This is a genomic window from Ectothiorhodospira sp. PHS-1, assembly GCF_000225005.1.
In the GTDB taxonomy this organism is placed as follows: Bacteria; Pseudomonadota; Gammaproteobacteria; order Ectothiorhodospirales; family Ectothiorhodospiraceae; genus Ectothiorhodospira.
Window position 1 is genome coordinate 56,609 of record NZ_AGBG01000008.1, and the last position, 56,262, is coordinate 112,870.

The 56,262-nt window shown below is 63.5% G+C and carries 51 protein-coding genes, 1 tRNA gene and 3 pseudogenes (1 of these 55 running past the window's edge); 32 read left to right on the forward strand and 23 right to left on the reverse strand.

The annotated features are described in order from the left end of the window. The first annotated feature begins 161 nt into the window (after positions 1-161). Positions 162-1,313 (forward strand): PQQ-dependent sugar dehydrogenase, encoded by a 1,152-nt coding sequence (locus ECTPHS_RS05120; protein WP_008931631.1) that lies wholly within the window; start codon positions 162-164, stop codon positions 1,311-1,313. Between the two features lie 23 nt (positions 1,314-1,336). On the opposite strand, the gene ECTPHS_RS05125 is transcribed toward ECTPHS_RS05120, so the two are convergent. After that, positions 1,337-4,147 (reverse strand): EAL domain-containing protein, encoded by a 2,811-nt coding sequence (locus ECTPHS_RS05125; RefSeq protein ID WP_008931632.1) that lies wholly within the window; start codon positions 4,145-4,147, stop codon positions 1,337-1,339. 462 nt (positions 4,148-4,609) lie between these two features. On the opposite strand from ECTPHS_RS05125, the gene nifV reads away from it, so the two are divergent. From nifV to nifM, 4 genes are read left to right on the forward strand one after another with little or no spacing between them, the layout of a single operon-like run. Continuing rightward, on the forward strand, positions 4,610-5,755 hold the full coding sequence (gene nifV, locus ECTPHS_RS05135; protein WP_008931634.1) for a homocitrate synthase: 1,146 nt from the start codon (positions 4,610-4,612) through the stop codon (positions 5,753-5,755). A gap of 41 nt (positions 5,756-5,796) precedes the next feature. After that, positions 5,797-6,129: a nitrogenase-stabilizing/protective protein NifW gene (gene nifW, locus ECTPHS_RS05140; RefSeq protein ID WP_008931635.1), complete on the forward strand. Its 333-nt coding sequence runs from the start codon at positions 5,797-5,799 to the stop codon at positions 6,127-6,129. A gap of 4 nt (positions 6,130-6,133) precedes the next feature. Beyond that, positions 6,134-6,586 (forward strand): nitrogen fixation protein NifZ, encoded by a 453-nt coding sequence (locus tag ECTPHS_RS05145; protein ID WP_008931636.1) that lies wholly within the window; start codon positions 6,134-6,136, stop codon positions 6,584-6,586. After that, positions 6,583-7,428, forward strand: coding sequence for a nitrogen fixation protein NifM (gene nifM / locus ECTPHS_RS05150; protein ID WP_008931637.1), 846 nt, complete (start codon positions 6,583-6,585; stop codon positions 7,426-7,428). Before ECTPHS_RS05145 ends, nifM begins: the two co-directional genes overlap by 4 nt. 73 nt (positions 7,429-7,501) lie before the next feature. On the opposite strand, the gene ECTPHS_RS05155 is transcribed toward nifM, so the two are convergent. Continuing rightward, complete coding sequence (locus ECTPHS_RS05155; protein ID WP_008931638.1) at positions 7,502-8,200, reverse strand: MBL fold metallo-hydrolase; 699 nt, start codon at positions 8,198-8,200, stop codon at positions 7,502-7,504. A 123-nt stretch (positions 8,201-8,323) separates the two neighbouring features. Between ECTPHS_RS05155 and ECTPHS_RS05160 the strand changes: the two genes are divergently transcribed. Continuing rightward, positions 8,324-9,040, forward strand: coding sequence for a hypothetical protein (locus ECTPHS_RS05160; protein WP_008931639.1), 717 nt, complete (start codon positions 8,324-8,326; stop codon positions 9,038-9,040). Between the two features lie 41 nt (positions 9,041-9,081). On the opposite strand, the gene ECTPHS_RS05165 is transcribed toward ECTPHS_RS05160, so the two are convergent. Both ECTPHS_RS05165 and ECTPHS_RS05170 read right to left on the reverse strand, forming a co-directional pair. Beyond that, a complete protein-coding gene (locus ECTPHS_RS05165) occupies positions 9,082-9,282 on the reverse strand; it encodes a DUF2892 domain-containing protein (protein ID WP_008931640.1) in 201 nt (66 codons plus the stop codon). A gap of 42 nt (positions 9,283-9,324) precedes the next feature. Next, positions 9,325-10,623: a citrate synthase gene (locus ECTPHS_RS05170; RefSeq protein WP_008931641.1), complete on the reverse strand. Its 1,299-nt coding sequence runs from the start codon at positions 10,621-10,623 to the stop codon at positions 9,325-9,327. A 312-nt stretch (positions 10,624-10,935) separates the two neighbouring features. On the opposite strand from ECTPHS_RS05170, the gene ECTPHS_RS05175 reads away from it, so the two are divergent. Further along, the gene (locus ECTPHS_RS05175; protein WP_008931642.1) at positions 10,936-11,154 is read left to right on the forward strand and encodes a bacterioferritin-associated ferredoxin; all 219 of its coding nucleotides are present in this window, start codon (positions 10,936-10,938) and stop codon (positions 11,152-11,154) included. Positions 11,155-11,314: 160 nt separating this feature from the next. Beyond that, positions 11,315-11,779: a bacterioferritin gene (gene bfr / locus ECTPHS_RS05180; protein ID WP_008931643.1), complete on the forward strand. Its 465-nt coding sequence runs from the start codon at positions 11,315-11,317 to the stop codon at positions 11,777-11,779. Positions 11,780-11,848: 69 nt separating this feature from the next. Here bfr and ECTPHS_RS05185 read toward each other — a convergent pair. Beyond that, a tRNA-Arg gene (locus ECTPHS_RS05185) sits at positions 11,849-11,925 on the reverse strand. A 160-nt stretch (positions 11,926-12,085) separates the two neighbouring features. Here ECTPHS_RS05185 and ECTPHS_RS15105 point away from each other — a divergent pair. Then, a pseudogene (locus ECTPHS_RS15105) lies at positions 12,086-12,502 on the forward strand (secondary thiamine-phosphate synthase enzyme YjbQ); the annotation flags it as partial. 272 nt (positions 12,503-12,774) lie between these two features. Here ECTPHS_RS15105 and ECTPHS_RS05195 read toward each other — a convergent pair. Beyond that, the gene (locus ECTPHS_RS05195) at positions 12,775-13,260 is read right to left on the reverse strand and encodes a DUF2721 domain-containing protein (protein ID WP_008931645.1); all 486 of its coding nucleotides are present in this window, start codon (positions 13,258-13,260) and stop codon (positions 12,775-12,777) included. A gap of 83 nt (positions 13,261-13,343) precedes the next feature. On the opposite strand from ECTPHS_RS05195, the gene ECTPHS_RS05200 reads away from it, so the two are divergent. The 8 genes and pseudogenes from ECTPHS_RS05200 (at position 13,344) to ECTPHS_RS05235 (ending at position 25,604) form a co-directional block, all read left to right on the forward strand. Beyond that, the gene (locus ECTPHS_RS05200) at positions 13,344-14,345 is read left to right on the forward strand and encodes a TIGR00341 family protein (RefSeq protein ID WP_008931646.1); all 1,002 of its coding nucleotides are present in this window, start codon (positions 13,344-13,346) and stop codon (positions 14,343-14,345) included. Positions 14,346-14,480: 135 nt separating this feature from the next. Then, a complete protein-coding gene (locus tag ECTPHS_RS05205; RefSeq protein WP_008931647.1) occupies positions 14,481-17,792 on the forward strand; it encodes a DEAD/DEAH box helicase in 3,312 nt (1,103 codons plus the stop codon). A gap of 183 nt (positions 17,793-17,975) precedes the next feature. Further along, positions 17,976-18,461, forward strand: coding sequence for a GAF domain-containing protein (locus tag ECTPHS_RS05210; protein ID WP_008931648.1), 486 nt, complete (start codon positions 17,976-17,978; stop codon positions 18,459-18,461). Then, complete coding sequence (locus tag ECTPHS_RS13915; RefSeq protein ID WP_008931649.1) at positions 18,462-19,991, forward strand: ATP-binding protein; 1,530 nt, start codon at positions 18,462-18,464, stop codon at positions 19,989-19,991. 13 nt (positions 19,992-20,004) lie between these two features. Then, a complete protein-coding gene (locus tag ECTPHS_RS05220) occupies positions 20,005-21,852 on the forward strand; it encodes a bifunctional diguanylate cyclase/phosphodiesterase (protein ID WP_008931650.1) in 1,848 nt (615 codons plus the stop codon). A 97-nt stretch (positions 21,853-21,949) separates the two neighbouring features. Then, positions 21,950-23,231 (forward strand): annotated as a pseudogene (locus ECTPHS_RS05225) (nucleotide sugar dehydrogenase). After that, positions 23,231-24,238 (forward strand): NAD-dependent epimerase, encoded by a 1,008-nt coding sequence (locus ECTPHS_RS05230; RefSeq protein WP_008931651.1) that lies wholly within the window; start codon positions 23,231-23,233, stop codon positions 24,236-24,238. The pseudogene ECTPHS_RS05225 and the gene ECTPHS_RS05230 overlap by 1 nt, the downstream one beginning before the upstream one ends. Positions 24,239-24,242: 4 nt before the next feature. Next, entirely contained in the window at positions 24,243-25,604 is a 1,362-nt protein-coding gene (locus ECTPHS_RS05235) for a phosphomannomutase/phosphoglucomutase (RefSeq protein ID WP_008931652.1), read from the forward strand. A 66-nt stretch (positions 25,605-25,670) separates the two neighbouring features. Here ECTPHS_RS05235 and ECTPHS_RS05240 read toward each other — a convergent pair whose 3' ends face one another. Both ECTPHS_RS05240 and ECTPHS_RS05245 read right to left on the reverse strand, forming a co-directional pair. Next, positions 25,671-26,507: a peptidylprolyl isomerase gene (locus ECTPHS_RS05240; protein WP_008931653.1), complete on the reverse strand. Its 837-nt coding sequence runs from the start codon at positions 26,505-26,507 to the stop codon at positions 25,671-25,673. 49 nt (positions 26,508-26,556) lie between these two features. Further along, positions 26,557-26,856, reverse strand: coding sequence for a YciI family protein (locus ECTPHS_RS05245; RefSeq protein WP_008931654.1), 300 nt, complete (start codon positions 26,854-26,856; stop codon positions 26,557-26,559). Between the two features lie 158 nt (positions 26,857-27,014). On the opposite strand from ECTPHS_RS05245, the gene ECTPHS_RS05250 reads away from it, so the two are divergent. Genes ECTPHS_RS05250 through scpB form a run of 5 tightly spaced genes read left to right on the forward strand, consistent with a single transcriptional unit; the run spans position 27,015 to position 31,023 of the window. Beyond that, positions 27,015-27,641: an L-threonylcarbamoyladenylate synthase gene (locus ECTPHS_RS05250; RefSeq protein WP_008931655.1), complete on the forward strand. Its 627-nt coding sequence runs from the start codon at positions 27,015-27,017 to the stop codon at positions 27,639-27,641. A gap of 28 nt (positions 27,642-27,669) precedes the next feature. Then, positions 27,670-28,350, forward strand: coding sequence for a site-2 protease family protein (locus ECTPHS_RS05255; RefSeq protein WP_008931656.1), 681 nt, complete (start codon positions 27,670-27,672; stop codon positions 28,348-28,350). Positions 28,351-28,401: 51 nt separating this feature from the next. Continuing rightward, entirely contained in the window at positions 28,402-29,619 is a 1,218-nt protein-coding gene (locus ECTPHS_RS05260) for a tryptophan--tRNA ligase (RefSeq protein WP_008931657.1), read from the forward strand. After that, entirely contained in the window at positions 29,616-30,461 is an 846-nt protein-coding gene (locus ECTPHS_RS05265) for a ScpA family protein (RefSeq protein WP_008931658.1), read from the forward strand. The genes ECTPHS_RS05260 and ECTPHS_RS05265 overlap by 4 nt, the downstream gene beginning before the upstream one ends. After that, the gene (scpB, locus tag ECTPHS_RS05270) at positions 30,451-31,023 is read left to right on the forward strand and encodes an SMC-Scp complex subunit ScpB (protein ID WP_141565265.1); all 573 of its coding nucleotides are present in this window, start codon (positions 30,451-30,453) and stop codon (positions 31,021-31,023) included. Before ECTPHS_RS05265 ends, scpB begins: the two co-directional genes overlap by 11 nt. A gap of 8 nt (positions 31,024-31,031) precedes the next feature. On the opposite strand, the gene moaB is transcribed toward scpB, so the two are convergent. Next, positions 31,032-31,553, reverse strand: a complete 522-nt coding sequence (moaB, locus tag ECTPHS_RS05275; protein ID WP_008931660.1) for a molybdenum cofactor biosynthesis protein B — start codon at positions 31,551-31,553, stop codon at positions 31,032-31,034. Between the two features lie 73 nt (positions 31,554-31,626). Here moaB and rluB point away from each other — a divergent pair, with 73 nt between their 5' ends. After that, positions 31,627-32,418: a 23S rRNA pseudouridine(2605) synthase RluB gene (gene rluB, locus ECTPHS_RS05280; protein ID WP_008931661.1), complete on the forward strand. Its 792-nt coding sequence runs from the start codon at positions 31,627-31,629 to the stop codon at positions 32,416-32,418. After that, on the forward strand, positions 32,415-33,080 hold the full coding sequence (locus ECTPHS_RS05285; RefSeq protein WP_008931662.1) for an endonuclease III domain-containing protein: 666 nt from the start codon (positions 32,415-32,417) through the stop codon (positions 33,078-33,080). The genes rluB and ECTPHS_RS05285 overlap by 4 nt, the downstream gene beginning before the upstream one ends. Here the strand turns inward: ECTPHS_RS05285 and ECTPHS_RS05290 are convergent. From ECTPHS_RS05290 to hpnC, 4 genes are read right to left on the reverse strand one after another with little or no spacing between them, the layout of a single operon-like run. Beyond that, positions 33,047-33,796 carry a YciK family oxidoreductase gene (locus ECTPHS_RS05290; RefSeq protein ID WP_008931663.1) on the reverse strand — a complete coding sequence of 250 codons (750 nt, stop codon included), beginning with the start codon at positions 33,794-33,796 and terminating at the stop codon, positions 33,047-33,049. The genes ECTPHS_RS05285 and ECTPHS_RS05290 overlap by 34 nt on opposite strands. Positions 33,797-33,805: 9 nt before the next feature. Further along, positions 33,806-35,134, reverse strand: coding sequence for a hydroxysqualene dehydroxylase HpnE (gene hpnE, locus ECTPHS_RS05295; protein ID WP_008931664.1), 1,329 nt, complete (start codon positions 35,132-35,134; stop codon positions 33,806-33,808). Then, a complete protein-coding gene (hpnD, locus tag ECTPHS_RS05300; RefSeq protein ID WP_008931665.1) occupies positions 35,134-35,994 on the reverse strand; it encodes a presqualene diphosphate synthase HpnD in 861 nt (286 codons plus the stop codon). The genes hpnE and hpnD overlap by 1 nt, the downstream gene beginning before the upstream one ends. Before the next feature lie 53 nt (positions 35,995-36,047). Next, on the reverse strand, positions 36,048-36,917 hold the full coding sequence (hpnC, locus tag ECTPHS_RS05305) for a squalene synthase HpnC (RefSeq protein WP_008931666.1): 870 nt from the start codon (positions 36,915-36,917) through the stop codon (positions 36,048-36,050). A 154-nt stretch (positions 36,918-37,071) separates the two neighbouring features. On the opposite strand from hpnC, the gene ECTPHS_RS05310 reads away from it, so the two are divergent. The 6 genes from ECTPHS_RS05310 to ECTPHS_RS05335 all read left to right on the forward strand — a co-directional run bounded on the left by ECTPHS_RS05310 (position 37,072) and on the right by ECTPHS_RS05335 (position 43,275). Beyond that, positions 37,072-37,584, forward strand: a complete 513-nt coding sequence (locus ECTPHS_RS05310) for a GNAT family N-acetyltransferase (protein WP_008931667.1) — start codon at positions 37,072-37,074, stop codon at positions 37,582-37,584. A gap of 73 nt (positions 37,585-37,657) precedes the next feature. Further along, entirely contained in the window at positions 37,658-38,257 is a 600-nt protein-coding gene (locus tag ECTPHS_RS15365; protein ID WP_008931668.1) for an SPOR domain-containing protein, read from the forward strand. Between the two features lie 77 nt (positions 38,258-38,334). Next, on the forward strand, positions 38,335-38,829 hold the full coding sequence (locus ECTPHS_RS05320; protein ID WP_008931669.1) for a CvpA family protein: 495 nt from the start codon (positions 38,335-38,337) through the stop codon (positions 38,827-38,829). 42 nt (positions 38,830-38,871) lie between these two features. Then, a complete protein-coding gene (gene purF, locus ECTPHS_RS05325; RefSeq protein ID WP_008931670.1) occupies positions 38,872-40,380 on the forward strand; it encodes an amidophosphoribosyltransferase in 1,509 nt (502 codons plus the stop codon). A 142-nt stretch (positions 40,381-40,522) separates the two neighbouring features. Further along, a complete protein-coding gene (locus ECTPHS_RS05330; RefSeq protein ID WP_141565268.1) occupies positions 40,523-41,041 on the forward strand; it encodes a L,D-transpeptidase in 519 nt (172 codons plus the stop codon). A gap of 59 nt (positions 41,042-41,100) precedes the next feature. Beyond that, positions 41,101-43,275 carry a malate synthase G gene (locus ECTPHS_RS05335; protein WP_008931672.1) on the forward strand — a complete coding sequence of 725 codons (2,175 nt, stop codon included), beginning with the start codon at positions 41,101-41,103 and terminating at the stop codon, positions 43,273-43,275. 60 nt (positions 43,276-43,335) lie between these two features. On the opposite strand, the gene ECTPHS_RS05340 is transcribed toward ECTPHS_RS05335, so the two are convergent. From ECTPHS_RS05340 to ECTPHS_RS05365, 7 genes and pseudogenes are all read right to left on the reverse strand, one after another. Next, on the reverse strand, positions 43,336-44,298 hold the full coding sequence (locus ECTPHS_RS05340; protein ID WP_008931673.1) for an MBL fold metallo-hydrolase: 963 nt from the start codon (positions 44,296-44,298) through the stop codon (positions 43,336-43,338). Positions 44,299-44,331: 33 nt separating this feature from the next. After that, positions 44,332-44,493: pseudogene (locus ECTPHS_RS15120) on the reverse strand (zinc ribbon domain-containing protein); the annotation flags it as partial. A 276-nt stretch (positions 44,494-44,769) separates the two neighbouring features. Further along, positions 44,770-45,924 (reverse strand): 2-methylcitrate synthase, encoded by a 1,155-nt coding sequence (prpC, locus tag ECTPHS_RS05345; RefSeq protein ID WP_008931674.1) that lies wholly within the window; start codon positions 45,922-45,924, stop codon positions 44,770-44,772. A gap of 17 nt (positions 45,925-45,941) precedes the next feature. Beyond that, positions 45,942-46,826, reverse strand: a complete 885-nt coding sequence (prpB, locus tag ECTPHS_RS05350) for a methylisocitrate lyase (RefSeq protein ID WP_008931675.1) — start codon at positions 46,824-46,826, stop codon at positions 45,942-45,944. 36 nt (positions 46,827-46,862) lie between these two features. Further along, positions 46,863-47,621: a GntR family transcriptional regulator gene (locus ECTPHS_RS05355; RefSeq protein WP_050814217.1), complete on the reverse strand. Its 759-nt coding sequence runs from the start codon at positions 47,619-47,621 to the stop codon at positions 46,863-46,865. Positions 47,622-47,766: 145 nt separating this feature from the next. Beyond that, entirely contained in the window at positions 47,767-49,746 is a 1,980-nt protein-coding gene (locus ECTPHS_RS05360) for a propionyl-CoA synthetase (RefSeq protein WP_256364674.1), read from the reverse strand. A gap of 346 nt (positions 49,747-50,092) precedes the next feature. Then, positions 50,093-51,610, reverse strand: a complete 1,518-nt coding sequence (locus ECTPHS_RS05365; protein ID WP_008931678.1) for an FAD-linked oxidase C-terminal domain-containing protein — start codon at positions 51,608-51,610, stop codon at positions 50,093-50,095. Between the two features lie 139 nt (positions 51,611-51,749). On the opposite strand from ECTPHS_RS05365, the gene serS reads away from it, so the two are divergent. Together serS and ECTPHS_RS05375 are read left to right on the forward strand one after the other, a co-directional pair. Continuing rightward, positions 51,750-53,033, forward strand: coding sequence for a serine--tRNA ligase (gene serS / locus ECTPHS_RS05370; protein WP_008931679.1), 1,284 nt, complete (start codon positions 51,750-51,752; stop codon positions 53,031-53,033). A 64-nt stretch (positions 53,034-53,097) separates the two neighbouring features. Next, positions 53,098-54,066, forward strand: coding sequence for a thioredoxin fold domain-containing protein (locus ECTPHS_RS05375; protein ID WP_246828319.1), 969 nt, complete (start codon positions 53,098-53,100; stop codon positions 54,064-54,066). A gap of 26 nt (positions 54,067-54,092) precedes the next feature. On the opposite strand, the gene ECTPHS_RS05380 is transcribed toward ECTPHS_RS05375, so the two are convergent. The 3 genes from ECTPHS_RS05380 to ECTPHS_RS05390 form a co-directional block, all read right to left on the reverse strand. Continuing rightward, positions 54,093-54,455: a hypothetical protein gene (locus ECTPHS_RS05380; protein ID WP_008931681.1), complete on the reverse strand. Its 363-nt coding sequence runs from the start codon at positions 54,453-54,455 to the stop codon at positions 54,093-54,095. Positions 54,456-54,489: 34 nt separating this feature from the next. Further along, entirely contained in the window at positions 54,490-55,710 is a 1,221-nt protein-coding gene (locus tag ECTPHS_RS05385) for a toxic anion resistance protein (protein ID WP_008931682.1), read from the reverse strand. Between the two features lie 67 nt (positions 55,711-55,777). After that, positions 55,778-56,262, reverse strand: partial view of a hypothetical protein gene (locus ECTPHS_RS05390; protein WP_008931683.1) — the 3' portion only. 460 nt of this gene lie beyond the right edge of the window; the window shows 485 of its 945 coding nt (coding positions 461-945); its start codon lies beyond the right edge, outside the window; its stop codon occupies positions 55,778-55,780.

Sequence of the window (56,262 nt, forward strand, 5' to 3'; positions counted from 1 at the left end):
CACTATACTCGTTGGGAGATCTCACGCTGAGAGGTTGTCGTGGTCAATCCCGCACACATTGCAAACCGCTTCCCGCACCGGTTGTCTCGACGGCAAACGGCGAGGGCATCGGTTTTAATGAACACTTTCGAATACGAAATTCGGAGCAGGGACGAGACCAGATGAGGATCCATGCCGGCAGTCTATGGGGGGTGGTGTCTTTGTGCCTTACTCTGGTCGCGGCGCCTGTCCTGGCCGATGAAGTGGTGGCACCCAATATCAGCTCCGAATATCAATCCATGCGCCTGGTCAAGGTGGTGGATGGGCTCACCCATCCCTGGGCGGTGGCTTTCCTGCCCGATGGGCGCAAGCTGATCTCCGAGCGTCCCAATGGACTGGTCCTGGTGGACCGAAACGGTCGCAAGACACCCTTGCAAGGGTTTCCTGCCTTCCATGCCGTCAACCAGGGCGGGGTACTGGATGTGGTGCTCCATCCCCGCCATGAGGACAACGGCTGGATCTACGTGACCTATTCCAAGGGCGATGCCCGCGGCACGGTGCCGGCCCTGATCCGTGCCCGGCTGGACGGCGACCGGCTCACGGCGGTGGAAAACATCTTCGAGTCCAACACCCGCACCCAGCCCGGCCGCCATTACGGCTCCCGGTTGCTGTTTCTACCCGACGGCACCCTGCTGATGACCATCGGTGATCGCGGCGCCCATCCTCCCAGGGCCCAGGACACAATGGATCACTCCGGCAGCATCGTGCGCCTGAATGATGACGGCACGGTGCCCGAGGACAATCCCTTCGTCGGGCGGGAAGGGTATGCCGCGGAGATCTACACCTACGGCAACCGCAACATCCAGGGCCTGGCCCTGCATCCCGCCACGGGCGAGGTCTGGGTCACCGAACACGGCCCCCGGGGCGGGGATGAGCTGAATCTGATCGAAGCGGGCAACAACTACGGCTGGCCCGTGGTGACCCTGGGGCGGGATTACCGGACCGAAGCGCGTTTTCCCGATGCCCAGGCCTGCCATCGGGAGGACATGGTGGACCCGGTATTCGAGTTCCTGCCCACCCTGGCACCCTCCGGGCTGGCGGTGGTGGACAGTGACCATTTCCCGCGCTGGCAGGGTAATCTGCTGGCGGGCGGCCTGCGGGCGCAACGCATCCTGCGCCTGGTGCTGGAGGATCGGACGGTGGTCCACGCCGAAGAACTGCTGCGGGACCGGGTGGGGCGGATCCGGGATGTCCGCCAGGGGCCGGACGGGTATCTCTACGTCCTCACGGATGCCTCCAATGGTGCCCTGTATCGCATCGAACCGGCCCGCTGAGCCTGGATGCCAGCGGGTGGGGGTTAGCCCGTACCCAGGTTACCTGCCCGGCGGGTGGGAGGGGTCCAGTTCCGGATGGCTTCCTGAATCATCCCCACCGGCCCCGGTCGCCCGAAATAATACCCTTGGTGAGTATGGCAGCCGTTTCGGCTCAGCCACTCCCAGTGTTCCCGGGTTTCCACCCCCTCGGCGATCACCCTCAGGCCGAGCGTGCCGGCCAGGGCCACGATGGTTCGGGCAATGGCCGCGTCGTTGGGATCGTTGAGTACATCGCGGACGAACGACTGGTCGATCTTCACGTCGTCCAGAGGCAGCCGCTTGAGGTAGCTCAGGGAAGAATATCCCGTGCCGAAGTCATCCAGGGAAAACGTGATGCCCCGCGCCCGTAACTGCCGCATCTTGTCGATCACATCCTCCACGTCCTCCAGTAACAGGCTCTCGGTGATCTCCAGTTTGAGACGGTGAGGGTCGGCGCCGGTGGTGTTCAGGATCTTCAGCACGCCGGGCACGAAGTCCGGGTGCCGAAACTGACGGGCGCTCACATTGACAGCCATCTTCAGGTGCCTCAGGGAGGCGTCCCCGGCCCATTGGGCCAGTTGGGTACAGGCAGTCTCCAGTACCCATTGCCCCAGGGGCAGGATCAAGCCCGTGTCTTCGGCCAGGGCAACGAACTCACCGGGAGGTACCAAGCCCCGCTCCGGATGCTGCCAGCGCAACAGGGCCTCGGCGCCCATCAATTGGCTGTCGTCGTTTACCACTGCCTGGTAATGCAGCAAAAACTGTTTTTCCACGAGCGCTCGGCGCAGATCTCCCTCCAGGGCGGCCCGGGCCATTACCGATGCCTGCATTGCCGGGTCGAACAGCCGATGGGTGTTGCGTCCCGCCGCCTTGGCCTGATACATGGCCAGGTCGGCACGCTTCATGAGTTCGTCCACGCTCAACGATTCACGATCAAACAGGGTGATGCCGACACTGGCGGTGCCGTGGTGCTCCTGGTCACCGAGGCGATAAGGATGGTTCAAGGCGGCCAGGATCTTGTCGGCGACAAACCCAGCCTGTTGAGTGGCCTCCTGAGCCTCGTGGCTGAGCCTGTGCAGCATGACCACGAATTCATCCCCACCCAAACGGGCCACGGTGTCGTTTTCGTGCACGCAGCCGATGATGCGTTTGGCCGCCTGGATGAGCAAACGGTCGCCCTGGTCATGGCCCAGGGTGTCGTTGAGGATCTTGAAGTTGTCCAGATCGATGAACAGTAATGCCCCATGATGGTGCTCGCGGCGGCAGAGATCGACGGACGCCTCCAGGCGTTCGGTGAGCAGACGCCGGTTGGGCAACTGGGTCAACGGGTCGTAAAAGGCCAGGGTCCTGATCTCTTCCTCGGCCTGCTTGCGGGCGGTGATGTCCCGGGCGATGCCCTGGAAGCCGGTAATCTTTCCCACCTCGTCCCGTGAGGGTAGGGCACTGGAGCTATGCCAGCGCCAATAGCCGTCCGAATGCAGCACCCGGTATTCGACATCCTGCACGTGTTGGCCTTGTTGCATGACGTCGGCAAATGCCCGAAGGCAGAGGTGGAGATCCTCCGGGTGGACGAATTCGGAGAAATGGCGACCCAGGACACGTTCAGGATTGTGACCCATGAGGGTCTGCCAGCTGGGGGAAACGAACCGGATATGTCCATCGGGGGAAAACAGGTAGATGATGTCGTAACTGTTTTCCACCAGAAAGCGGTATTTCTCCTCGGAACGTCGCAGATCTGCTTCCGCCTCCTGGCGCTCCCGAATCTCCTGGCCCAGGAACCGGTTGGCCGCTTCCAGGGAATGATGGCTGCGCTTTAACGCCAGATCGGACTGCAGGATACGCAGATAGCCGCGCATTACCAGCAAACCCAGACCGACAATGACCCACCAGGCGAGGCTCAGGGTCCAGAATTTTCGCCACCAGGCGGCCATCACGACATCTTGCGCTTCCCCGGCCACCACCAGGAAAGGTAACTCCCGTACCATCTGGGCCGTGTAGGAGCGGCGCGTCCCGTCCACCGGCGAGACAATGGTGAAATGCAATGTATCTTTCTCACCAATAATCAGGGGGATCAATCGGCCGGCCTCCACCGGGTGACCAAGCTGGGCCTCCAGATTCTCCAGGGCATCCCGGGGGCGCCGCGCCAGTAACCGTTCCCCGTGGTCCACGATGGTCAGGCTGCTGCCGGGAGGGGGTTCTGCACGTTCCAGCCAGTGGTCGAAGAAACCCAGATCCAGGCGCACCTCCAGCAACCCCGCAAACCGGCCCTCGGCGTCACGAAGGGATAGGGCATGGACGACGAGAAACCGTTCACCCGCGGGGGACCAGAAGGCCCGGGAGACCAGGCGTTCCAGGTCGGGATCGGCGCGCAGGGAAAGGAAATGGTTCTGATCGCTGATGTCGTGATCGATCTTCAGGTCGCCACCGGAGGCGTGAGTCATCACCCCCTCGAGATCGAACAGGGCGATGGCCTGGGCATGGGGCAGGAGGCGAAGATGACGGTCAAGCCACTGGTTGATGCGGGCGTGGGCTTCCGGGTCATCCTCGCGGGGCCGGAGGGTCTCGGGCCGGATCTCGCCGGCCATGCTGCTGAGCAGGGCACCGCTGGTCTCGAATGCGGCGTACAGCCACTCGCTCACCAGCACGCTGGTGGAATGGGTACGCTGTCGGGAAGCCTCCATGTCCTGCCTGCTGGAAGCGTTCAGATCCCAGGCGATGACCAAGGCCAGTACCAGGCAAAAACCCAGATAGAGCATCCAGGCCTTGATAGCGATGTGCCGGTGGCGGCCATCGCCAAGCAGCGGGTATTGGGTCACCGGGAGTGTCCTGGTGCGGGTATCACGGATTTTTAGGCTCCCGAGGTGGGTACGGGTGGCTGCCATCCTGGTCTGTTCATGACCGACCCTGAGGGGGGGGTGGTCTTTACTTATATCATTTTCTCCGCCTGCGAATTCAGGATCAGGACGGAACCACGCCATTCTCCCGACCGATGGTGGTTGCCGCCTTTGCCTTGGGGCAAAAGGGACATCCTGGACTCCCGCCTTCGCGGGAGTGACGGCGGGTTGATGACGGCAAGGCGCCTTCGGGGGATGGCGGTCAGGATGTCTTTCTTGAGGCAGGAGCAAGGCGCTTTGTAGTAAATCCCACAATCCCCCCGTCAAGTCACATAACCACCCTCATCCCGTCATTAAATAATCATTTAAAATCATTAGCTTGATTGCCTGGCACGATAATCGCTAAATCCTCGGCATGGCCCCATTCGCCCGACGAGGACATCCATGACCCAACCGCTCGGCATCGTCATCGACGACACCACCTTGAGAGACGGTGAACAATCCGCCGGCGTGGCCTTCAATGACGCCGAGCGGGTGGCCATCGCCAGGGGGTTGGATGACCTGGGTGTTCCCGAACTGGAAATCGGCATTCCTTCCATGGGTCCCGAGGAACGGGAGTCCATCGCTCTGCTGGCCCGGCTGGGACTCAAGGCCCGTTTGCTGGTGTGGAGCCGCATGCGCGCCGATGACCTGGCCGACTGCGCGGGTCTGGGGGTTCACATGGTGGACCTGTCCATCCCCGTTTCGGATCAGCAGATCCGGCGCAAACTGGGCCGGGATCGGGAGTGGGTGCTGGAAAGCATCCGCCGTCACGTGGCCCAGGCCCTGGAACTGGGACTGGAGGTGGGCGTGGGCGGGGAGGATGCCTCCCGGGCCGATCCCGATTTTCTCTGCCGGGTGATCGAGATCGCCCAGTCTGCCGGGGCGCGCCGTTTCCGCTTCGCCGACACCGTGGGCATCATGGAACCCTTCGGTGTGCTGGCACGCATCCGGCAGCTGCGCGCTGTCTCCGACCTGGAGATCGAGATGCATGCCCATGACGACCTGGGCCTGGCCACCGCCAACACCCTGGCCGCCGCCCTTGGGGGAGCCACCCATGTGAACACCACCGTCAACGGCATCGGGGAACGGGCCGGCAACGCCGCCCTGGAAGAGGTGGTGATGGGGTTGCGTCGGCTTCACGGCATCGAAACCGGAGTGGAGCTGCGCCGTTTCCCGGCCCTGTCCCATCTGGTGGAGACCGCTTCCGGCCGTCCCATCCACTGGCAGAAGAGCCTGGTGGGAGAGGGGGTCTTCACCCACGAGGCGGGCATCCATGTGGACGGTCTGCTCAAGGATCCGGCCAATTACCAGGGCGTGGATCCGGCGGAACTGGGCCGGGAGCACCGTCTGGTGCTGGGCAAGCATTCCGGCGCCCATGCCGTGATGGCGGCCTATGCGCGCATGGGAGTAACCCTGGACAAGGCCCAGGCGGCCCTGTTGCTGAGTCGTTTGCGTCGATCCGTTTCACAGTCCAAGCGGCCGCCGACGGAGCATGAACTGGCCACCTGGTATGCGGAACTCGCCTGCCCGAACGGGGCGGTGGCGTGAGGCCGCGTGTTTCATTGATATCCACCATCGAGGTCTGAACCATGACTGAAACCACCGAACTGGAAGAAGACCTGCGGGAAATGGGGTCTGCCGAAGAGTTTCTTGAGTATTTCAACATTCCTTACGATGAGGCCGTTGTCCGGGTGAATCGTCTGCATATCCTGCAGCGTTTTCATGACTATCTCTCCGGCACTCTGGACAACCTGCCCACGGATCTGTCGGCCCGTCGGGATATCTACCGCAGCCTGCTGATGCAGTCCTACGCGGATTTTGTGGAATCCGATGCCCGCACCGAAAAGGTGTTCAAGGTTTTCAAGCGCCCGGCGCCGGGCGTCACCGTAGTGCCCCTGGAACAGGCCTTCATCCGGAGATAGCCCCATGGAGCAATATCGAGAGTACGGCGAGCAGGTCAGGGTGGTCCGTCCCTTGCGTAACGACGGCACCTACCCCGGTATGGACCGGGGCGAGCTGCTGGTGCCCCGGGGCAGCATCGGGGTGGTCATCGGCAGGGGTACCTTCCTGCAGGATCAGGTGATCTACACCGTCAACTTTCTGGAAGCGGGCCGTGTGGTGGGGTGCCGACAGGAAGAATTGATCGACGCCGACGCCCCCTGGGTGCCCACCCGGTATGAATTCCGTGACAAGGTGACCCCGGCAATTCCGCTGGGGATCAACGGCGAGACGGTGGTGAGCCCCGGGACCGTGGGCGAGGTCTGCAAGGTCTTGCGGGATCTGCCGGACGGTGTGGCCTATCACGTGAACTTTGCCGGACGGGTCCTGCAGGTGCCGGAGCAGGCCCTGACCGATCCGACCGAGGAGCAACCTTCATGAGTCTTACACTGGAACAGCGCCCCGAACTCCTTTACATCGAGCTGCGGGCTGCCCTGGACTACTTCGACAAGCCCCTGGGCAGCCTCTCCGATGACGAGCGAGGCATTGTTCGTCATCGCGCCCTTAGGGCCTATGACATCGGTGCGCGAGCCCTGGCCTCCAGCGATGCCCGGGATGTCCATGTGCCCGAGGGGCAGGTGACCCGGGCCTTGCGGGAGATCGAATCCCGTTACCCGGAGCCGCGGCAGTTTCAGGAAGAGCTGAGTCGCCATGGTCTTGATCGGGAGGGTCTTTTGCAGGCCCTTTACCGGGAATTACGCCTGGAGTCCCTGCTGGAGCGGGTGGCTGCCCGGGCCGAGCCGGTGACGGACGAGGAAGTGGCCCGGTACCATGCGTGTCACAAGGATCGCCTGCAGCGTCCGGAAACCCGTACGGTGAGGCAGATCCTGATCACCCTGAATCCGGATTTTCCTGAAAATACCCCGGAGGCTGCCCGGGCGCGGTTGGAGGCGATCCGGGAGACCCTGCTTGCTGATCCGGGGATGTTCGCCGATCTGGCCATGCGCCACTCCGAGTGTCCCAGCGCACTCCAGGGCGGGCTGCTGGGGCGGGTGCCCGAGGGGCATCTGTACCCGGCGTTGGACGCTGTACTGTTCCGGATGACGGCGGGTATGGTGAGCGAGCCGGTGCAGACCGAAGTGGGGCTGCATCTGCTCTACTGCGAAACCATCCATCCCGCCGGACCCGTGACCCTGGACGAGGCCGGTGGTCGCATCCGTCAGCTCCTGGAGCAACGGCGCCAGGCCAATTGTCGGCGGGCCTGGCTGGAGTCCCTGGGGTGATGTGCTTCCTTGCCGTCACTCCCGCGAAAGCGGGAATGACGGACCATGGGCCATCATCGGCGTATCCTTCGCGTTACCGCAGGCTCACCGGCCCGTAGGGGGTGTCCCGCACCTGATCATGGTCGTGCATCCGGTAGCGGGTGAATGCCGCCACATCATCAAACTGCATGAACGGATTTCCCTCCGCCTGTTCCTTGAGCGTGGATTGCGGCTTCACGCCGTAGTCATGCCCCGGGTGGATCACGGTCCCGCCCGGCAGCGTCTGCCGCAGGCGCGCCAGGGTATGGAACATGGCAGCGGGGTCCCCTCCCTTCAAGTCACAGCGACCGCAGCCGAAAACAAACAGTGTGTCACCGGTGATGAGGTCATCGCCCAAGTGGTAGCAGACTGACCCCGGCGTATGTCCGGGGGTATGCATCACCCGGATCGTGGTCTCCCCCAGCTGGATCAGATCACCATCCTGGTGCAAATGTACATCCACCGGGCAGTCCCCCCAGATGTCTGCTTCGGCCTTGAGCAGGTGCACCCGGGCGTCAGGGGCCTGTGCCCGCAGGCGATCAAGGCCATTGACGTGGTCCTGATGGGTATGGGTGAGCAGGATGTGGGTGATTCGCAGCCGCCGGGCGCGGGCCAGATCGGTCACTTCTTCCACTTCCCAGGCAGGATCCACCACGGCGGCGGTGCCGGAGGCGCTATCCTCGATGAGATAGATCCGGTTGCCCATGGGGCCCAGTTCCAGGGCATGGATCTGGTAAGGCTTGTCTTTGGTCATGATAAAGGCTCCCGAATTCCGAGCATGGGTCGGCCGATTGGCCAGGCAGAGTCCATGTTACTAGAACAGGCAGGTATATTGACCGGGAAGAGCGTGAGGCTTACCGGGAGGAGGGCAGGCGGAATGAACAAGGAAACCGATCCGGGCGGGGAGGCATCATCACTGCTGTATCGCCTGGCTTGCCCGGTGGCGGCGATGGCGATGATGGCGGCGGCTCTGGCGGCACTACTGCATCTTCTGGGGGTTCTACTGTCCGCGGTGTTCCTGGCGGCCTCGCAAAGGGACTTCGACTTCAGTACGCCTGACATGGATGCCCAGTTGCTGGCCGACATCCTTATTCCCGTGCTATGGCAGCATGGGGTGCCAGTGACCCTCTCGACCCTACTGATGCTGGCAGCAGCGGGCGCCGTGCTTCATGGGCAGGGGTGCCGCTGGGCGCAGATGGCAGGGGGCAGTGGGGTGTTGCTGGCGATCTATCTGACCCTGATGGGAGTGTCGGCATGGGTGCCGGGACTGATCTTTCTCGGCGGCGTGGCTGCACTTGGCATCAGCCCATGGCTTCATGGGCCATCCCTGACGAATGTCTTGCCGGTGTCCATGAAAACAGCCAAGGCACCTGAACCCACCCTGGAGATGTTGCTGAGACAGGAACCACGGGACCCACCGGGGAGGAGGGAAAGCCCGGGTGTTGTCGATTCGACTCGCGCGGGTTGGGCTGAAAAAGCTGGAAATCAGCGTCGCCCTGACAGGCCACGGGAAAGGGAGTGGAGCGAACCCGCCATCCAGCTGCAGCGGATCCCATCATCAGGGCAGGGGCATGGTCGGGGAAGAACAAAATGAACCGGTGCGCCCTTGGGCGCACCGGTCAGGGCCGATTCAGATCAATTGAACGCCTGGCCCGGCTTGATGCCTGCCTTTTTCAGCACGATGGCCAGCGGGCAGAACCCGGTGAAGGCCGACTGCAGCAGGTTCAGGCCCACAAAGGCGGTGAGCCACAGCCACAGCGGGCTGGCCAGGGACAGCAACAGGCTGAGCAGGATCATCCCGCCGGCAAAGGCAAAAACTGCGCGATCAATCGTCATGGGCATGGCCCTCCTGTGTTTTAGGTTAATATACAGGTGGACCTAGCGCTTCTCAATGGGCACGTAGTCCCGGGCGGCGGCGCCGGTGTAGAGCTGACGCGGACGACCGATGCGGGATTCCGGATCCTGCATCATCTCGCACCAGTGAGCGTTCCAGCCGACGATGCGCGCCAGGGCGAAGATGGCGGTGAACATGTTCAGCGGGATGCCCATGGCCCGCAGGATCAGACCGGAGTAGAAGTCCACGTTGGGGTACAGCTTGCGCTCCTTGAAGTAATCGTCTTCCGTGGCGATGCGCTCCAACTCCATGGCCACCTCGAACAGGGGCTGGTTGTCGGCACCCATCTGCGCCAGCAGTTCATGACACATCTTGCGGATGATTCTGGCCCGCGGGTCGTAGTTCTTGTACACCCGGTGACCAAAGCCCATCAGACGGAAGGGGTCATCCTTGTCCTTGGCGCGGTTGACGAAGTGATCCACGCCCTGACCGCTTTCCACGATCTGCTCAAGCATGCGCACCACGGCTTCGTTGGCACCACCGTGCAGGGGACCCCAGAGCGACGTGATGCCGGCGGACACAGCGGCAAACGGGTTGGCCTCGGAACTGGCGGACAGCCGCACGGTGGAGGTGGAGGCGTTCTGCTCGTGATCGGCGTGCAGGATCAGGATCAGATCCAGGGCCTTGGCGAAGATGGGGTTGGGCTCGTAACGCTCGGTGGGGACACCGAACATCATGCGCAGGAAGTTCTCGGAATAGCCCAGCTCGTTATCCGGATACAGGAAGGGCTGGCCGATGGCGTACTTGTAGGACCAGGCGGCGATGGTGGGCATTTTGGAGATCATGCGGTGGGCCGAGATCTCCCGGTGCCGGGGATTGTGCACATCCGTGCTGTCGTGGAAGAAGGCGGACAGGGCACCGAACACGCCCACCATGATGGCCATGGGGTGGGCATCGTGGCGGAAGCCGTCGTAGAAGCGACGGATGGCCTGATGGGGCATGGAGTGCTTCTGGATGATACGGGTGAAGTTCTCCAGCTCGGTGGCGGTGGGCAGTTCACCATATAGCAGCAGATAGCAGGTCTCCAGATAGCTGCTGTGCTCGGCCAGCTGCTCGATGGGATAGCCGCGGTACATCAGGATGCCCTTGTCGCCATCGATGTAAGTGATGTCGCTGCGGCAGCTGGCGGTGGACATGAACCCCGGGTCGTAGGTGAAGTAGCCCAGTTCCTTGGACAGGGGGCGGATGTCCACGGTGGCGGGACCGACGGTGCCCTCCAGGACGGGCAGCTCTACCTGCTTGCCGGTTGCGTTATCAATGACCGTGACGGTACGGGGTTTCATGGATTGTCCTCGTCATCCGTTGTTCAGTTTGGACGTTCAGGGACCTGTCAGGTCCCGAGCCTTATTCTTGTGACCAGCCCTTGCAGGTGGCCCAGACGGGGCACACTTTATTGCGATGCAACACCCGGCGTCCATGTTTTCCTGCAAGAAAATACCGGTGTAGCGAGCTGTCCCGGTTGGTCCGGATCGTGCTTTCTAACCGGTTAGGCGCCTTTGCGCAAGAAATTCAGCCTGGATGGTATTGACATTGATTACCATTCAGGAGCAAATTCCCAGCTGGTGTGTCGGATAAATAAATGAGGATTTAACGGCATGTATGTCTGTCTTTGCAAGGGAATCACGGATCATCAGATCCGCCGGGCGGTGGCCGAGGGCGCTGATAGCATGCGGGATCTGCGCCGGGAACTCGGGGTATGTACCGATTGCGGCAAATGTGGGGTTTGCGCCAATCGTCTGCTACGTGACACCCTGAACACGGCACCCGCGGTCAACGTGTCCATGGCGGATGCACCGCAATGGGCAGTGGGCTGAGAATCCGGGACGTCGTCGGTTACGTCTCCCGATGGGTGACGTCCTCGTGGTGATGGTCTAAACTTTTAGAGTCATTCCAAGTCTGTAGTGGGTAGGTACGCTATAACAAGAAAGAGATCCTGCCGACCCGCTCCAACACCGACTTCGAGGAGAGCACACCATGAAAGGCGACAAGAAGGTCATCGAATACCTGAACAAGGCCCTCAAGGGCGAACTCACCGCCATCAACCAGTATTTCCTGCACGCCCGCATCTTCAAGAACTGGGGTCTGACCAAGCTGGACGAGTACGAGTACCACGAGTCCATCGATGAAATGAAGCATGCGGACAAGCTCATCGAGCGTATCCTGTTCCTGGAGGGCCTGCCCAATCTGCAGGACCTGGGCAAGCTCTACATCGGTGAAAACACCAAGGAAATCCTGGAGTGCGACCTCAAGCTGGAGCATGAGGGCCATGCCGTTTACAAGGAGGCCGTGGCCTACGCGGAAAAGGTGGGAGACTATCCCAGTCGGGATCTGTTCGCCGCCATCATGGCCGAGGAAGAAGAGCACATCGACTGGATCGAGACCCAGCTTGAGTTGATCGAGCGCCTGGGACTGACCAAGTACGAACAGTCCATGCTGTAGTCGGACCCCGCCGTGGGGAAACCGACTCCCCACGGCACCCCTCATGAAACAGCGCCGCCGGGCGATGCCTGGCGCCCCGACCACGACTCGAACGTGGGACCTTCCCCTTAGGAGGGGGACGCTCTATCCACCTGAGCTACCGGGGCAGTAAAGAACACTCCGGGTACCGGAGCGCGAACGTAGGCGATTATGGCACAGATTTCCCGCGAGACGCATCCCGTACCGTTGCCGGGCGCGGGACATGTCGCGATTTTGCCGTCGGGACAGGATAGACTCACGCCATGCCGAATACCCGGGACGATACCCATGCCCATTCACCAAGCGCCGTTCACCGTCACCACTCGGGGCCGTGGCCCGGTGGAGATCACCCATCATGTCAATGAACACCTGCGGCAGTCCGGTCTGGAAACGGGTCTGTGTCATGTGTTCTGTTGCCATACCAGCGCCTCCCTGACCATCACCGAAAACGCCGATCCCACGGTGCTACGGGATCTGGAGGGACATCTGGTCCGGACCATTCCCGACGGTGATCCCCGCTATGCTCACGACATGGAGGGGCCGGATGACATGTCGGCCCATATCCGCAGCGTGCTGACCGGCACCGGCCTGACCGTGCCTTTCGCGCGGGGGCGCCTGTCCCTGGGAACCTGGCAAGGGATTTTCCTGTGGGAGCATCGCACCCATGGCCATGGCCGCCGGGTGATCGTGACCTGCCAGGGAGAGGCCCCGGCCTCGCCATCAATGCCATCGGAATCTCGGGGCGTGGAGGCCGACGCCGGCGAACTGCGGCAGGTCCTGACGACCCTGACGGCGGAGCGGGACCAGGCCCTTGCCGAACTGCACAGGGCCACGGCGGCCCTGGCAGAGCTGCAGGGCCGGATTCAGGCCTCCGAGGATACCCGGACGGAACTGCAGGCCATCATGGCACGACTGCGGGATATCGGCGGGGGCTGAGCCGTTTCAGTCATTGGGCCACCGAAACATGGGTCCGGTGGTTAGTGTTCCTGTGTGTCCGGCGCAGTGCTCCGGGTGCGCGGCACGTCCTCGTCGTTCAGCGCCATGGCCGCCGAGGCCAGCTGTAGATCGCGTACGAACATCCCCAGGGAGGCGATCAGGCTTGCCATGGCAAACACGAACATGGTACCGATCAAGCGTGGATGTTCCATGCTCAGCAGAAAATCGATGAACACGGTCAGGATGGTCAAGCAGACCAGCATGGCCGTGGCGATGCTGAGCTTGATACCCAGGTTGATGAATGCCACCCGTTCATCCAGGATGTCCATTTCCCGGCGATGCAGCTCGAACCGAACCGGTTCGGGCTCCCGCAACCGGTCGGCCAGATCGCGCTTGCGATCCACGATCCTGGCCAGGCGTACCACGAAGGCATTGATGAAGCCGGCAATTCCCACCAACAGGAACACCGGGGCGACGGAAAACTGGATGACCTGAGAAATCAGGACCGGTGAAGTGCCCTCTGTCATCTGAAAGGCTCCTTGCGTTGAGGTGTGTTTCCAGTAAGCAGCGAGGTGTGGGTCGCAAGGGTCAGGAGCATGGAGATACGTCGATGCGGCTCATTGAAGTCATCAGCCCCGAGTATCTGCGGCCACGCCTGCTGGCACTGGCACGGGCCCATCATGCCATCGACGCCTGGTGCGGGGCCACCAATGAGGATGGCCGAATCTCCGTGCGCATGGTCGTCAGCGCGGAAAATACCCAGCGGTTGATGGAAGCCCTGCAGGGCATGATGCTGAAAGAACCCACGGCGCGCATCGTGGTGCTGCCCGTTGAAACCACGGTGCCGATGCCGGGCCAAACGGGCACCGCGCCCCGGCCCGATGCCCCGGGGGGCAGGGATCTCACCCTTGAAGAGCTGTATACCCGGATGGCCAAGGAGGGAAGTCTGGATCGTAATTTTGTGATGCTGATTTTTCTTTCCACCATTGCCGCCACCATCGGTCTGGCCGAAGACAACACGGCGGTGGTCATTGGTTCCATGGTCATCGCTCCGCTGCTGGGGCCGGTCATCACCTTTGCCTTCGGCGTCTCCATGGGCGCACGTGCCCTGGCCATGCGTGCCCTGTTCACCGCGTTTGTCGGTCTGGGGCTGGCCATCCTGTTGAGCCTGATCATCGGTTTTCTGTGGCCGGTGAGCATCAGCAATGCCGAAGTGCTGGCACGCACCGAGGTCAATGTCGCCCATGTGGTGCTGGCCCTCACCGCCGGTGCCGCGGGTGTCCTTGCCCTGACCAGCGGTATCACCACGCGCCTGGTGGGTGTCATGGTGGCGGTCGCCTTGCTGCCGCCCGCTGCCGTGTTCGGCATGTTGCTGGGCAAGGGGGAGTTCGAGCCGGCCATGGGAGCGGCGCTTCTGCTCGGCGTCAACGTGATCTGCGTGACCATCGCGGCGCAGTTCGTGTTCCTGTTCCAGGGCGTCAAGCCCCGTCGCTGGGTGAGGGTGGGGCAGGTGGAGCGGTTCACCCCGAAGGACTGGTTTATCTGGCTGTTGATCGGCACGCTCCTTCTGGTCGGCCTGGTGGTTCTGATCCTGGTGCGCGGTGGGTTCTGAAAGGCAGGTGCCCGTCAAGTACATGCGCAGTGTTCGCATTGTGCGAAAATCCCTGAAATTTAAACGCCTGGAGGCGTCAAAACCGGATGGACGGATATCCTCGGCGCCTTCACCACTTATCCATCACTGGACCCCATGACCTCGAAACAACAGAAGCAGTGGATCACCCTGAGCGGTATTCGTAAGGATTGCGGATACAGAAACTACGAGCGCGGAAGACGGTATTTCGAGGAGGGGCGCACTGGGCAGATCAAGATCATTCGGCGCGACCATAAGGAATTCAGCTGCCGGGCGGTGACCCGGGGAAGTGGTGGCCGCGTCTATGAACAGTTTTTGCGATTTGTCCGTGTGCGGCCGGATCGCGAGGATGCGTTCGTGGTATTGCACGGTGAATGCAGCTGCCCCGTGGGCGATAACTGCAAGCACGTGGTGTCGGCGGCTCTGGCCATGCGCGAGCAGGAACAGGCCCTGGCGGCTTCCGCTTCGGGTAAACCGCTGTTCCTGCAGTGGCTGGAAAACGTGGCGGAGTCGTCCTCCCTGGCATCCGATGAACCCGATGAGGTGATACCGAACCAGAACTGCCTGCTGTACCAGCTGACACTCCACGCCGCCGATGGCAGTGCCAGCGTGGGCTTTCGTCTGGCCATCTACCGCAAGGACGGCACGCCGACCAAGGGGCGGGAGGTGAGGTTTGCCACTCTGTTCCAACCCTACGGGTCCACCTATCAGGCCATGACCGAACTGGACAAGGAGATCGTGCAGCAGGTGTCGGCCGGGGGCGGCTCTGGCACTTTTTCCAACCCTGCCGCCCGTTATCGCCATGATCCTGACGATCGAAACAGCGCTCTCAAGGGCCGCCCCGGGGCGTTGGCGCTGGAGATGATGCTCGATTCCGGACGTCTTTACTGGTCGGAGGCACCGGAACGGCCGCTGACCCGCGGCCCGTCACGGCAGCTGCATCTGGCCTGGGAGGTCGTTGATGACCAGTATCACCTGATGCCGCGAACCGACGGGGATCGCAGGATTCACCTGATCCAGGTACAGCCATGCCAGTATCTGGACCCGATGGATTTTCAGGTGGGCACCCTGGAAATCCCTTCGACCCTGGCCCCGGACTGGCTGGCACGACTACTTGCCTCACCGCCGGTGGCCGCTTCCGAGGTGGAGCAGGTCAGCCTGGGTCTGGCCCGGCAGTTTCCCTATCTGCCCACGCCCACACCGGTGTCCCGACGCGAGATCCGTGACCAGGCACCGACACCGGCGCTTGCGGTCATCCTGTACGACCCGGATCTGCTGCAGTCAGGATTACTGTTCCATTTCATTTATGGCGATGACGTGGTGGTGATGCCCCAGGATCCCCATGACGTGGTCATGGGGGAAGCGGGGAGCGATCTGGTGGAAGTACACCGGCACCGGGACGCCGAGCGGCGGGCCCAGGACCTGATTCGCGCCGAAGGGCTGGAACCCTGGCCCCAGCGGCCGGAGCTGTGGCGCCCCATCATGGGCGAGCGGGATCGCCAGGCCGCCCTGGGGCAGTGGTTCGAGGTGCTGGACACGGTGCTGCCACGTCTGCAGGCCCAGGGCTGGCATATCAGACATGTTCAGGGTGATGCCCCCCGGTTGCTGCATGCGGACAGGCTGCAGGCCGAGGTGGAGGAGGGGCAGGGCTGGTTCGATCTGAGATTTGATCTGGAGGTGGACGGGCGCAGGATTCCCCTGTTGCCCCTGGTGGTCCACCTGCTGGCCGACTATGTGCCCGGTACCTTGCCGGAGATCCTGTGGCTACCCATGGACGGGGGGCAGTATGTGAAAGTGGCCCGGGAACAGATCGAGCCGGTGTTGCAGACCCTGGTGGATCTGCACGAGGAACTGGGTCCCGATCAGGACGAGTTGCGCCTGTCGCGACTGGACGCCCCCCGACTGCTGGAACTGGGGCCGATCCCGGTGCAAGGTGGCGAGGGCATGGAGCGACTGGCCCGGCAACTCGCCCAGTTCGACGGCTTGCGCACGGTGCCGCTGCCGCCGGATTTTGTCGGCAAGTTGCGTCCCTACCAGCAGCACGGTGTGGACTGGATGCAGTTTTTGCGGGAACACCAGCTGGCCGGCGTGCTGGCGGATGACATGGGCCTGGGCAAGACCGTGCAGACCCTGGCCCATCTGATGGTGGAGAAGGCGGCCGGCCGGCTCGACCGACCCAGCCTGATCGTGGCCCCCACCAGTTTGTTGGGCAACTGGCGCCGCGAGGCAGCCCAGTTCTGTCCGGCGCTCAAGACCCTGGTGCTGCAGGGCGCGGATCGCAAGTCCCACTTCGACAGCCTGGACGATTACGATCTGATCTTCACCACCTATCCATTGCTCCCCCGGGACAGCAAAAACCTGCTGGAACAGCGTTTTACCTATCTGATTCTGGACGAGGCGCAGCAGATCAAGAACCCCCGCGCCCAGGCGGCCCAGGTGGTGCGTCATCTGCAGGCCGATCACCGACTGTGTCTGACCGGCACGCCCATGGAAAATCACCTCGGCGAGCTGTGGGCCCAGTTCGATTTTCTGTTGCCGGGCTTTCTGGGCAACCGGGAGCAGTTCACCCGCAACTACCGCACCCCCATCGAAAAATACCGGGATGGGGAGAAACTGCAACGGCTGACCCGTCGCGTGGCCCCCTTCATGTTGCGTCGGACCAAGGATGTGGTGGCCCGGGAGTTGCCGGAGAAATCCGAGTTGTTGCGCAGTACCCCCATCGATGGCAAGCAGGCGGCGCTGTACGAGAGCATCCGGCTCGCCATGGAAAAGAAGGTGCGCGATGCCATCGCGCAAAAGGGTCTGGCGCGGAGCCAGATCACCATTCTGGATGCCCTGCTCAAATTGCGTCAGGTCTGCTGTGATCCCCGCCTGTTGCCGGAGGCATTGCGCGGAGGTGGCGGGAAGCCTGTCCCCTCGGCCAAGCTGGAGATGCTCATGGAGATGCTGCCGGAGCTGATCAGCGAGGGCCGTCGGGTGCTGCTGTTTTCCCAGTTCACCACCATGCTGGGGTTGATCGAACAGGAACTGGCTCCGACAGGGATCAGCTACACTAAGCTGACCGGCCAGACCCGCAAGCGGGAAGAGGTGATCAGCCGCTTTTGCGAAGGCCACGTCCCGTTGATGCTGATCAGCCTCAAGGCGGGCGGGGTTGGACTCAATCTCACCCAGGCGGATACCGTCATTCACTACGATCCCTGGTGGAATCCCGCCGTGGAAGCCCAGGCCACCGACCGGGCCCATCGCATCGGCCAGGACAAGCCGGTGTTCGTCTACAAGCTCGTTACCGAGAACACGGTGGAGGAAAAGATACTGGCCCTGCAGGCCCGCAAGCAGCAACTGGCGGATCAGGTCTATCGCGGTGGCGAGCGGGCACCGGATTCACCTCCTATCGACGCCCGGATGATTGAGGATCTGCTGGGGGCCTGATCCGTCGGTTGGTGTGGCGCCTTGTTTCAGCCTGCGTTTGGTGGGATGGTTTGAGACATTGGCGGGGGCCTCAATCAGGGGGAAACGACAGTGTCCAGACGGAAATCTTTTCGGCAAAGACTCGCTGAAAAGTCGTATCGCCGCGATGTGGGGCTTGCCAGGCGGAATCGTCATGAACAGGTGATGCAATATCAGAATCAGTTGCAGTCTCTGCTCATGGAACTGGCAACCTCGTTCATCAACCTTCCCCTGGACGACATCAATACGCCGATCCATCAGGCCCTGCGGAGAATGGGCAGGTTTGTCAATGCGGATCGGGTCTACGTATTCGAGTATGACTTTGAAGGTCAGGTCTGCAACAACACCCACGAATGGTGCGAGGAAGGGATACTGCCGCAAATCGACATACTGCAGAGGGTGTCGCTCAACCTATTCGTGGACTGGGTTCAAACCCATCTGCGCGGGGAGACCATGTATATCCCCGATGTCCTGGCCTTGCCCGTGGGCAGCGGGATACGCGCGGTACTGGAGCCGCAGCAGATCAAGAGCCTGATCGCGGTGCCCATGATGAATACGGATGAGTGCGTGGGATTCGTCGGTTTTGACTCGGTCAGGGAATACCATACCTATTCCCTGAAGGAGCAGCAGCTGCTGACGGTGTTCGCATAGATGCTGCTCAATATCAAGCTGCGTCAGCAGGCGGATGAAGCCCTTGAACTGCAGCGCCGGTTTCAGGAACTGGTGGCCGATATCGCAACGGATTTCATTGGCGTCGGCAGCGTCACGATCGATGCCGGGATCAACCGGGCACTACAGCTCACCGGCGAGTTTTTCGGGGTCGATCAGAGCGATATCCTGACTTTTTACCGCACGGAAGAGGGTCTTGTCGCCAGAGTCACCCATGAGTGGTGCCGGGAGGGGCAGCCATCTTCCGCGGCGCTCATTCATCAGTTCCCTATCGATGACATGCCGGTGTTCAGGCAGAAGATGCTGGTGGAAAAATCCATTCTGCATGTTCCCGGCGTCGATCATCTGCCCTTCGAAGCGGTCAATGAAAGGGCATTGCTCCAGCGCCACGGGATCAAGTCCTCCCTTTCTGTACCCATCTACACGGATAAGATCGTTTATGGCGCGATCGGCTTCGAGGCTCGGCGGCAGGAGGTCTTCTGGTCGGGCAGCCAGATCCATGGCCTGAAGGTCATTGCGCAGGTACTGGCCACGGCCTTTGCCAGTATTGAGGTGGAAAAGGCGTTGATGGACGCCAAGGCAAATCTTGAGTTGCGTGTACGCCAGAGGACGGCCGAACTCACCGAGCAGGTGACAGCCAAGGAGAAGGCGCTGGCGGACCTGTCCGAGTTGCAGAACACACTAATGGAAGTGTCCCGCGCCGCGGGTATGGCCGAGGTGGCCACCGGTGTGCTGCATAATGTGGGCAATGTGCTCAATAGTGTGAATGTGTCCTGCGACCTGCTGATGGAGAAGCTGCAGGGATCACGGTTGATGAATGTCGCCCGGGTGGCAGGACTGCTTGAGGCCAACCGGGAACGACTGGCGGAATTCATCACCACTGACGAACGAGGCAGAAATCTGCCTGGTTACCTCTCGTCACTGGCTGCCACGCTGGAGGAGGAGCGCCGGTTTCTGCAACACGAAACCGGAGCCTTGAGCGGACGTATCGGCCATATCAAGGAGATCGTGGCCATGCAGCAGAATTACGGCCGTGTCCCTGGCGTGCTGGAGTCCATATTGCCGAAGACCCTGATGGAGGAAGCGCTGAAGCTCAATGCCGGGGTATTTTCCAGGCACGACATCAGAGTTGACCGTCAGTACCAGAATTTGCCGCCGATCGTCACCGACAGGCACCGTGTGCTGCAGATCCTGCTGAACCTGATTCATAATGCCAAATATGCCTGCTGCGAAACGGATCGTTCACCCAGGGTGGTGGTCCTGCGTACCCTGGTGAATGTGGAAGGTAGCCTTTGTCTGCAGGTGGAGGATAACGGCATCGGCATCCCCCGAGAGAACATCACCCGGATCTTTCAGCATGGGTTCACGACCCGTCGCGATGGGCACGGCTTCGGTCTGCATATCGGCGCGCTGACGGCTCGAGATCTGGGCGGCAGTCTGATGGTCCATAGCGACGGCCCCGGTCATGGTGCGGTTTTCACGCTTGAACTCCCCTTTACCCGAGACACGTGAGGTACTTGGTCGCATGTCCATGTCTTCTCTGCCGCATCGTGTACTCATCATTGATGACAATCCTGCGATTCATGAGGATTTTCGCAAGACCCTCATCCGCGAGCATGGACAGACCGATGGCCTGCAGGACATGGAGCACATGCTGTTCGGCAGTCGGGTTGCAAGCACCGTTGTGCGTACGTTCGAACTGGATTCCGCCTTTCTGGGCAAGGAGGGATTAGAGCGTGTCAGGGCGGCCAATGCACAGGGGCGGCCCTATGCGCTGGCCTTTGTGGACGGGCGCATGCCACCGGGATGGGACGGGATCGAAACCATCAAGCGGCTTTGGGAAGAATGCCCCGACCTGCAGGTGGTGCTCTGCACCGCCTATGCGGACTATTCCTGGTCTGAAATCATGGGAGTATTGGGGCAGACGGACAATCTGCTGATTCTGAAAAAACCCTTCGACATTGTCGAAGTCCTGCAGATCGCTCATGCACTGACGCGAAAGTACGAACTGAACCAGGAAGTGCAGGGGCGTCTGTATGAGCTGGCTTACTACGACAACCTGTGCGGTTTGCCGAACCGGGCATTGTTCAAGGACCGCTTTGAACATGCCATCGGCCTGTCCCGAAGGCAGCACCGGCGGCTTGCATTGCTGCTGATCGATCTGGACAACTTCAAGCGCATTAACGATACCCTGGGTCACAGTCGCGGTGACGAGCTGCTCCGGACCATCGCCAGACGGCTGCACGACTGTCTGCGGAGCTGTGATTCGATCACGTTTCCGTCGCAGCAGGCTGCCGACTCCCTGGCCCGGTTTGGCGGGGACGAGTTTGCCGTTCTGATTCCCGACATGCTCAGAGATGAAGATGCCGGCAAGATCGCCCTGCGCATCATTGCCGAGCTCAGCCTTCCCGTGGATCTGGGGGAGCACCGGATCGTCATGACGCCCAGTGTCGACATTGCGCTTTTTCCCTGTGACGGCGACACGAGCGACATGTTGCTGAAAAACGCCGATCTCGCCGTGCATTTTTCCAAGCGCATGGGGCCTGGCCTGTTTTCCTACTATCAGGACTCCATGAATACCGCGGCCCAGAAGCGGCTGACCCTGGAAAATCAGCTGGCTCATGCCATTGAGCGGGATGAACTCTCTGTCCGTTACCAACCCCAGTTCAATCTGGAAACCGGGCAACTGAGCGGTCTTGAGGCATTGTTGCGTTGGCATAACCGGAGTCTGGGTCCGGTATCCCCCCTGGAGTTTGTTCCCCTGGCAGAAGAGGGTGGTCTGATCAACGGAATCGGCGACTGGGTGATGCGTACCGTCTGCGACCAGGCCGCGGCCTGGATACAGGCGGGGTTTTCCCTGCCCAGGATCAGCATCAACGTGTCCGTCAAACAGGTCATGAAGCCGGATTTTGCCGATCGGGTCAGGGAAGTGCTTGCCGACACCGGGCTACCGCCATCGAGTCTGGAACTGGAGGTCACGGAGACTCTGCTTGCCCTGGATATTGCTCAGATCCACGAATCCCTGCACACCCTCAGAAATCTGGGCGTCAGCATTGCCATCGATGATTTCGGCACCGGCTATTCCAGCCTGAGCCGACTCAAATCCATGCCGATCGACTCCCTGAAGGTGGATCGTGATTTTGTCTGCGGCATTGCCGACAGTGACGATGACCGGTCCATCATCACCGCCATCATTTCCATGGCCGAGGCCATGTCGTTACGAGTGGTTGCCGAGGGCGTGGAGTCCGCCTCCCAGGCGGATTTCCTGAGAGAGCTGGGTTGTCAGGAAGTGCAGGGTTTTTTCTATGGTCGTCCCATGGCGCCGGACGAGGTGGAGAGCCTGTTGCCCCGCACCGGTGCCGGACGGGGCTGAAAGTACCGGATCCATCTCCCGGGCCAGTCGCCAGCACCCGGGATTTCCGGTATCTTGCGGTCATTCAGGAACACTCCCTTTCCAAGGAACCCACGCAATGAGCGAAAAGATCGGTGTCATCGGTCTCGGGTATGTCGGGCTGCCCGTGGCCATGGGTTTTGCGGCCCACTATCCCGGGACGGTCGGGTTTGATATCAGTGAACGTCGGGTCGGTACGCTACAGGAAGGCCACGACTTCACCGGCGAGGTCACGCCCGAAGAACTCAAGGCCAGCACCCTCAAATACACCACCGATCCTCGCGATCTGGTGGGAACCACCTTCTTCGTGGTCACCGTCCCCACCCCCATCGACGACAATCGTCAGCCCGATCTGCGGCCGGTGCTGTCCGCCTGCGAGACCGTGGGCAGGGTACTGTCGCCCGGGGCGGTGGTGGTGTTCGAGTCCACGGTCTATCCCGGCGTGACCGAGGAGATCTGCGGACCGCTCCTGGCCCGGATTTCCGGTCTGCGTCAGGGGGTGGACTTCAAGCTGGGGTATTCCCCCGAGCGCATCAATCCCGGTGACAAGGAACACACCTTGACCCGCATCGTGAAGGTGGTCTCCGGCGAGGACGAGGCGACGCTGGAACGGGTGGCCGAGGCCTACGGACGCATCGTCGAGGCGGGCGTCCATCGGGCGCCCACCATCAAGGTGGCCGAGGCCGCCAAGGTGATCGAGAACACCCAGCGGGATCTGAACATCGCCCTGATGAACGAGCTGGCGCTGATTTTCGATCGTCTGGGCATCCGCACCCGGGATGTCCTGGCCGCCGCCGGCACCAAGTGGAACTTCCTGCCCTTCAGCCCCGGTCTGGTGGGAGGGCACTGCATCGGCGTGGACCCCTATTATCTCACCACCAAGGCCAAGGCCGTGGGGTACTACCCCCAGGTGATCCTGGCCGGCCGGCGCATCAACGACGGCATGGGGGCCTATGTGGCCCAGCGCCTGGTGAAGCTGCTGATCGAGCAGGACCGTCCCGTGAAGCAGGGCAGGGTGGGCATTCTCGGGCTCACGTTCAAGGAAAACGTCCCGGACCTGCGCAACTCCCGCGTGCCCGACATCATCAAGGAACTGCGTCAGTTCGGCATCGAACCCCATGATCCATGACCCGCTGGCGGATGCTCAGGAGGCGCACCATGAATATGGTCTGACCCTGTCGCCTCTGGAGGCCTTCCAGGACCTGGACGGGCTGATCCTGGCCGTGCCTCACCGGGCCTACCTGGCGGCGGGGTCCGACAGCCTTGCCCGGCGCCTGGCCTCAAGCGGGGTGCTGATCGACGTGAAATCGGCCCTGTCCCCGTCCGTCGTGGGGGCCACCCAGGCCTATTGGAGTCTTTGATGAAAATCCTGGTCACCGGCACTGCCGGCTTTATCGGCTCGGCCCTGGCCCTGCGTCTGCTGGCGCGGGGGGATGAGGTCATCGGCGTCGATAATCTCAACGACTATTACGACGTCAATCTCAAGCTGGCCCGTCTGGAGCGGGTGAAGGCCCATCCCGGCTTTACGGACGTGCGGGCCGATATCGCCGATCGCGCCGCGATGGAAGACCTGTTCGCCCGTCACAAGCCCCAGCGGGTGGTGAACCTGGCGGCGCAGGCCGGGGTGCGCTATTCCCTGGAGAATCCACACGCCTATGTGGAAACCAATCTGGTGGGGTTCATCAACATCCTCGAAGGCTGCCGTCACCACGGGGTGGAGAATCTGGTCTACGCCTCCTCCAGTTCCGTCTATGGGGCCAACACCACCATGCCCTTCACCGTCCACGACAACGTGGATCATCCCATGAGCCTCTACGCCGCCAGCAAGAAGGCCAATGAGCTCATGGCCCATACCTATAGCTCCCTCTACGGTCTGCCCACGGTGGGGCTGCGCTTCTTCACCGTCTACGGCCCCTGGGGGCGCCCGGACATGGCCCTGTTCATGTTCACCCGCAACATCCTGGAGGGCAAACCCATCGATGTCTTCAACTACGGTCGTCATCGCCGGGACTTCACCTATATCGATGACATCGTGGAAGGGGTGATCCGCACCCTGGACCGGGTGGCCGAGCCGAACCCGGCCTGGTCCGGTGCCGAGCCCGACTCCGCCACCAGCTTTGCCCCCTACCGGCTCTACAACATCGGCAACAACCAGCCGGTGGAACTGCTTCATTACATTCAGGTACTGGAGGACTGCCTGGGCATGAAGGCGGAAAAGAACCTGCTGCCCCTGCAGCCGGGTGACGTGCCGGATACCTATGCGGACGTGCAGGACCTGGTGAACGACGTGGGGTATCGTCCGTGTACGCCGGTGGAGCAGGGCGTGGAGAACTTCGTGCGCTGGTATCGGGACTTCTATAAGGTTTGATTCAATGACCGATCGTCTTGCCTGTTTCAAGGCCTATGACATCCGCGGCCGTGTCCCCGATGAGCTGAATCCGGAGCTGGCCCGGCGCATCGGCCGGGCCTACGCCCGCGTCATCCGTCCGGCGGGGCCGGTGGCGGTGGGCGAGGATATTCGTCTGAGCAGTCCGGCACTGGCGCGAGCGCTGGTGCAGGGATTGAACGAGTCGGGGGTGGACACCCGGTCCCTGGGACTGTGCGGCACCGAGACCGTCTACCATGCCGCGTCACTGCCCGGTATGGGGGGCGGCATCATGGTCACCGCCAGCCACAATCCCATGGACTACAACGGCATGAAGCTGGTGAAGGCGGGCGCCGTGCCCATCAGCGGCGACAGCGGCCTGAACGAGATCGAGGCCCTGGCCCGTGATGCCGTTCCGGTCGAGGGCCATGTGCAGATGGGCCGGGACGAGCCGCTGGACGTGATGGCCGGCTATGTGGAGCGGGTGCTGGGTCTGGTGGATGAGTCGGTGCTCAGACCGCTGCATCTGGTGGTGAATGCGGGTAATGGGGCCGCCGGTCCCACCTTCGATGCCCTGGCCGCCCGGTTGCCCTTCCGGGTGACCCGGGTTCACCATGCCCCGGACGGCCGTTTCCCCAACGGTATTCCCAATCCCCTGTTGCCGGAGAACCGCAGTGCCACCGCCGACGCGGTGAAGGCCCACGGGGCGGATCTGGGGATCGCCTGGGATGGCGATTTCGACCGCTGCTTTCTGTTCGACGAGCAGGGCCGGTTCGTGGAAGGCTATTACGTGGTGGGGCTGCTGGCGGCCCAGTTGCTGGAACGCCATCCGGGGGAGAAGATCGTCCATGACCCGCGCCTGACCTGGAACACGGTGGAAATGGTTCAGTCGGCCGGTGGCGTGCCGGTGATGAGCAAGACCGGACATGCCTTCATCAAGGAGCGCATGCGTCTCGAAGACGCCCTCTATGGCGGGGAGATGTCGGCCCATCACTACTTCCGCGACTTTGCCTACTGCGACAGCGGCATGATTCCCTGGCTGCTGGTGGCCGAGCGCCTGTGCCGGACCGGTCAGCCCCTGTCCGCGCTGGTGGACGAGCGGATGCGGGCTTTTCCCTGCAGCGGCGAGATCAATTTCCGGGTGGCGGACGTGGCGCGGACCCTTGCCAGGATCGGCCAGGTGTTCCGGGATCGTGCCCTGGACGAGGATGACACCGATGGCCTGAGCATGGGCTTCGGCGACTGGCGCTTCAATCTGCGGGGTTCCAATACGGAACCGGTGATCCGGCTGAACGTGGAGTCGCGAGGGGACGAGGCCCTGATGCGTACCCGGACGGCGTTGCTGTCCGGGCTGATTCAGGAAGCCTGAGCCTTTTCGGCCCTCACCCCAACCCCTCTCCCAAGGGGAGAGGGGTTTGAGTGGCGTTGCCCATCCTCAGGGAGAAGGGCGGTCCTCACGCACTTCCACCCGGGCTTCCTGCCGGAGCCGTTCCACATAGTCCTGCAGGGCTCTTCGGGCCAGGATCTGCTCCAGCTGTTCCTGCACTTCGGCAAAGGGGGGCGGCTCGATGTCCCGGCTGTCTTCGCGCAGGATCACATGCCAGCCGAATTCCGTTTCCACCGGCTCATGGGTGAAACGGCCATTCTCCAGCGCCAGTACCGCGTCCGAGAAGTCCGGCACCATCATGTCCGCGCTGAACCAGCCCAGATCGCCACCGGCGGAGGCGGAGCCATCCTCCGAATATTCCCGTGCCAGGGCCGCGAAGTCTTCTCCCGCCTCAAGGCGTGTGATCAGCGCCGCTGCTTCTTCCTGCGTCGCCACCAGGATATGGCGGGCCCGCAGTTCCAGGGTGTCCATGTCCGCCACCTGACGGTCATATTCGGCGCGCAGGTCCGCCTCGGTGAAGTTCAGGTCGTCCAGAAAATTCTCCACCTGGGTGTTGATCAGCAGGTTGGTGCGCATGCGTTCCATCTGCCGCACCATCCGCGGATCCTTGTCCAGTCCCGCCCTCAGGGCCGCCTGGCGCAGCAGTTCCATGTTGATCAGCTCTTCCAGCGCCATGTCCGGGGTCTGCATGCCGCCATGGTGGCCGGACATGCGGCTCAGGGACAGGAAATCGGCCAGGTCGCTGTCATGGATGGGGCTGTCATTGACCATGGCTACCGGCTCGCCGCGGGTGGCGTCGGTCGTCGTTTCGGGGTCGTTGCCGGAGCAGGCCGACAGGGTGAAGGCCAGGGCGGCAGCCAGGGGAATCAGCTTGAAGGGGTGCATCTGCAATGGGGTCCTTGTGGTGATGGGCGGGTTCAAGGCAGGGCCGGAATCAGGGAAACACCAGTTTGAAGGGCTTGACCGTTACCTGGGCATAGACACCGGCCGCCACATAAGGATCCGTGTCGGCCCAGGCCTTGGCGGCATCCAGGGAGTCGAACTCGGCCACCACCAGGCTGCCGGTGAACCCGGCTGGACCGGGATCTTCCATGTCCAGGGCCGGGTGTGGCCCGGCCAGCACCAGCCGCCCCGCGTCCTGCAGGGCCTGCAGGCGTTCCAGGTGGGCGGGACGGGCGCCGCGGCGCTTCTCCAGGCTATCTTCCACGTCCTGGCTGATGATGGCGTAGAGCATCGATGGGACTCCCTGGTTGATGGGTAATGGCGCTTAGGGTAGCGCATGGTGGGGGGTTGGCACAGGGGCGGCTGTTTCAGAACTTCCAAGATGATTCGGGCACAAGCCCGCAGGTCTGATAAAATCACCCTCCTGATACCGAATAACCGGGAATTGCCATGAGCCGCGTGATCGAGATCCATCCGGTGGACCCTCAACCCCGCCTGATCCAGCAGGTGGTGGAGGTGGTGCAGGACGGCGGGGTCATCGTCTACCCCACCGATTCCTGCTACGCCCTGGGCTGCGCCATCAGCAACAAGTCCGGCATGGAGCGCATTCGGCGTATCCGTCAGCTGGATGAGCAGTATCACCTCACCCTGGTCTGCCGCGACCTGTCCGAGATCGCTACCTATGCCAAGGTGGGAAACACTTCCTACCGTCTGCTCAAGAGCCTCACCCCCGGTCCCTATGCCTTCCTGCTCAAGGCCACCCACGAGGTGCCCCGACGCCTGCAGCATCCCAAGCGCAAGAGCGTCGGCCTGCGGGTGCCGGATCATCCCATCACCCAGGCCATGCTCAAGTCCCTGGGACAGCCGCTCATGAGCAGCAGTCTGGAGATGCCCGGCGATGACCTGCCGTTGACCGATATCTACGAGATTCAGGAACGCCTGTCCTCCCAGGTGGACCTGATCATCGACGGCGGCCCCTGCGGCCTGGAGCCCACCACCGTGATCGACATGGAAAGCGACGTGCCTCGACTGGTGCGTCGGGGCAAGGGCGAAGTGCCCCCCGGAGTGGAGGAGTGAGGCCGGTTCGGGCGCGGAGGACGGACTGATGGAAGGCATTCTGCAGATCATCGCCATCTGGGCCTTGCCGGTGCTGTTTGCCATCACCCTGCACGAGGCTTCCCACGGCTGGATGGCCAAGCAGCTGGGAGATCCCACGGCCAAGATGCTGGGTCGTCTCACCGCCAACCCCATCAAGCATATCGATCCGGTGGGGACCATCGCCGTGCCCATCGGCCTGCTGATCTTCACCGCCCTGACGCCGGCGCCCCCCTTCGTTTTCGGCTGGGCCAAGCCGGTACCGGTGAATACCCGGAATCTGCGCAATCCCCAGCGGGACATGGCCATCGTGGCCGCCGCCGGACCCACCGCCAACCTGCTCATGGCCCTGTTCTGGGCGCTGATGATCAAGATCGGCCTGATGCTGCAGGGGACCTTCGACTGGGCGGCGGTGCCCCTGATTTACATGGGCATGGCGGGAATCACCATCAACATCCTGCTGATGGTGCTGAACCTGCTGCCCATCCCCCCCCTGGATGGGGGACGGGTGGTGGCCGGTTTCCTGCCCGCCCGGATCGCCGCCCGTTACGAACGTCTGGAACCCTATGGCCTGGTGATCGTTCTGGCTTTGTTGTTCACGGGCATCCTGGGGGCGATCCTGTTTCCCATTTTCGGGTTCATCGTGGATCTGATCCAGACCCTGTTTGCACTGCCGTCCTGGCGCATGTAACCACCTTAAGTCTTCAACCTTCATCCCATCGAGCACACCCAAGGAGTCCACTTGAGTTCCCTGCCTGCACAAAACCAGCGCGTCCTGTCCGGCATGCGTCCGACGGGCCGACTGCATCTGGGTCATTATCACGGCGTCCTCAAGAACTGGGTCGAATTGCAGCATTCCTATGAATGTCTGTTCTTCGTGGCCGACTGGCACGCCCTCACCACCCACTATGAAGATCCCGGCATCCTCGGCGAGAGCGTCTGGGACATGGTGGTGGACTGGTTGGCGGCGGGCGTGAGCCCGGGTTCGGCGCGTATCTTCATCCAGTCCCGGGTGCCGGAACACGCCGAGCTGCATCTTTTGCTGTCCATGATCACGCCCCTGGGCTGGCTGGAGCGGGTGCCCACCTACAAGGATCAGCAGGAAAAGCTCAAGGAAAAGGATCTGGCCACCTACGGTTTTTTGGGCTACCCCCTGCTGCAAAGCGCGGACATCCTCATCTACAAGGCGGGTCTGGTGCCGGTGGGCGAGGACCAGGTGGCCCACCTGGAAATCACCCGCGAGGTGGCACGTCGCTTCAATCACCTCTATGGGCGTGAACCCGGCTTCGAGGAAAAGGCCGAGGCGGCCGCCAACAAGATGGGCAAGAAGAACGCCCGCATGTACCGGGATCTGCGCCGCCGCTACCAGGAACAGGGTGAGGACGAGGCCCTGGACGTAGCCCGCGCCCTGCTGGAAAGCCAGCAGAACATCTCCCTGGGTGACCGTGAGCGTCTGTTCGGGTATCTGGAAGGCAGCGGCCGCATCATCCTGCCCGAACCCCACCCCATGCTCACCAAGGCCTCCAAGATGCCCGGTCTGGACGGGCAGAAGATGTCCAAGTCCTACGGCAATACCATCTCCCTGCGGGATGAGCCAGCGGAGGTGGAAAAGAAGATCCGTACCATGCCCACGGACCCGGCCCGGGTGCGCCGCACCGATCCGGGCAATCCGGACAAGTGCCCGGTCTGGTCCCTGCACCAGATCTACACCGGCGAGGATGTCCATCAGTGGGTGCAGGAGGGGTGCCGCAGCGCCGGTATCGGCTGTCTGGAATGCAAGCAGCCGGTGGTGGATGCGGTGCTCGACGAGCTGCGGCCCATGCAGGCCCGTGCCCGCGAATACGAGTCCGATCCGAACCTGGTCCGGTCCGTGGTGGCGGAAGGCTGCGAGGCCGCCCGCGACATCGCCCGGGATACCCTGGACGAGGTCCGGCGCAGCATGGGGCTGGCCTACCGATGAATGCCGAACCCGCGGCCCTGTCACCGGCGCCGGACGGTGCCGGGCAGGCCGGGGGGGCGCCGCTGGCCATCGTCCGCGGAGAACCGCTGACCCTGGTGCCCAGGGATCTCTACATCCCGCCGGATGCCCTGGAGGTCTTTCTGGAGACCTTCGAGGGGCCGCTGGATCTGCTCCTGTACCTGATCAAGCGCCAGAACCTGGATATTCTGGACATCCCCATTGCCGAGATCACCCGTCAGTACATGGGGTATATCGAGCTGATGCAGGAGATGCGTCTGGAACTGGCCGCGGAGTATCTGGTGATGGCGGCCATGCTGGCGGAGATCAAGTCCCGCATGTTGCTGCCCCGGTCCGCGGCGGTGGAGGACGAGGACGATCCCCGGGCCGAACTGGTGCGGCGGCTGCAGGAATATGAACAGTTCAGGCAGGCGGCACAGGATCTGGACGACTTGCCCAGGCTGGAGCGGGATATCTTCCCGGCCACCCTGGCGCCGCCGCCGCTTACGGGCGAGCGACCGTTGCCGGAGGTGGGGCTGGACGAGTTGTTGCTGGCCCTGCGGGAGGTGCTGCAGCGGGCGGACATGTTCACCCATCATCAGATCCAGCGGGAGCCCCTGTCGGTGCGCGAGCGCATGTCCCGGGTACTGGAGGCCCTGGGGCAAGGGCCGGTGCCGTTTGCGGCCCTGTTCACCCTCGAGGAGGGCCGGCGGGGGGTAGTGGTCACCTTCCTGGCGGTGCTGGAACTGCTCAAGGCCCATCTGGTGGAGCTGGCGCAGGCGGAACTGTTTGCCCCCATCTACCTGAGCGCGGCAAGACGCGCCGATGTTGCCCATGACACCTGAACTGCTCTGTCGCATTCTGGAAGGCGCCCTTCTGGCCGCTGATCGCCCCCTCTCCCTGGAACAGATGGAACGGCTGTTCGAGGACGCCGAGCGGCCTTCCCGGGCCGAACTGCGCAAGGCCCTGGATGCCCTGGCCCAGGCCTGTGACGACCGGGGCTACGAGTTGCGTCAGGTGGGCAGCGGCTACCGTTTCCAGGTGCGCGAGGCCCTCTCGCCCTGGATTTCCCGCCTGTGGGAGGAACGGCCGCCGCGGTATTCCCGCGCCCTGCTGGAGACCCTGGCCCTGATTGCCTACCGACAACCCATCACCCGGGCGGAGATCGAGGCGGTGCGTGGGGTGACCGTGAGTACCCAGATCATCAAGACCCTGACGGAGCGGGAGTGGGTGCGGGTGGTGGGACACAAGGAGGTACCGGGGCGTCCGGCCCTGTACGGGACCACGCCCCGGTTCCTGGACTATTTCAATCTGTCGTCCCTGGATGATCTGCCCAGCTTGATGGAGTTGAAGGATCTGGGGATGGATCCCGATCCGGCGCGGTCCCGGGCGGAAACGAACCGGTAATCAGGGGGCTATTGCTCCTTGAGTCGGGGCATCAGCATCACCAGATTGCAGGGCCGGGTCCGGTGGTCAAGCTGGGACTGGATCAGCCGGGTCCAGGCGGTGCGGCAGGCCCCGGAAGAGCCGGGCAGGCAGAACACATAGGTGCCGTTGGCCACCCCCGCCAGCGCCCGGGACTGCAGGGCGGAGGTGCCGATTTCCTCGTGGGAGAGCATCCGGAACAGCTCGCCGAACCCCTCGATTTCCTTGTCCAGCAGGGGTGCCACCGCCTCCGGTGTCCCGTCCCGACCGGTGATGCCGGTGCCGCCGGTGGTGAGAACCACCTGAATCTCCGGTTCGGCAATCCAGGCCGAGACCACGGCCCTGATCTGGTAGATGTCGTCCGCCACCCGTTGCCGGTCGGCCGCCCGATGCCCCGCCTGGATCAGCCCGTCCACCAGTGCCTGCCCGGAGGTATCCTCCGCCAGGGTGCGTGAATCGGAGACCGTCAGTACGGCGATGTCCAGTGGGATGAAGTGGCGGGTGTCGCTCATGGGGAATCGTCCTGTGGCGGAAAGGGGGGGCGGATCAGTACACTACCGGTTTGACAGCGATGGATAACACACTATGACCGAACGTCTCCACAAATTGCTGGCCCAGGCGGGTCTGGGTTCACGTCGAGAGGTGGAGCGCTGGATCGCCCAGGGCCTGGTGACCGTCAACGGCAAGGTGGCCCAGCTGGGTGATCAGGCCGGCCCGGAAGACCAGATTGCCGTGCGCGGCCGCCCCGTCTCCGTGGAGGCCCCGGCGCAGCGTGTGGTGGTCTATCACAAGCCGGAAGGGGAGGTGACCACCCGCTCCGACCCCGAAGGTCGCCCCACCGTATTCGAACATCTGCCCCGGCTACGCCAGGGCCGCTGGGTGAGCATCGGCCGGCTGGACCTCAACACCTCCGGATTGCTGCTGTTCACCACCGACGGCAAGCTGGCCAATCGGCTCATGCATCCTTCCACCGAGGTGGAGCGGGAATACGCCGTGCGGGTACTGGGTGCGGTGGAACCGGCGGTGATCCAGCGGCTGTTGGCCGGCGTGGAGCTTGAAGATGGCCCGGCCCGCTTCGACGATATCCGGGAAGCCGGGGGTACCGGTGCCAATCACTGGTACCACGTGACCCTCAAGGAAGGCCGCAACCGTGAGGTGCGGCGCCTGTGGGAATCCCAGGGCATCACCGTCAGTCGCCTGATCCGGGTACGCTATGGCTGTATCCAGTTGGGGACCGGGCTGCGCCTGGGCCGCTGGCGGGAGCTGGAGTCCCAGGAGATGAAGGCCCTGTATCAGCAGGCGGGCCTGTCCTGGAAGGCGCCCCGCAAGTCCCGCATCATCCGTCCTCCCAAGACCCGTCGAGCCCCTGGGCGGTGAATCCGGAGCGTCTTCATCCGGTCCTGGAACGGCTATCGACCCATTACGGGCCGATGCACTGGTGGCCGGGTGAGACGCCCTTCGAGGTGATGGTGGGGGCGATCCTCACCCAGAATACCGCCTGGACCAACGTGGAGCGGGCCATCGCCAACCTCAAGGCGGCCGAAGTGCTGGACGCGGAGAGCCTGGCGGCCCTGCCGCGCAATGATCTTGCCGGTCTGATTCGGCCTTCCGGATATTTCAACGTCAAGGCGGGGCGGCTGCAGGCCTTTTGCCACTGGTATCTGGAGCAGGGCGGGGAGACCGCCCTGAGGGGCTGGTCCACCGAGGCCCTGCGCCGTGGATTGCTGTCGGTGAAGGGCGTGGGGCCGGAGACGGCGGACGACATCCTGCTGTATGCCTTCGAGCGGCCGGTGTTCGTGGTGGATGCCTATACCCGGCGTCTGTTTGCCCGCCTGGAACTGGCCGGGGGAGATGAGCCCTATGACGTGCTCAGGACCGGGGTCGAGGCGGTACTGGGGGCGGATGTCCCGGTCCTGAACGAGTTCCATGCCCTGATCGTCGCCCACGGCAAGACCTTCTGCCGCCCCCGGCCCAGTTGCGAAGGCTGTCCCTTGCGGGCGATGTGTCAGGCCAGCTTGAGGTTCTGCCCGGTGGTCTGACCGGCATCCGGCCCCAGCAGATACAGATACGGCCCGATGACCTCTTCTGGGGTGGCCAGCGTGGTGGGGTCCTCGCCCGGATACTGCTCCGCCCGCAACCGGCTGCGGATCGGGCCGGTGTCCACACCGTTAACCCGCATCTTGCGATCTCCCTGATACTCCTTGGCCAGAATGTCCATCAGGCCTTGCTGTCCTGCCTTGGCCACCCCAAATCCCCCCCAGTAGGCCTTCTGGCAGTCATGGGTGGAGAACACCACGGACGGGTCGGGGGACTGCTCCAGCAGCGGCAGCACCGCGTGGGTGAGCAGGAAGGGGGCATGCAGGTTCACTGTCATGACCCTGGCCCACAGTTCCAGGTCATAGTGCTTGAGCGGCGTCAGATACCCCACGAAGGCGGCATTGTGGACCAGACCGTCCAGGCGGCCGAATTCGTTGCCCACGTTCTCCGCCAGATCCTGGTAATCCTTGGCGGTGGCACCTTCCAGGTTCATGGGGTAGATGGCCGGCTGGGGACCGCCGGCGGCTTCGATTTCATCGTAGACCTTTTCCAGCGACTTGATCGCCTTGTCCAGCAGGATCACGGTGGCGCCGTGGGCGGCACAGGCCAGGGACAGGGCGCGACCGATGCCACCCGTGGCACCGGTCACCAGGATGACCCGATCCTTGAGCAGGTCCGGGGCCGGAGCATAGGTGAGCAGTTGTTGCGGGATCATCATTTTGCGCGGCTATTCCGTGGTTGGATCGTTCGAATGAAGCAGTGATTCGGCGCATTCTAGCCCACTGATGACCGCCCCTTCGAGGGTGGCCGGCAGGCCGTTGTCCGTATAGTCCCCCGCCAGCCACAGGCCGGCCTCGGCGGTACGGTTGCCCGGACGCAGTCGGTCACAGTCCACCGCCGCCTTGAAGGTGGCCTGCTTTTCCCGGATCACCCAGTGCTGCAGGGGGGCGGGCCAGGCCGGGAAGAGCATGTGCAGCTCCGCCTGGATCTGGGTTGCCAGGGCCTGATTGTCCAGGTCCATGTGCGGGCCGGAGGCCGAAATGACCACCGCCATGACGCCGGGCTGGCCGGTGAAGCGCCGATCAAAGACCCATTGCCCGGTGGTGCCCAGCATGCCGTGGAACGGCGTGCTCAGGCGGGTCTCCTCCGGATAGCGCAGGTAGACGGTGCAGATGGGTTCGCAGGGCAGGGCGGCAAGGTTGGCGGCGATTTTCGCCAGGGTGGGAAAATCGGCCAGCAGCCGGGCAGTGATGTCATGGGGGGTGGCCAGGATCACCTGACGGGCGAGGCATGTTTCTCCTTCCCGTAGCCGCAGCCTGAAGCCGTCGCCATCGCGACCCACGGCCCGGACCCGGGCACCGGTGATCACCGATCCTCCCAGGGATTCTATGTGGCGACGGGCCGGCTCCGGCAGGGCCTCGCCCAGGCTGACCTTCGGAATCAGCAGGTCCGCATGGCTGCGATGGCCGGAGAATGCGCCCTTGAGCACGGCGGTGAACAGCCGGGCCGAGGCCTCGGCGGGATGGGTGTTGAGGGTGGCCAGGCACAGGGGGATCCAGAGTTGCCGGATCAGGGTGTCGGGTTGCCGGTGCTCATGCAGTAGTCGGGATACCGGCATGTCTTCCGGGCCATTCCAGCGCATCAGCCGCGCCAGGCCGGGCAGGGCCTGCAGGCGGTCCTTGCCGGGCATGCCGCGGGCCGTGAGCAGTCCGGCCAGCAGATGGAACGGGGCCGGCAGGAACAGGCTGGAGATGGACAGTTCCGGTACACCCGATTCCCGCATGTTCAGATCCAGGGCCATGCGCAGGAAGATGCGGGACTCCTGCAGACCCATGGTCTCGATCATCCGCAGGACATGGGTATAGGCGCCCAGCAGCAGATGCTGGCCGTTATCCAGGGGGAGACCGTCCAGGTCCACCTGCCGTGCCCGGCCGCCCAGGGTCGGGGCGGCCTCCAGTACCGTGACCTGTCTGCCGGCCTGGGCCAGTCGTACCGCCGCGCTCAGTCCGGCCCAGCCGGCACCCACGATGCAGATGTCGGTGTCAGGGTGGGTCATTATCGCGCGGCCTTCCGGTGACGGCGTTTTTCCTGGCGGGCGACCCGCCACGCGATCCAGAATTTTCTCAGGGGGGTGAGCCGGACCCGCTGTTCCAGCACCCGGTAGCCGTCGGCGGCGATCTCGTCCAGCAGGGTGCGATAGATGGCCGCCATGATGATGCCCGGGCGCTGGGCGTAGCGATCGGATTCCGGCAGATGCTCGAAGGCCCGGCGGTAGTATTCCCGGGCACGATCCGCCTGGAAGGCGAACAGCGCCTGGAGGTGTTCCGAGGTCTGGGGTCTTTGCAGGTCCACCGGTTGCACGTCGAACCGCTTGAGTTCATCCAGGGGGATGTAGATGCGGCCCCGCCGGGCGTCTTCGAGGACGTCACGCAGGATGTTGGTGAGCTGGAAGGCCATACCCAGGTCGTGGGCATAGCGGGCGGTCTGTCGGTCTTCATAGCCGAAGATTTCCGCCGACATCAGGCCCACCACGGAAGCCACCCGATAGCAGTAGAGGGAGAGTTCCGTGAAGGAGGGATAGGCATCATAGTCCAGGTCCATCTGCATGCCGTCGATGATTTCCCGGAAATGCTCCTCCGGCAGGTTGAAGCGTTCCAGCAGGGGTTGCAGGGCCTGGCAGACCGGGTGGGTGGCACGGCCCTGGAAGGTACGGGTCACTTCTTCCCGCCACCAGTCCAGCTTGGCACGGGCCACGGCCGGGTCATGGCATTCGTCCACCACGTCATCCACCTCCCGGCAGAAGGCGTAGAGGGCCGTGATGGCCCGGCGCCGTTCCGGAGGCAGGAACAGGAAGCTGTAATAAAAGCTGGAGCCGCTGCCGGCGGCCTTTTCCTGACAGTACTGGTCGGGGGTCATGGGGCCTTGGTTCTGGTTGTCGCCAGGGCCTTAAACTACCACAGGTCGGTGCGTCAGCGGCGACGGGGAATGAGGCCGTCGCGCAGAATCACCAGGTAATCCCGGGTCTGCAGCCGCGGCCGGGAGAACAGATCCTCCTGCTGACGCTGCAGATGCCACAGGACCCGGGCGCCGGCCACGATGATCAGGCGGATCTCCAGGCCGATGCGCCCCCTGAGCAGGCCGCCCAAGGGGGCGCCGCTACGCAGCAGCTGGTCGGCGCGCCGATACTGGTGCTGCATCAGTTGGCGAAAGGGCGTGTCGGTCACACGGTCGCGAAAATGGGCCTCGGTGACACCGAAGCGCGCCATGTCATCCCGGGGGATGTAGATCCGCCCCATCTCGTGGTAATCCTGGGCCAGATCCTGGTAGAAGTTGATCAGCTGCAGACTGGTACAGACGGCATCGGAAAGGGCCAGGCGCCGCTCATCGGCCTCGCCGCTCAGGTGCAGCAGCAACCGTCCCACCGGGTTGGCGGAGCAGCGGCAATATCGGACCACTTCGCCGAAGTCCTCATAGCGGGTCTTCACGACATCCTGACGAAATGCGTTGAGCAGATCATGGAACAGGGAAGTGGGCAGGCCGTGGGCGGGGATGGCGTGGGCCAGGGCGATGAAGGTCGGGTCGGGATCCGGTGTCCCGGCCGCCGCCGCATCCAGGCGCGCCGCCAGGTCGTCCAGGGCGGCCAGGCGCTCCGCGGCGGGCCGATCACCTTCGTCGGCAAGATCGTCGCCGCGGCGGGCAAAGCTGTAGATCGCGGCGATGGGGCCGCGCAGGCGGGCCGGCACCAGTCTGGAGGCCACCGGGAAGTTTTCATAGTGACTGTGGGCCTGCCGCAGGCATTCGCGATAGGCTTCCCGGGTGTTGAGAGAGACGGCGTGCATTGCGTCGTGTCGCAGGCAATGAATGAATGCGGCAGTCTACCATGCCGTCCGAAGGATCCATGCCGCCGGTGGCGGTTCCGGTTCCGGTTCCGGTTCCGGTTCCGGATCGGGACTCGGGAGGCTGTCAGTGCGATCCAAAGAGGTTTTATCGAACGTGAAGTACGATCCATCGCGTCTTGTCATCCGTGCCGCCGAGGCGGCGGATCTGGATGTCATCAGTCAGTTGCCGGCGGACGCCCGCGAGGCGGACTGGGTCTTCCCCGGTGCGGCCCATCCGGTATCACCGGAATGGCTGCGAACGGTGGTTGCCGGCAGTGCCCATGCCGAAGTGGTGGAATACCGGGGGGCGGTGGTGGCCTTCGGCGTCCTGCACTCCCTGGAGCCGGGTGGGGCGGGCTTCGTGAGCCATCTGGTGGTGCGTCCTGATCTGCGGGGGCGGGGGATCGGTTCCCATCTGCTGGATCACCTCATGGGACGTGCCTTCCGGGATGCCCGTTGCCGGGAGATGCACGTGCAGGTGGCCACAGAGGACGTTCCGGCCCTGCTCATGTGCTACGAAAAAGGCTTCATGCCCTACGGCATGGATCGCCATGAGGATGCCCGGGGACGCGCCGGCGTGCTCATGCACCTGAGGCTGGGCAAGCGGGAATTCGATGAAGGGGATTGAAGCCGGGGCGGGTCTTGGGGCGGGGAATGGTTTATACTTGCCGCCCGAGGACGTCCAAGCCGTGGAAACACCATTGAAACAACGCCTTGTCGGGGCTGCCGTGCTGGTGGCACTGGCCGTCATTTTCCTTCCCATGCTGCTGGATGGTGCCGGACGGGAGGCGCGCCTGAGCCTGTCCGAACCGGTGCCGCCGGAACCGGTTTTCGAACGCCCCGTCCCGGCACCGATCCAGGAGCAGCGCCTGGCGCCGGCGCCGGCACCGCAGACCGCGGCGCCGCCACCGTCGGTCGTGCGGGAATCCCCGATGCCTTCGACATCGCCGCCCCAGCCCCGCCCGCAGGCCCGGGCCGTGCCCGAGGCGGCACCGGCGCCACCGCCGCCCGCGGAACCCCGCAGCCCGCCGGTAGCCCGAACCCCCGAGCCCGGCACGCCGGTTGCCGGCGGCTGGGTGGTTCAGGTCGGCAGTTTCGGTCAGGAGGCCAACGCACGGGGAGAAGCCGATCGGCTGCGTCGCGCCGGATTCCCGGCCTTTGTGGAGCGCACCAGCGCCGATGGTCGGGTCCTGTATCGGGTGAAGGTGGGCCCGGAGCTGGAGCGTCATGCCGCTCAGACCCTGCAGACCCGGCTCCAGGATGAGCAGTCCCTCAGAGGTATCGTGGTCAGCCATCCCTGACGGCTCGTCTCCCGGTTGCCGATGAACGCCCCAATCTCTGTTACACTCCGCGTCACGACACTTTCATCTGCATGAACATGATCTGGATCGACTTCGTCATTCTGGGCATCGTGGCCGTTTCCACGGTGATCAGCCTGTTCCGTGGCTTCGTCAAGGAAGCCATCTCCCTGGCTACCTGGATTCTGGCCTTCTGGATCGCCCTGGCGTATTCGGGGGTGGCTGCCGAGCATCTGCCCTTCGGTCTGGAAGATCCCACCCTCAAGCTGGGCATTGCCTTTGCCATCCTGTTCATCGTCACCTTGCTGATGGGCGGGATCGTCAATGTTCTGGCGGGTCAGCTGGTCAAGAAGACGGGCCTGTCGGGGACGGACCGCAGCATCGGTGCGGTGTTCGGCCTGGCCCGCGGCGGCCTGATCGTGGCCGTGGTGATCCTGCTCATGGGCCTGACGGTGATTCCGCAGGAACCCTGGTGGCAGGACAGCCTCCTGGTTCCCCATTTTGAGCGCATCGCCCTGTGGTTGCGCGATTATCTGCCACCGGATCTGGCGTCTCACTTTTCTTTCGGGGCCTGATCGGGCTCCTGTCTTCCCAGAATCACCAAAGAGGCACACCCCATGTGCGGGATAGTCGGAATTGTCGGTCGCAGCCCCGTCAACCAGGCGCTGTACGACGCCCTCCTGGTATTGCAGCATCGCGGTCAGGATGCCGCCGGTATCGTGACCTGCGACGAGGATGGGCATCTTCATCTGCGCAAGGACAACGGCTTGGTGCGCGATGTGTTCAACCAACAGCACATGCGCAGTCTCACCGGCAACATGGGCATCGGCCATGTGCGCTATCCCACCGCCGGCAGTGCTTCCTCGGCGGAGGCCCAGCCCTTCTATGTGAACTCTCCCTACGGCATCACCCTGGGGCATAACGGCAACCTCACCAATGCCGCCGAACTCAAGCGCGAACTGTTCCTGCAGGACCGGCGCCACATCAATACGGAATCCGATTCCGAGATCCTGCTCAACATCCTGGCCCAGGAACTGATCCGTCAGGATGGCCTGTCCCTCACCCCCGAGGCCCTGTTCCGGGCGGTGAGCGGTGTGCACCGGCGCTGTCAGGGGGCCTACGGGGTGGTGGCCATGTTCTGTGGTCGCGGCATCCTGGGCTTTCGTGATCCCCACGGCATCCGGCCGGTGGTCTACGGCCGGCGGGAAACCGAAGAGGGCACGGAATACATGGTGGCCTCCGAGAGCGTGGCCCTGGATACCCTGGGCTTCGAGCTGGTGCGGGATCTGGCGCCGGGCGAGGCCATCTACATCGAGATGGATGGCACGGTGCATCTGCAGCAGTGCGTGGAAAACCCCATCCTTTCCCCCTGTATCTTCGAGTACGTCTACTTTGCCCGTCCCGACTCGGTGATGGACGACGTGGTGGTGCATCGCGCCCGCATGCGCATGGGCACGCGCCTGGGCAAGAAGATTCTGCGGGAATGGCCGGATCACGACATCGACGTGATCATCCCCATCCCGGATACCGGCCGTACCGTGGCCATCGAGATGGCCCACGAGCTGAACGTGAAATACCGGGAGGGATTCATCAAGAATCGCTACATCGGTCGCACCTTCATCATGCCGGGTCAGACCCAGCGCAGAAAGTCGGTGCGCCAGAAGCTCAATGCCATCGGTCTGGAGTTCAAGGGCAAGAACGTGCTGCTGGTGGATGACTCCATCGTGCGCGGCACCACCTCGCGGGAGATCGTCATGATGGCCCGCGAGGCCGGTGCACGGAAGGTCTATTTCGCCTCTGCCGCACCGCCGGTGCGTTTCCCCAACGTCTACGGCATCGACATGCCCGCCGCCCAGGAACTGATCGCCCATGGGCGCACCGAAGAAGAGGTCTGCCAGGCTATTGCGGCCGATCGTCTGATCTATCAGGATCTGGAGGATCTGGTGGGTGCCGTGCGCAAGGGCAACCCTCGGCTGGAGCGGTTCGACTGCTCCGTATTCACCGGTGAATACGTCACCCAGATCAGCTCCGACTACCTGACACACCTGGAACAACGCCGCAATGATCTGGCCAAACGGAAAAAGGACCGCGAATACGCCAATCTGGACCTCCACAACAACGCCTGACACGAGGCGTCTGTGTCTGGCCCTGGCGTGCTGGATCTGCGTATGTCTGTTCCCCCTGAGTTCGGTGGGGGCCTGGGTACTGGAGGAGGCCGATCCGGTGCATGACGATGACACCATCGTGCTGCCCTGGTACCAGCCCGTCATGGAGCGGCTGGAGTCGGACTTTCCCCAGTACTTCATGGCGGACCCTGTTGCCATCGTCCGCGTGGACACACAGCGGCTTTATGTGGTCAGGGACGGTCGGGTGAAACGGGAGTTCCCGGTGTCCACCTCCCGTCACGGCATCGGCAATCAGGCGGGTAGTTATCGAACACCCCTGGGCGTGCATCGGATCAGTCAGAAGATCGGTGACGAAGCCCCGTTGGGCACCGTGTTCCGCGGTCGGGTGGATACCGGCAGGATTGCCGATATCGTCACCGAACCCCGGCGGACTCCGGAAGACAACATCACCACCCGCATCCTGTGGCTGGAAGGGCTGGAGTACGGCATCAACCGGGGGGAGGGGATCGATTCCTTCTCCCGCTTCATCTATATCCACGGCACCGACGAAGAGGGCCTGATCGGGCGCCCGGCTTCCGAGGGCTGTGTACGCATGACCAACCGAGATGTGATAGAACTGTACGATTTGATGCCCGACGGCTCGCTGGTGGTGATCCAGTAGTCGAGTTGCGTGGGGTGTTACGACCCACCCTCCTGAATTTCGAGCAGAGGACAGCTTTCATGAATGATTACGTCTCGGCGGGCCGCCTGCGGGTTGCCCGGGAGCTGCACGACTTCATCAACGACGAGGCACTGCCCGGCACGGGCGTGGCCGCCGACGCCTTCTGGAACGGTCTGGATGCCATCATTCACGACCTGGCGCCCAGAAACCGCGAACTGCTGGCCAAACGGGATGATCTCCAGGCCCGTATCGATGCCTGGCATCGCCAGCATCCCGGCGCGGTGGACATGGCCGCCTACAAGGCATTCCTGATCGAAATCGGCTATCTGCAGCCGGAAGGAGACGATTTCCAGGTCGGTACCGAACAGGTGGACCCGGAGATCGCGCGCCAGGCCGGACCGCAGCTGGTGGTGCCGGTGATGAACGCCCGTTACGCCCTCAATGCCGCCAATGCCCGTTGGGGCAGCCTCTATGATGCCCTCTACGGCACCGATGCCCTGAGCGAAGAGGACGGCTGCGAACGCGGGAGCAGCTACAATCCCCGGCGTGGCGAAAAGGTCATCGCCTTTGCCCGTGAATTCCTCGACCAGGCGGCCCCCCTGGCCCGCGGCAGTCATGTGGGATCCCGGGGGTACGCGGTGGTGCAGGGTGTACTGCAGGTCACCCTGGCCGACGGCAGCCTGAGTGAACTCAAGGATCCGGAACAGTTCAAGGGCTACCAGGGCGATGTCGGCGCCCCCAAGGCCATCCTTGTGGCCCACAACGGTCTGCACTTCGAGATCCAGTTTGACCCCTCCAGCACCGTCGGCAAGACCGACAGCGCCGGCATCAAGGACCTGCTCATGGAGTCGGCCCTCACCACCATCATGGACTGCGAGGACTCCGTGGCCGCGGTGGATGCCGAGGACAAGGTGGTGGTCTATCGCAACTGGCTGGGCCTGATGAAGGGCGACCTGACCGCCGGCTTCCACAAGGCCGGCCGGGAAGTGGTCCGTCGCATGAACCCGGATCGGGAATATGTCCGTCCCCAGGGCGGCAGCCTGACCTTGCCGGGGCGGTCCCTGATGTTCGTGCGCAACGTGGGTCACCTGATGACCATCGACGCCGTGCTGGATCAGGACGGCAATCCGGTGCCCGAGGGCATCCTGGACGGCATGATCACCAGCCTGATCGCCCTGCACGATCTCAAGCGCGGCGACGGTCTGCACAACTCCCGCTGCGGCTCGGTCTACATCGTCAAGCCCAAGATGCACGGCCCGGAAGAAGTGGCGTTTGCCGAGCAGCTCTTTGCCCGGGTGGAAGATGCCCTGGGCATGAAGCGCAACACCCTGAAGATGGGCGTGATGGACGAGGAGCGCCGCACCACGGTGAACCTCAAGGCCTGCATCCGCGCCGTGAAGGAGCGGATCGTCTTCATCAATACCGGGTTCCTGGACCGTACCGGTGACGAAATGCACACCTCCATGGAAGCCGGCCCCATGATGCGCAAGGGGGCCATGAAGGCGGCCCGCTGGCTGTCCGCCTACGAGGACTGGAACGTGGACGTGGGTCTGGCCTGCGGTCTCCAGGGGCGCGCCCAGATCGGCAAGGGCATGTGGGCCATGCCGGATCTGATGGCGCAGATGCTGCAGCAGAAAGTGGCCCATCCCAAGGCCGGTGCCAATACCGCCTGGGTCCCGTCCCCCACGGCGGCCACCCTGCACGCCCTGCATTATCATCAGGTGAACGTGGCCGAGGTGCAGGCATCCCTGGCGGGCCGTCCCCGTGCGGTTCTGGACGATATCCTCACCATTCCGGTGGAGGCCAATCCGGCCTGGACGGCGGAGGAGATCCAGCAGGAACTGGACAACAATGCCCAGGGCATCCTGGGATACGTGGTCCGCTGGATCGATCAGGGCATCGGCTGTTCCAAGGTGCCGGACATCAACAATGTAGGTCTGATGGAAGACCGGGCCACGCTGCGTATTTCCAGTCAGCACATTGCCAACTGGCTGCATCACGGCATCTGCTCCGAAGCCCAGGTGATGGAGACCATGAAACGCATGGCCGGCGTGGTGGACGAGCAGAATGCCGGCGATCCGTCCTACCATCCCATGGCGCCGGACTTCGAGGCTTCCGTGGCCTTCCAGGCCGCCTGTGATCTGGTGTTCCGTGGCCGGGAGCAGCCCAACGGCTATACCGAGCCGGTCCTGCACCGCCGTCGCATCGAGGCCAAGGCGAAGGGTCCGCGGTAGTCCTGATTCCCCTCGCCCAACCCCTCTCCCCCTGCGGGAGAGGGGCTCATCGCGGCGAGCCTATCCCGCCGGCTGCTTGTCCAGCCACACCTCCAGCCCCTGCACGTTCAGCTCCACGTCCATCGCCAGCAGCTCCCGAATCCTGGATTCCGGCAACCGACAGCCATGGGCGGCCAGTCGTTTCACGAACAAGGCCATCATGCCATCGCACAGGGCTTGGTGCCGGCCTTCGCCGTCCCGCCGGTGGGCACGCCCCAGGGCCAGAAATTCCTCGATCATCTCATGCTGCTCGGTCTGCAAGCGGCCCAGCGACTCGCCGCCCACCCGGCCGAAATGGGTCAGGTACATGTAATCCAGCCCCTGGGCCACCAGCCGGTCCACCGAGGCATGCAGGGCCTCGGGATCGAACTGAACCGGCGTGGTGGTGGGGTACACAAAGGCCCCCCGTTCGGTATCCAGCTCCCGGTAGGCAATGCCGAAGGTGTCACCGGTGTAGATGCCCCGGCCCTTCTCGTCCACCACGCAGAAGTGATGCAGGGCATGCCCCGGAGTGTCCAGAAACACCAGTTCCCGGCCGCCAAGGGACACACTGTCACCGTCGCCGGCCTGAATCACCCGGTCTTCGGGGATCGGCAGGATGGTGCCGAAATCCCGTGCCATGACCGTTTCACCGTACACCGCCGTGGCACCGGCAATGAGCCTGGAGGGATCGATCATGTGTCGGGCGCCCCGGGGATGGATCACCAGTCTGGCATTGGGAAGCTGGGCCATCAGGGTCCCGGCGCCACCGGCATGGTCCAGATGCACATGGGTGGGGATGACGTAGTCCACCTGTTCCCGGGACAGACCCTTGTGTTCCAGCACCTCAAGCAGCACGGGCACGGAGTGGGATGTGCCCGTCTCCACGAAGGCGGCGCGACCGTTCTCCACGATCAGATAGCTGGCGGCCAGGCCGTGACGCACCACCTGGGCATCGATCAGAGTGATGCCGTGGTCCAGATCCTGGAAATGGGGTTGATTCATCAATGGATTCCTCAATTGACACCCTCCCCACGTCTAAAGTCGGGGGATTCCTCCTGCGAGACGCTTGTGCCCAAGCGCGAGAATGTTCCTTGCGGCATTGATGTCGCGGTCATGGCGCGTACCACACGCCTGACAGGTCCATTCTCTTATTCCAAGTCCTGTCCTACCCTTCGGACTACTGTTGCCAATATGACTACAGCACGAACAGGCTTAGGTGGTATATGACTCGTCGATTTCCTCAAACCAAACTCCCCGCGTTATCGCCTTGTATTGGAGTTGGGTTGTTCTCCATTATAGCAAAATCCGCCTTCGGCGAGCGCTATCCCTCCCCACGGCTGAAGCCGGGGGCTTCTCGCGCAATTTTGGTGATTGAGAGGGTGCTCCCAGGTTACAGAAAACAGGGGGGATGACAAAAAAGCCCCTCTTTCCATCCGGGAAAGAGGGGCTTTGCCAGACATCAGACCGTCAGATTCAGGTCCGCTGGTCCATCGGTACCCAGGGCTGATTTTCCGGACCCACATAGTTGGCGCTGGGGCGGATGATCTTGCCGTCCTGACGCTGCTCGATCACGTGAGCCGCCCAGCCGGTGGTGCGGGCAATGACGAAGATCGGCGTGAACAGGGCGGTGGGGATGCCCATCATGTGGTAGGACACGGCGGAGAACCAGTCCAGGTTGGGGAACATCTTCTTCAGGTCCCACATCACCGTCTCCAGGCGATCGGCCACGTCATACATGCGCATGGAGCCTTCCTGTTCGGACAGGCGACGGGCCACGTCCTTGATGACCTTGTTGCGCGGGTCGCTGAGGGTATAGACCGGGTGGCCGAAGCCGATCACGATCTCCTTGCGGGCGACGCGCTCGCGGATGTCCGCCTCGGCCTCGTCGGCGTTGTGGTAACGCTGCTGGATGTCGCAGGCCACTTCGTTGGCGCCGCCGTGCTTGGGACCCCGCAGGGCACCGATGGCGCCGGTGATGGCGGAGTAGATGTCGGAGTTGGTGCCTGCCACCACGCGGGCGGTGAAGGTGGAGGCGTTGAACTCGTGTTCCGCATACAGGTTCAGGGAGGTGTGCATGGCTCGCACCCAGGCTTCCGGCGGGGTGCTGCCGTGCATCAGGTGCAGGAAGTGACCGCCCACGCTGTCGTCGTCGGTTTCCACGTCGATGCAGCGGCCGTTATGGGCAAAGTGGTACCAGTAGAGCAGGGCGGAACCCAGGCAAGCCACCAGGCGATCGGCAATCAGACGGGCGCCGGCTACGTTCATGTCTTCCTTTTCCGGCTCCAGGGTACCCAGCATGGACACGGCGGTGCGCATCACGTCCATCGGGTGGGCGGAGGGCGGAATCTGCTCCAGGGCGGTCTGCAGGGCGGCGGGCAGGCCGCGCATGGACTTCAGACGGGCCTTGTAGCGGGCCAGTTCGGCGGCGTTGGGCAGGGTGCCGTGGATCAGCAGGTGAGCGATTTCCTCAAACTCCGCTTCATCGGCAAAGTCCAGGATGTCATAGCCCCGGTAGTGCAGGTCGTTGCCGGTGCGGCCCACGGTGCAGATGGCGGTATTGCCGGCAGCCGTGCCCGACAGGGCTACTGATTTCTTCGGCTTGGGCTTGGCGATTTCGGTCTCGGTCATTTTCGTCATTCTCCGTCTTAGCCGCCTTTGCGGTATAGCTGGTCCAGTTTTTCTTCGTAGGCGTGGTAGCCCAGGTGCTCGTAGAGCTCCATGCGGGTCTGCATGGTGTCGATGACACCCTGCTGGGTACCGTCGCGGCGGATGGCCTCGAACACGTTCAGGGCCGCCTTGTTCATGGCGCGGAACGCGGACAGGGGGTAGAGCACCAGACTCACGCCCACGCCCTTGAGTTCTTCGGTGGTGAACAGGGGGGTACTGCCGAACTCGGTGATGTTGGCCAGCACCGGGACGCCGACGGCATCCACGAACTGTTGGTACTGTTCCAGGGTGTTGATGGCTTCTGGGAAGATCATGTCGGCACCGGCCTCGACACAGGCCACGGCCCGTTCGATGGCGGAGTCCATGCCTTCCACGGCCAGGGCGTCGGTACGGGCCATGATGACGAAATCCCGGTCACGGGCATCGGTGGCGGCCTTGATGCGGTCCACCATTTCGTCCTTGGTGACGATGGCCTTGCCGGGGCGATGACCGCAGCGCTTGGCCTGGACCTGATCCTCGATGTGGCAGCCGGCGGCCCCGGCGCGGATCAGTTCCTTGACCGTGCGACCGATGTTGAAGGCGCTGGGTCCAAAGCCGGTATCCGCATCCACCAGCAGGGGAACATCGGTCACGTAGGTGATGCGGCGCACGTCTTCCAGCACGTCGTGCAGGGTGCTGATGCCCAGGTCCGGCAGGGCCAGGGAACCGGCGGCGACACCGCCGCCGGACAGGTATAGTGCCCGGTAGCCCACGTGTTCGGCCATCATCGCGTGATAGGCATTGATGGTGCCCACCACCTGCAGCGGGTGCTCTTCTTCAACGGCGCGACGCAGGCGCGCGCCTGGCGTGGATGGCTCGGTCATTGGATCTCCTTATATTGAGGGGATGATGCGTGGTGGTCAGAGCGGCGGGGCCGCGCCGGCGCCGTTGGCGGCACTGGCGGAGCGAATGGCCGGGGTGGCCCTGGCTCCCTTGGGGGCCTTCTCGTCAAACAGCAGTTCCACGTTGATCCGTGAACTGCGGATATGGCGGCGCATGATGAGTTCCGCCATTTCCGGGTCCCGGTCGGCAATGGCCTCGACGATGTGACCATGTTCCCGGAAGGCGATCAGGGCCCGGGAGCTGGCCATACCGAACTGGAAGCGGTACATGCGCATCAGGTGGTACAGGTCGTCGCACAGCAGCTTGATCAGGCGGACATTGCCGCTGGCCTTGATGATGCGGTAATGAAAGTCCAGATCGCCCTCGGTCTGGAAATAGGCGATGCCTTCCTGCAGTTCCGCCCGTTCCTGGTGCTGCTTGAGCAGCTTGCGCAACTCGTCGATGTCGCGGCCGGACATGCGTTCCGCAGCCAGGCGGGCGGCCATGCCTTCCAGGGCCTCGCGCAGTAGATAGAGTTCCAGCAGATCTTCCTGGGTGAGGGAGACCACCCGGGCACCCACGTTGGGACGACGCTCCACCAGGTGACAGGCCTCCAGGCGCCCGATGGCATCCCTGAGGGGGCCGCGGCTGATGCCGTATTCACTGGCCAGTTCCGGTTCGCTGATTTTGGTGCCCGAAGGGATCTCGCCCTCGACGATGGCCTGGCGCAGGCGCGCAAAGACCCAATCCGCCAAGGTAACACCCTGTTGCCCGAGTTGGTCGTTGAGATCTGGCATATATCGTCCGATTGTTGACAATATTAGGGTATCAGGCCTTTTCCTGGAGATAAAGTGGTATTTCTGGTGACAATCCCCGGGTTTCCCTGTTTGTCGGGGCCAAACGCCCTTCTCCCCGGGCAGGGGAGAAGGGCATCGCTCGGCCTCAGGCCGTTTCCCGAGCCTCCGCGTACCCTATCCGGTTCAGGCTGTCCCGGATCTCGTCCAGGATCGCCGGGTCATCGATGGTGGCCGGGGCCTGATAGGCCTCATTGTCGGCGATCTTGCGCATGATGGCCCGCAGGATCTTGCCGGAACGGGTCTTGGGCAGGCGGCTGACCACGGCCACCAGCTTGAAGGCGGCCACCGGCCCGATCTTCTCCCGCACCAGACTCACCAGCTCCTTGCTCAGGGTGTCGGCATCCATGTTCACGCCCGACTTCATCACCACCAGACCCATGGGCAGGGAGCCCTTGAGCTCGTCGGCCACGGCGATGACCGCGCACTCCGCCACCGCCGGATGGGAGGCCAGCACCTCTTCCATGGCGCCGGTGGACAGGCGATGTCCAGCCACGTTGATGGTGTCGTCGATGCGGCCCATCACGTACAGGAAGCCGTCCTCATCCATGTAGCCCGAGTCACCGGTGAGGTAGTAGCCGGGTTCGGCGCTCAGATAGGACTCCTTGAAGCGCTCGTCGTTGTTCCACAGGGTGGGCAGGCAGGCCGGGGGCAGGGGCAGCTTGATCATGATCCGGCCCATTTCTCCGGCGGGCACCGGTTTGCCGTTGTCATCCAGGATCTGCACGTTGTAGCCCGGGGTCGGCTTGCCGGCGGTGCCGGGCTTGATGGGCAGCTGTTCGATGCCCAGGAAGTTGCCGGCGATGGCCCAGCCGGTCTCGGTCTGCCACCAGTGGTCGATGGCCGGACGCTGCAGGATCTTCTGCGCCCATTCCAGGGTATCCGGATCGCAACGCTCACCGGCCAGGAACAGGGCGCGGAACTGATCCAGGTTGTACCGCTTGAGATGTTCGGCGCCCGGGTCTTCCTTCTTGATGGCGCGGAAGGCGGTGGGGGCGGTGAACATCACCGACACCTTGTATTCCTCGATCACCCGCCAGAAGGCACCGGGGTCCGGGGTGCCCACGGGCTTGCCTTCATAGACCACCGTGGTGCAGCCGTAGAGCAGGGGGCCGTAGACGATGTAGGAATGTCCCACCACCCAGCCCACGTCGGAGGCCGCCCAGAACACCTCGCCGGGCGCCATGCCGTAGATGTGTTTCATGCTCCAGTTCAGGGCCACCGCATGACCGCCGTTGTGACGGACCACGCCCTTGGGCTTGCCGGTGGTGCCGGAGGTATACAGGATGTAGATGGGATCGGTGGCGGACACGGGGACGCAGTCATGGGGTGCCGCGGCGGCCATGGCCGCGGTCCAGTCCACGTCCCGTCCCGGGATCAGGTCGCAGGGGGATTGGGGGCGTTGCAGGATCAGGGTGCGCTCGGGCTTGTGGGTGGCCATCTCGAAGGCCTGATCCAGCAGGGGCTTGTACTTCACCACCCGGGAAGGCTCGATGCCGCAGGAGGCGGCCACCACCACCTTGGGGGTGGCGTCATCGATGCGGGTGGCCAGTTCGCGGGCGGAGAAGCCGCCGAACACCACGGAGTGAATCGCCCCCAGGCGAGCGCAGCCCAGCATGGCCACCAGGGCCTCGGGCACCATGGGCATGTAGATGATGACCCGGTCACCTTTGGTGACGCCCATGTCGGCCAGGGCGCCGGCGAAACGGGCCACCTGATCCTGCAGTTCACGGAAGCTGATGCGGCGCTTGGTGTCCGTGACCGGGCTGTCGTAGATGATGGCCGTCTGCTCGCCGCGGCCGTTTTCCACATGCCGGTCCACGGCGTTGTAACAGGTGTTGAGTTCCCCGCCCGCGAACCAGCGGTAGAAGGGGGCGGCACTGTCGTCCAGCACCTTCTCAAAGGGCCGGGACCAGGTGAGTGCCTGGGCGGCCTCGGCCCAGAAGCCTTCGGGATCGTTCACTGCGCGTGCATAAACCTCTGCATAACCCATGACTCGCTCCTGCTTGTTAGTGCCCCAGGCGGGGGTAGTGCTGCCTGCGTCTGCGCGGCATCGTGGTGTCCGCACCCTCGGTCGAGGTGCTTGTGGTTATCCGATCAGGGCATGACCTTAGAGGATTTTTAAAAAGTGTCAACAATCCTGATGAGGATTCCGGACTAAGGTCATTCCTTTGGAATGTTTTGAGTCAGTCGGAATGTGCTGAATCGGTCATCTCCACACCAGTGGGAATCCGGTAACAGGCTGAAAATCATCGACTCCCGCTGTCGCGGGAGTGACGGTGGTGGATTTGGTCAGCATTTTCCCTGGGTGATTCGGTGATTCGGAAGCAAAAATTCCCGACCGCCAGCACAGGGCGTCGGGCGATTGATAACGGTTTTCCCGTGCGCGGCCGTCTGGCTCCCTGGACGGTGCCTTAGAACCGCGGTAGATCGGGAAAGGGGAGCTGTCCGCGATGCACGTGCATGGCACCGAATTCGGCGCAGCGATGCAGGGTGGGCACCGCCTTGCCCGGGTTGAGCAGGCCTTCCGGGTCGAAGGCTGCCTTGACCCCATGAAACTGGGTCAGCTCCGCCGGCTGGAACTGCACGCACATCTGATTGATCTTTTCGATGCCCACCCCGTGCTCTCCCGTGATGGTGCCGCCTACCTCCACGCACAGTTCCAGGATCTGACCGCCCAGTTCCTCGGCCTTTTCCAGCTCGCCGGGCACGTTGGCATCAAACAGGATCAGCGGATGCAGATTGCCGTCACCGGCATGAAAGACGTTGGCCACCCGCAGTCCGTAGGCGCGGGACAACTCGGCGATGCCGCCCAGTACCCGGCCCAGATGACGCCGGGGGATGGTGCCGTCCATGCAGTAGTAATCCGGCGAGATCCTGCCCACCGCCGGGAAGGCGGCCTTGCGACCGGCCCAGAAGCGCATGCGTTCCTGCTCGTCCCGGGCCGTGCGCACCTCGGTGGCGCCACTGTCCAGCAACAGGTTGCGTACCTGCATCACCTGTTCCGAGACCTCCGCCTCGGTGCCGTCCAGCTCACAGAGCAGGATGGCGGCGGCGTCCACCGGATAGCCCGCATGCACGAAATCCTCCGCCGCGCGGATGGCGTCGTTGTCCATCATTTCCAGGCCGCCGGGGATGATGCCGGCCCCGATCAGGCCGGCCACCGCCTCGCCGGCGGTTTGGGCGTCGTCGAATGCCGCCATCAGCACCTGTGCCCGTTCCGGCTTGGGCAGCAGCCTGACCGTGACCTCGGTAATGATGCCGAGCATGCCTTCGGAGCCGTGGACCAGGGCCAGCAGGTCATAGCCCGGGCTGTCCAGGGCCTCGCCGCCCAGGGTGAGCAGTTCACCGTCGATGGTCAGCATCTGCACGGCCAGCACATTGTGGACCGTCAGGCCGTATTTCAGGCAGTGCACCCCGCCGGAGTTTTCCGCCACGTTGCCGCCGATGGAGCAGGCGATCTGGGAAGACGGATCGGGGGCATAGTAGAGACCATGGGGTGCGGCGGCCTCGGAAATGGCCAGATTGCGGACCCCGGGCTGGACTCGGGCGATACGGCGGTTTGGGTCCAGTTCCAGGATGCGGTTGAAGCGGGCCAGGCTCAGCAGCACGCCGTCGGGAAAGGGCAGGGCGCCGCCGGACAGGCCGGTGCCGGCGCCCCGAGCCGTCACCGGGATGCCCCGCTCCCGACAGATGCCGAGGGCGGCCCGGGCCTGCGCCAGGTCATGGGGCAGGATGACCGCCAGGGGCAGGCGCCGATAGGCGGACAGGCCGTCGCACTCGTAGGGCCGCAGGTCTTCCTCGTGATGAAGCAGGGCGTCCTCGGGGAGCACCTGGTCCAGGGCCGCGATCAGGGCGTCTCGCTCCTGGGGGGAGATCTGGCGCCGAGGGTCGGGATAGAGCGGGTCGCGAGCGGGATCATGGTCAGCCATGGCGGACTCCTTGCGCTTGCCGGGTATTGAGGTTCGAGTGTCTCCCTGGCGGGCGTCCGGGTCAATCACCGGTCCTGGCCCTGTGCTACCATCGCCGGGACTACAACAAACCGTCCATTCAATCCCGGACCCAGACCCCATGCTCGATCCCAAGACCCTCCGTACCGACCTGGACACCGTTGCCGCCCGCCTGGCCACCCGGGGTTTTACCCTGGATGTGGAGGCCTTCAACCACATGGAATCCGAGCGCAAGGCCCTGCAGGTGCGGACCCAGGAACTGCAGAACGAGCGCAACACCCGATCCAGGGCCATCGGCCAGGCCAAGGCCCGGGGCGAGGATATCGAGCCTTTGAAGACGGAGGTGGGGCGACTGGGGGACGAGCTCAAGGCCTGCGAGTCCCGTCTGGCCGAGCTGCAGCAGTCCCTGTCCGACTTCATGATGGGGATTCCCAACCTGCCCCATGAGTCCGTGCCGGTGGGACGGGATGAGGCCCAGAATCAGGAAGTGCGCCGCTGGGGCGAACCCCGTCGTCTGGACTTCACGCCCCTGGACCATGTGGATCTGGGCGCTCCCCACGGCTGGATGGATTTCGAGGCCGCCGCCAGGCTCAGCGGCAGTCGTTTTGCGGTGCTTCGCGGCCCCATGGCCCGCCTGCACCGGGCCCTGATTCAGTTCATGCTGGACGTGCATACCCGGGAGCATGGCTACCAGGAGGTCTATGTGCCCTATCTGGTGAACGCGGACAGCCTGCGGGGGACCGGTCAGTTGCCCAAGTTCGAGGCCGATCTGTTCCGCATGGGGGGAGATCCCGGCTACTACCTGATCCCGACGGCGGAAGTGCCGGTGACCAACCTGGCCCGGGACAGCATTCTGGACGCCGACGCCATGCCGGCCCGTTTTGTCTGTCACACCCCCTGTTTCCGTTCCGAGGCCGGCTCCTACGGCAAGGACACCCGGGGTCTGATCCGCCAGCACCAGTTCGAGAAGGTGGAGCTGGTGCAGCTGGTGCGTCCCGGCGAGTCCTGGGATGCCCTGGAAGCGTTGACCGGCCATGCGGAGTCGATCCTGCAGCGGCTGGAGCTGCCTTACCGGGTCATGGCCCTGTGCACCGGGGACATGGGGTTCTCGGCGGCCAAGACCTATGACATCGAGGTATGGCTGCCGGCCCAGAACTGCTATCGGGAGATCTCTTCCTGCTCCAACTTCGAGGATTTCCAGGCCCGGCGCATGATGGCCCGTTGCCGCAACCCCGAGACGGGCAAGCCGGAACTGCTGCATACCCTCAATGGTTCGGGGCTGGCCGTGGGCCGCACCCTGGTGGCCCTGGTGGAGAACGGTCAGGATGCCCAGGGCCGTATTCACATCCCGTCAGCCCTGCAGCCCTATATGGGCGGCATGACGGTGCTTGATCCCGGGGCCTGATCCCGCAGGAGGTTGAACCGTGCCGAGACTGTCATCCCGCCTTGTCCGACTGATTCTCGGATGGCTGGTCCTGATCCTGTCCGGTTCCGTCTGCGCAAATGACCAGCCGCCGATCGATGACCGCACCAGGCTGATCGGTCTGCAGGCACCGGACTGGTTCCATCTGTCTTTCCTGGATCTGGGCGAGGACCTTCAGACCGCCCGCGATGAGGGCAAGCGCGGGCTGGTGGTCTATCTGGGCATGGACGACTGTCCTTACTGCGAGGCCCTGTTCCAGGTCAATTTCCAGCAGCCGGACATCGTCGAATACACCCGCCGGCATTTTCTGGTGGTGGCCCTGGATGTGTTGGGCAGTCGCACCATGACCACCCTGGAAGGCCGCTCACTCACGGAACGGGAGTTCGCCGTCGGGCAGCGCCTGAACTTCACCCCATCCTTCCTGTTCCATGACCTGGAAGGAGAGCCCGTCTTCATCCTGCGGGGCTATCACTCTCCCTATCGTTTCCGCGCCGCGCTGGAATACGTGGCTGACGCCCATTACCAGCGCGAGAGCTTCCGAGATTACCTGGCCCGGGCCGATCCGCCGCCGCGCTTTGACGCCGATGACCTCAATCATCGGGACTTTTTCCGTCCACCTCCCCATCGGCTGGACCGCTCGCAGGTGGCGGCCGAGCGCCCCTTGGTGGTGTTTTTCGAGCAGGGCGAGTGCCATGCCTGCGACGTGCTGCATACCGAGCCGCTGGGGGATCCCGAGGTGCTGGACCTTTTGTCCCTGTTCGATGTGGTGCAGCTGGACATGTGGTCCGACACCCCGGTGGTGACGCCGGACGGCCGACGCCTGACGGCCCGGCAGTGGGCCGAGGAGATGGATCTGTTCTACGCCCCCACCCTGGTGTTCTTCGATGAACTGGGAGAGGAGATCCTGCGGGTGGATTCGGTGATCCGCCTGCATCGGCTGCAGGCGGTGCTGGAATACGTGCTCACCCGGGGTTATGAGGAATATCCGTCATTCCAGACCTGGCGCACCCGGTAGGGCGTCGCCGGACCCGGGTGGGTGTCTCAGTCTTCGTCCCGATCCACCGGCGGATCGATCTTCGGCGGTCCGGCCTTCTTCTGGGCCACCAGTTGGGCGACCAGGTGGGCGATGCCCACCATGAAGGTGACCGGGAACAGCAGACCCAACACCGGCCAGCCCCCGATCACGAACACAAAGCCCAGCGGAGAAATCTGGATCATCCACAGGGCAAAGCCCAGCAGGAGCCAGCGTCCCGCCAGGGTAGCGCAGTGGTCGCGGCACCAGATCGCCCGAGCCATCCGGTCTTCCGGAGTGGTCCCCGGCATCCGGCGCAGATGCCAGGGTGCCCAGAAGCAGGCGATCACCGCGTGGTGGACAGGCAGATCGGAGGTCGGATTTGGGGGCATGGGTGTTCCGGATCAGAAGGGAGGGAAACTCAGTCTACGGGATATCGTTTGCGCCCTGGCGGGCCACCACCTTGTCCATCTCGATCCCATCGCCCTTGTCCATGCGACGGATCGCCGCATCCCCTTGGGCCGCCAGCGCCTCCAGACGGTCAATCTGGGCATCCAGCCTGGGCAGGGCCTCGCGGCGATAACGGGAGACTTCGTCGATGGCGCCGATGACATTGGCAAAAGCGGATTCGAGCTGCTCCATGTCCAGTACCGTGGAGGCGGCCCGATTCTGGATCTCCACCCCCTGGGTTCGCAGGGCTTCGGCGGTACCGGCAATGAGGTTGGAGGTGGTGGTATTGAGGGCCTCGACCCGATCCAGCACCAGCCGCTGATTGGCCAGGGCCAGGGCCACCGTCACCGCCACATTCAGGGCCGAGACGGTCACATTGATGGCCCGGTCAACACCCCGCATCAGTTCCCGGTTATTGCGGATCACCACCTCCAGGGCGAGGATGCCCTGCTGACTGACGGCCAGTTGCTGCTGCAGGTCGACGAGCCGCTGGCGCAGGGGAAACAGCAGTTCCTCCTCCAGGAACCGGCGCTTTGAAGCATCCTGGGGCAGGGCGGCGGCCTCGCCGACCAGCTTGCGGTCAATGATCCGCCCCAGGGCAATCTGTCGCTGGAGCTGAACCAGACTCTCCCGCAGGGACTGCTGGTCATCGCTCAGGGTGAGATTGTCCCGGTGCAGCATGTCCTTGCCCGCTTCCAGATCCTTGATGATCGCGTCCAGGGCTTCCTGGGCGGTCTCGAATTTGTGGAAATAACGCTGCAGGGGCGTGCCGACCCCGGGGATCAGGGCCAGAATGCGACTGAGCCCTTCACGGCTTAGATTGTGATGGCGCGGATCCAGATCCTGCATCCGGGTGCGCAGCTCGATGAGGGAACGGGCCACCGGCCCGCCCTCATCCCCCTGGTGGGCCAGTTTGCGGATGGGGGTCTGCAGCAGCTTGCTGCGATGGGCCGCCTGACGCTGTATGTCCAGCCCCATTTCGTCCACGGCCCGACGTTGGCGCGGGTCAATCTCCGCCTGACCCTGATCTTTCAGCAGTTCCGCCAGGAAGGTATCCGCAATGCGCAGGAGTTCCGGATCGTCGATGGTCTGCTCAGGGTCCGACTCCCGTTTGATCTCCGTTTCCACTTCCGCAACCGGCGGCAGGGAAAGGTTGAACGCCGGGTTTGCGGGGGACTCCGAGTGATTGGGGTTCATGCTGCCTCCAGGGGGTTGATCCAACGTCACGGTGCGGACTGTGCCCAGGGTGGATGGGGGATCGTATTCAGGGATCGGCGCGTCCGTACCGATGGGCCTTCTCGGCAAATTGCTGAAGATCTTTCAGGGCCTGCTGCGTGGCCATCGCCGCCTGAGGGCGGTCGGTGGCCACGGCGGAGACCGCCACGGCGGTATCATCCAGGGCGGTCATGATGGCTTCGTTACGGGCCCCGAGTTCCCGCAGGCGTCGTTCCGTGTCATCCACCAGTTCCAGGCGCCGCTCCAGGGCACGCCGCTCTTCGTCGGTGATCTCTGAGGATGCCTTGTCCAGACGCTGCCTGACGTAGGCCACGTCCACGCCCACAATCCCCCTGGCCACCGAGGCCATGGCCTGGAGAGTATCCACCGAGTTTCGGCAGACTTCCGCCACCATGTTCCGGGAGCGTTCGAAGGTGAGTTCACGGGGATCGAACTTGCCGCGCAGCAGGTCATCCACATGGAGATAACGGCTGTAAAGCCGATCCGCCTGAATGGCCAGATCCGGGCGGTTCA

What these genes read in the sequence shown, in the direction of transcription:
- ECTPHS_RS05120 (WP_008931631.1), top strand. Translation starts at nt 162, where the DNA reads ATGAGGATCCATGCCGGCAGTCTATGGGGGGTGGTGTCTTTGTGCCTT.
- nifV (WP_008931634.1), top strand. Translation starts at nt 4,610, where the DNA reads ATGACCCAACCGCTCGGCATCGTCATCGACGACACCACCTTGAGAGAC.
- nifW (WP_008931635.1), top strand. Translation starts at nt 5,797, where the DNA reads ATGACTGAAACCACCGAACTGGAAGAAGACCTGCGGGAAATGGGGTCT.
- ECTPHS_RS05145 (WP_008931636.1), top strand. Translation starts at nt 6,134, where the DNA reads ATGGAGCAATATCGAGAGTACGGCGAGCAGGTCAGGGTGGTCCGTCCC.
- nifM (WP_008931637.1), top strand. Translation starts at nt 6,583, where the DNA reads ATGAGTCTTACACTGGAACAGCGCCCCGAACTCCTTTACATCGAGCTG.
- ECTPHS_RS05155 (WP_008931638.1), bottom strand. Translation starts at nt 8,200, where the DNA reads ATGACCAAAGACAAGCCTTACCAGATCCATGCCCTGGAACTGGGCCCC.
- ECTPHS_RS05160 (WP_008931639.1), top strand. Translation starts at nt 8,324, where the DNA reads ATGAACAAGGAAACCGATCCGGGCGGGGAGGCATCATCACTGCTGTAT.
- ECTPHS_RS05165 (WP_008931640.1), bottom strand. Translation starts at nt 9,282, where the DNA reads ATGACGATTGATCGCGCAGTTTTTGCCTTTGCCGGCGGGATGATCCTG.
- ECTPHS_RS05170 (WP_008931641.1), bottom strand. Translation starts at nt 10,623, where the DNA reads ATGAAACCCCGTACCGTCACGGTCATTGATAACGCAACCGGCAAGCAG.
- ECTPHS_RS05175 (WP_008931642.1), top strand. Translation starts at nt 10,936, where the DNA reads ATGTATGTCTGTCTTTGCAAGGGAATCACGGATCATCAGATCCGCCGG.
- bfr (WP_008931643.1), top strand. Translation starts at nt 11,315, where the DNA reads ATGAAAGGCGACAAGAAGGTCATCGAATACCTGAACAAGGCCCTCAAG.
- ECTPHS_RS05195 (WP_008931645.1), bottom strand. Translation starts at nt 13,260, where the DNA reads ATGACAGAGGGCACTTCACCGGTCCTGATTTCTCAGGTCATCCAGTTT.
- ECTPHS_RS05200 (WP_008931646.1), top strand. Translation starts at nt 13,344, where the DNA reads ATGCGGCTCATTGAAGTCATCAGCCCCGAGTATCTGCGGCCACGCCTG.
- ECTPHS_RS05205 (WP_008931647.1), top strand. Translation starts at nt 14,481, where the DNA reads ATGACCTCGAAACAACAGAAGCAGTGGATCACCCTGAGCGGTATTCGT.
- ECTPHS_RS05210 (WP_008931648.1), top strand. Translation starts at nt 17,976, where the DNA reads ATGCAATATCAGAATCAGTTGCAGTCTCTGCTCATGGAACTGGCAACC.
- ECTPHS_RS13915 (WP_008931649.1), top strand. Translation starts at nt 18,462, where the DNA reads ATGCTGCTCAATATCAAGCTGCGTCAGCAGGCGGATGAAGCCCTTGAA.
- ECTPHS_RS05220 (WP_008931650.1), top strand. Translation starts at nt 20,005, where the DNA reads ATGTCCATGTCTTCTCTGCCGCATCGTGTACTCATCATTGATGACAAT.
- ECTPHS_RS05230 (WP_008931651.1), top strand. Translation starts at nt 23,231, where the DNA reads ATGAAAATCCTGGTCACCGGCACTGCCGGCTTTATCGGCTCGGCCCTG.
- ECTPHS_RS05235 (WP_008931652.1), top strand. Translation starts at nt 24,243, where the DNA reads ATGACCGATCGTCTTGCCTGTTTCAAGGCCTATGACATCCGCGGCCGT.
- ECTPHS_RS05240 (WP_008931653.1), bottom strand. Translation starts at nt 26,507, where the DNA reads ATGCACCCCTTCAAGCTGATTCCCCTGGCTGCCGCCCTGGCCTTCACC.
- ECTPHS_RS05245 (WP_008931654.1), bottom strand. Translation starts at nt 26,856, where the DNA reads ATGCTCTACGCCATCATCAGCCAGGACGTGGAAGATAGCCTGGAGAAG.
- ECTPHS_RS05250 (WP_008931655.1), top strand. Translation starts at nt 27,015, where the DNA reads ATGAGCCGCGTGATCGAGATCCATCCGGTGGACCCTCAACCCCGCCTG.
- ECTPHS_RS05255 (WP_008931656.1), top strand. Translation starts at nt 27,670, where the DNA reads ATGGAAGGCATTCTGCAGATCATCGCCATCTGGGCCTTGCCGGTGCTG.
- ECTPHS_RS05265 (WP_008931658.1), top strand. Translation starts at nt 29,616, where the DNA reads ATGAATGCCGAACCCGCGGCCCTGTCACCGGCGCCGGACGGTGCCGGG.
- scpB (WP_141565265.1), top strand. Translation starts at nt 30,451, where the DNA reads ATGACACCTGAACTGCTCTGTCGCATTCTGGAAGGCGCCCTTCTGGCC.
- moaB (WP_008931660.1), bottom strand. Translation starts at nt 31,553, where the DNA reads ATGAGCGACACCCGCCACTTCATCCCACTGGACATCGCCGTACTGACG.
- rluB (WP_008931661.1), top strand. Translation starts at nt 31,627, where the DNA reads ATGACCGAACGTCTCCACAAATTGCTGGCCCAGGCGGGTCTGGGTTCA.
- ECTPHS_RS05290 (WP_008931663.1), bottom strand. Translation starts at nt 33,796, where the DNA reads ATGATGATCCCGCAACAACTGCTCACCTATGCTCCGGCCCCGGACCTG.
- hpnE (WP_008931664.1), bottom strand. Translation starts at nt 35,134, where the DNA reads ATGACCCACCCTGACACCGACATCTGCATCGTGGGTGCCGGCTGGGCC.
- hpnD (WP_008931665.1), bottom strand. Translation starts at nt 35,994, where the DNA reads ATGACCCCCGACCAGTACTGTCAGGAAAAGGCCGCCGGCAGCGGCTCC.
- hpnC (WP_008931666.1), bottom strand. Translation starts at nt 36,917, where the DNA reads ATGCACGCCGTCTCTCTCAACACCCGGGAAGCCTATCGCGAATGCCTG.
- ECTPHS_RS05320 (WP_008931669.1), top strand. Translation starts at nt 38,335, where the DNA reads ATGATCTGGATCGACTTCGTCATTCTGGGCATCGTGGCCGTTTCCACG.
- purF (WP_008931670.1), top strand. Translation starts at nt 38,872, where the DNA reads ATGTGCGGGATAGTCGGAATTGTCGGTCGCAGCCCCGTCAACCAGGCG.
- ECTPHS_RS05330 (WP_141565268.1), top strand. Translation starts at nt 40,523, where the DNA reads ATGGAGCGGCTGGAGTCGGACTTTCCCCAGTACTTCATGGCGGACCCT.
- ECTPHS_RS05335 (WP_008931672.1), top strand. Translation starts at nt 41,101, where the DNA reads ATGAATGATTACGTCTCGGCGGGCCGCCTGCGGGTTGCCCGGGAGCTG.
- ECTPHS_RS05340 (WP_008931673.1), bottom strand. Translation starts at nt 44,298, where the DNA reads ATGAATCAACCCCATTTCCAGGATCTGGACCACGGCATCACTCTGATC.
- prpC (WP_008931674.1), bottom strand. Translation starts at nt 45,924, where the DNA reads ATGACCGAGACCGAAATCGCCAAGCCCAAGCCGAAGAAATCAGTAGCC.
- prpB (WP_008931675.1), bottom strand. Translation starts at nt 46,826, where the DNA reads ATGACCGAGCCATCCACGCCAGGCGCGCGCCTGCGTCGCGCCGTTGAA.
- ECTPHS_RS05355 (WP_050814217.1), bottom strand. Translation starts at nt 47,621, where the DNA reads ATGCCAGATCTCAACGACCAACTCGGGCAACAGGGTGTTACCTTGGCG.
- ECTPHS_RS05365 (WP_008931678.1), bottom strand. Translation starts at nt 51,610, where the DNA reads ATGGCTGACCATGATCCCGCTCGCGACCCGCTCTATCCCGACCCTCGG.
- serS (WP_008931679.1), top strand. Translation starts at nt 51,750, where the DNA reads ATGCTCGATCCCAAGACCCTCCGTACCGACCTGGACACCGTTGCCGCC.
- ECTPHS_RS05380 (WP_008931681.1), bottom strand. Translation starts at nt 54,455, where the DNA reads ATGCCCCCAAATCCGACCTCCGATCTGCCTGTCCACCACGCGGTGATC.
- ECTPHS_RS05385 (WP_008931682.1), bottom strand. Translation starts at nt 55,710, where the DNA reads ATGAACCCCAATCACTCGGAGTCCCCCGCAAACCCGGCGTTCAACCTT.